52 protein-coding genes, 2 tRNA genes, 1 pseudogene and 1 riboswitch (2 of these 56 running past the window's edge) are annotated in these 56,524 nt (G+C 69.9%); of the genes and pseudogenes, 26 read left to right on the top strand and 29 right to left on the bottom strand.

What is annotated here, in order from left to right:
• From OHT57_RS33330 to OHT57_RS33320, 3 genes are all read right to left on the bottom strand, one after another.
• On the bottom strand, positions 1–335 hold the 5' portion of the coding sequence (locus OHT57_RS33330) for a GNAT family N-acetyltransferase (protein WP_328750429.1). The gene continues 271 nt to the left of window position 1, outside the view; only the first 335 of its 606 coding nucleotides appear in the window; it begins with the start codon at positions 333–335; its stop codon lies beyond the left edge, outside the window.
• Positions 336–503: 168 nt separating this feature from the next.
• Positions 504–1,661, bottom strand: coding sequence for a family 2 encapsulin nanocompartment cargo protein polyprenyl transferase (locus OHT57_RS33325; protein WP_328750428.1), 1,158 nt, complete (start codon positions 1,659–1,661; stop codon positions 504–506).
• 140 nt (positions 1,662–1,801) lie between these two features.
• Positions 1,802–3,208, bottom strand: a complete 1,407-nt coding sequence (locus tag OHT57_RS33320) for a family 2B encapsulin nanocompartment shell protein (protein ID WP_328750427.1) — start codon at positions 3,206–3,208, stop codon at positions 1,802–1,804.
• A 312-nt stretch (positions 3,209–3,520) separates the two neighbouring features.
• On the opposite strand from OHT57_RS33320, the gene OHT57_RS33315 reads away from it, so the two are divergent.
• Positions 3,521–4,111: an N-acetylmuramoyl-L-alanine amidase gene (locus OHT57_RS33315; RefSeq protein WP_328750426.1), complete on the top strand. Its 591-nt coding sequence runs from the start codon at positions 3,521–3,523 to the stop codon at positions 4,109–4,111.
• 22 nt (positions 4,112–4,133) lie between these two features.
• The gene (locus tag OHT57_RS33310) at positions 4,134–5,027 is read left to right on the top strand and encodes a 1-aminocyclopropane-1-carboxylate deaminase/D-cysteine desulfhydrase (protein ID WP_328750425.1); all 894 of its coding nucleotides are present in this window, start codon (positions 4,134–4,136) and stop codon (positions 5,025–5,027) included.
• 25 nt (positions 5,028–5,052) lie between these two features.
• On the opposite strand, the gene OHT57_RS33305 is transcribed toward OHT57_RS33310, so the two are convergent.
• On the bottom strand, positions 5,053–6,651 hold the full coding sequence (locus tag OHT57_RS33305; RefSeq protein WP_328750424.1) for a Na+/H+ antiporter: 1,599 nt from the start codon (positions 6,649–6,651) through the stop codon (positions 5,053–5,055).
• Positions 6,652–6,737: 86 nt separating this feature from the next.
• Between OHT57_RS33305 and OHT57_RS33300 the strand changes: the two genes are divergently transcribed.
• The 3 genes from OHT57_RS33300 (at position 6,738) to OHT57_RS33290 (ending at position 8,844) form a co-directional block, all read left to right on the top strand.
• Positions 6,738–6,998: a UBP-type zinc finger domain-containing protein gene (locus tag OHT57_RS33300; protein WP_328750423.1), complete on the top strand. Its 261-nt coding sequence runs from the start codon at positions 6,738–6,740 to the stop codon at positions 6,996–6,998.
• 260 nt (positions 6,999–7,258) lie between these two features.
• A complete protein-coding gene (locus OHT57_RS33295; RefSeq protein WP_019058277.1) occupies positions 7,259–7,672 on the top strand; it encodes an anti-sigma regulatory factor in 414 nt (137 codons plus the stop codon).
• A gap of 17 nt (positions 7,673–7,689) precedes the next feature.
• A complete protein-coding gene (locus OHT57_RS33290) occupies positions 7,690–8,844 on the top strand; it encodes an RNA polymerase sigma factor SigF (protein WP_328750422.1) in 1,155 nt (384 codons plus the stop codon).
• A 421-nt stretch (positions 8,845–9,265) separates the two neighbouring features.
• Here OHT57_RS33290 and OHT57_RS33285 read toward each other — a convergent pair whose 3' ends face one another.
• Positions 9,266–9,715 (bottom strand): hypothetical protein, encoded by a 450-nt coding sequence (locus OHT57_RS33285; protein ID WP_328750421.1) that lies wholly within the window; start codon positions 9,713–9,715, stop codon positions 9,266–9,268.
• A gap of 168 nt (positions 9,716–9,883) precedes the next feature.
• On the opposite strand from OHT57_RS33285, the gene OHT57_RS33280 reads away from it, so the two are divergent.
• Together OHT57_RS33280 and OHT57_RS33275 are read left to right on the top strand one after the other, a co-directional pair.
• Positions 9,884–10,852 carry a diacylglycerol/lipid kinase family protein gene (locus OHT57_RS33280; protein WP_328750420.1) on the top strand — a complete coding sequence of 323 codons (969 nt, stop codon included), beginning with the start codon at positions 9,884–9,886 and terminating at the stop codon, positions 10,850–10,852.
• 321 nt (positions 10,853–11,173) lie between these two features.
• Positions 11,174–11,431: a WhiB family transcriptional regulator gene (locus OHT57_RS33275; RefSeq protein ID WP_006142322.1), complete on the top strand. Its 258-nt coding sequence runs from the start codon at positions 11,174–11,176 to the stop codon at positions 11,429–11,431.
• A gap of 204 nt (positions 11,432–11,635) precedes the next feature.
• On the opposite strand, the gene OHT57_RS33270 is transcribed toward OHT57_RS33275, so the two are convergent.
• Positions 11,636–13,102, bottom strand: a complete 1,467-nt coding sequence (locus OHT57_RS33270; RefSeq protein WP_328753400.1) for a sensor histidine kinase — start codon at positions 13,100–13,102, stop codon at positions 11,636–11,638.
• A gap of 609 nt (positions 13,103–13,711) precedes the next feature.
• Between OHT57_RS33270 and nagB the strand changes: the two genes are divergently transcribed.
• Positions 13,712–14,497: a glucosamine-6-phosphate deaminase gene (nagB, locus tag OHT57_RS33265; RefSeq protein ID WP_328750419.1), complete on the top strand. Its 786-nt coding sequence runs from the start codon at positions 13,712–13,714 to the stop codon at positions 14,495–14,497.
• Between the two features lie 70 nt (positions 14,498–14,567).
• On the opposite strand, the gene OHT57_RS33260 is transcribed toward nagB, so the two are convergent.
• From OHT57_RS33260 to OHT57_RS33245, 4 genes are all read right to left on the bottom strand, one after another.
• Positions 14,568–16,067 (bottom strand): glycoside hydrolase family 3 protein, encoded by a 1,500-nt coding sequence (locus tag OHT57_RS33260; RefSeq protein ID WP_328750418.1) that lies wholly within the window; start codon positions 16,065–16,067, stop codon positions 14,568–14,570.
• 8 nt (positions 16,068–16,075) lie between these two features.
• Positions 16,076–16,918, bottom strand: coding sequence for a carbohydrate ABC transporter permease (locus OHT57_RS33255; RefSeq protein WP_328750417.1), 843 nt, complete (start codon positions 16,916–16,918; stop codon positions 16,076–16,078).
• The gene (locus OHT57_RS33250; protein ID WP_328750416.1) at positions 16,915–17,895 is read right to left on the bottom strand and encodes a carbohydrate ABC transporter permease; all 981 of its coding nucleotides are present in this window, start codon (positions 17,893–17,895) and stop codon (positions 16,915–16,917) included. The genes OHT57_RS33255 and OHT57_RS33250 overlap by 4 nt, the downstream gene beginning before the upstream one ends.
• A gap of 141 nt (positions 17,896–18,036) precedes the next feature.
• Entirely contained in the window at positions 18,037–19,320 is a 1,284-nt protein-coding gene (locus tag OHT57_RS33245) for an extracellular solute-binding protein (protein WP_328750415.1), read from the bottom strand.
• Between the two features lie 307 nt (positions 19,321–19,627).
• Here OHT57_RS33245 and OHT57_RS33240 point away from each other — a divergent pair, with 307 nt between their 5' ends.
• From OHT57_RS33240 to OHT57_RS33210, 7 genes are all read left to right on the top strand, one after another.
• Positions 19,628–20,392, top strand: coding sequence for a GntR family transcriptional regulator (locus OHT57_RS33240; RefSeq protein WP_328750414.1), 765 nt, complete (start codon positions 19,628–19,630; stop codon positions 20,390–20,392).
• Between the two features lie 132 nt (positions 20,393–20,524).
• Positions 20,525–20,776, top strand: coding sequence for a DUF3311 domain-containing protein (locus OHT57_RS33235; RefSeq protein ID WP_328750413.1), 252 nt, complete (start codon positions 20,525–20,527; stop codon positions 20,774–20,776).
• Positions 20,773–22,380 carry a monocarboxylate uptake permease MctP gene (gene mctP, locus OHT57_RS33230; RefSeq protein ID WP_328750412.1) on the top strand — a complete coding sequence of 536 codons (1,608 nt, stop codon included), beginning with the start codon at positions 20,773–20,775 and terminating at the stop codon, positions 22,378–22,380. The genes OHT57_RS33235 and mctP overlap by 4 nt, the downstream gene beginning before the upstream one ends.
• 164 nt (positions 22,381–22,544) lie before the next feature.
• Positions 22,545–22,673: riboswitch (cobalamin riboswitch) on the top strand.
• A gap of 125 nt (positions 22,674–22,798) precedes the next feature.
• Positions 22,799–25,153, top strand: a complete 2,355-nt coding sequence (locus tag OHT57_RS33225; RefSeq protein ID WP_328750411.1) for a ribonucleoside-diphosphate reductase subunit alpha — start codon at positions 22,799–22,801, stop codon at positions 25,151–25,153.
• The gene (locus OHT57_RS33220; protein WP_328750410.1) at positions 25,153–26,178 is read left to right on the top strand and encodes a ribonucleotide-diphosphate reductase subunit beta; all 1,026 of its coding nucleotides are present in this window, start codon (positions 25,153–25,155) and stop codon (positions 26,176–26,178) included. The genes OHT57_RS33225 and OHT57_RS33220 overlap by 1 nt, the downstream gene beginning before the upstream one ends.
• 276 nt (positions 26,179–26,454) lie before the next feature.
• Positions 26,455–28,512 (top strand): putative Ig domain-containing protein, encoded by a 2,058-nt coding sequence (locus OHT57_RS33215; RefSeq protein WP_328750409.1) that lies wholly within the window; start codon positions 26,455–26,457, stop codon positions 28,510–28,512.
• Between the two features lie 104 nt (positions 28,513–28,616).
• On the top strand, positions 28,617–29,072 hold the full coding sequence (locus tag OHT57_RS33210; RefSeq protein WP_328750408.1) for a hypothetical protein: 456 nt from the start codon (positions 28,617–28,619) through the stop codon (positions 29,070–29,072).
• Here OHT57_RS33210 and OHT57_RS33205 read toward each other — a convergent pair.
• A complete protein-coding gene (locus OHT57_RS33205) occupies positions 29,039–29,263 on the bottom strand; it encodes a hypothetical protein (protein ID WP_328750407.1) in 225 nt (74 codons plus the stop codon). The genes OHT57_RS33210 and OHT57_RS33205 overlap by 34 nt on opposite strands.
• Positions 29,264–29,355: 92 nt before the next feature.
• On the opposite strand from OHT57_RS33205, the gene OHT57_RS33200 reads away from it, so the two are divergent.
• Positions 29,356–30,321, top strand: coding sequence for a helix-turn-helix domain-containing protein (locus OHT57_RS33200; protein WP_328750406.1), 966 nt, complete (start codon positions 29,356–29,358; stop codon positions 30,319–30,321).
• 4 nt (positions 30,322–30,325) lie between these two features.
• Here OHT57_RS33200 and OHT57_RS33195 read toward each other — a convergent pair whose 3' ends face one another.
• The 9 genes from OHT57_RS33195 to OHT57_RS33155 form a co-directional block, all read right to left on the bottom strand.
• Complete coding sequence (locus OHT57_RS33195; RefSeq protein ID WP_328750405.1) at positions 30,326–31,705, bottom strand: bifunctional albaflavenone monooxygenase/terpene synthase; 1,380 nt, start codon at positions 31,703–31,705, stop codon at positions 30,326–30,328.
• Entirely contained in the window at positions 31,702–32,787 is a 1,086-nt protein-coding gene (cyc1, locus tag OHT57_RS33190; RefSeq protein WP_328750404.1) for an epi-isozizaene synthase, read from the bottom strand. The genes OHT57_RS33195 and cyc1 overlap by 4 nt, the downstream gene beginning before the upstream one ends.
• A gap of 292 nt (positions 32,788–33,079) precedes the next feature.
• The gene (def, locus tag OHT57_RS33185) at positions 33,080–33,730 is read right to left on the bottom strand and encodes a peptide deformylase (RefSeq protein WP_328750403.1); all 651 of its coding nucleotides are present in this window, start codon (positions 33,728–33,730) and stop codon (positions 33,080–33,082) included.
• Between the two features lie 151 nt (positions 33,731–33,881).
• Complete coding sequence (locus tag OHT57_RS33180; RefSeq protein WP_328750402.1) at positions 33,882–34,862, bottom strand: tetratricopeptide repeat protein; 981 nt, start codon at positions 34,860–34,862, stop codon at positions 33,882–33,884.
• A 104-nt stretch (positions 34,863–34,966) separates the two neighbouring features.
• On the bottom strand, positions 34,967–36,223 hold the full coding sequence (locus OHT57_RS33175) for an HD-GYP domain-containing protein (protein WP_328753399.1): 1,257 nt from the start codon (positions 36,221–36,223) through the stop codon (positions 34,967–34,969).
• A gap of 68 nt (positions 36,224–36,291) precedes the next feature.
• Positions 36,292–37,599: an HD-GYP domain-containing protein gene (locus tag OHT57_RS33170; protein WP_328750401.1), complete on the bottom strand. Its 1,308-nt coding sequence runs from the start codon at positions 37,597–37,599 to the stop codon at positions 36,292–36,294.
• A gap of 156 nt (positions 37,600–37,755) precedes the next feature.
• Positions 37,756–38,154, bottom strand: a complete 399-nt coding sequence (locus tag OHT57_RS33165; RefSeq protein ID WP_328750400.1) for a roadblock/LC7 domain-containing protein — start codon at positions 38,152–38,154, stop codon at positions 37,756–37,758.
• 799 nt (positions 38,155–38,953) lie between these two features.
• Entirely contained in the window at positions 38,954–39,817 is an 864-nt protein-coding gene (locus OHT57_RS33160; protein ID WP_328750399.1) for a hypothetical protein, read from the bottom strand.
• Positions 39,814–40,188, bottom strand: a complete 375-nt coding sequence (locus OHT57_RS33155; RefSeq protein ID WP_328750398.1) for a hypothetical protein — start codon at positions 40,186–40,188, stop codon at positions 39,814–39,816. Before OHT57_RS33155 ends, OHT57_RS33160 begins: the two co-directional genes overlap by 4 nt.
• Before the next feature lie 154 nt (positions 40,189–40,342).
• Between OHT57_RS33155 and OHT57_RS33150 the strand changes: the two genes are divergently transcribed.
• Positions 40,343–40,708, top strand: coding sequence for a hypothetical protein (locus OHT57_RS33150; RefSeq protein WP_328750397.1), 366 nt, complete (start codon positions 40,343–40,345; stop codon positions 40,706–40,708).
• Between the two features lie 36 nt (positions 40,709–40,744).
• On the opposite strand, the gene rsrA is transcribed toward OHT57_RS33150, so the two are convergent.
• The 4 genes from rsrA to OHT57_RS33130 form a co-directional block, all read right to left on the bottom strand.
• Complete coding sequence (gene rsrA, locus OHT57_RS33145; RefSeq protein ID WP_328750396.1) at positions 40,745–41,056, bottom strand: mycothiol system anti-sigma-R factor; 312 nt, start codon at positions 41,054–41,056, stop codon at positions 40,745–40,747.
• Positions 41,053–41,736 carry an RNA polymerase sigma factor SigR gene (gene sigR / locus OHT57_RS33140; RefSeq protein WP_328750395.1) on the bottom strand — a complete coding sequence of 228 codons (684 nt, stop codon included), beginning with the start codon at positions 41,734–41,736 and terminating at the stop codon, positions 41,053–41,055. The genes rsrA and sigR overlap by 4 nt, the downstream gene beginning before the upstream one ends.
• 257 nt (positions 41,737–41,993) lie before the next feature.
• Entirely contained in the window at positions 41,994–42,623 is a 630-nt protein-coding gene (locus OHT57_RS33135; protein ID WP_328750394.1) for an alpha/beta hydrolase family protein, read from the bottom strand.
• A 9-nt stretch (positions 42,624–42,632) separates the two neighbouring features.
• Positions 42,633–43,448: an SOS response-associated peptidase gene (locus OHT57_RS33130; protein ID WP_328750393.1), complete on the bottom strand. Its 816-nt coding sequence runs from the start codon at positions 43,446–43,448 to the stop codon at positions 42,633–42,635.
• A gap of 50 nt (positions 43,449–43,498) precedes the next feature.
• Between OHT57_RS33130 and OHT57_RS33125 the strand changes: the two genes are divergently transcribed.
• The 4 genes from OHT57_RS33125 (at position 43,499) to OHT57_RS33110 (ending at position 47,136) form a co-directional block, all read left to right on the top strand.
• Positions 43,499–44,221 (top strand): M50 family metallopeptidase, encoded by a 723-nt coding sequence (locus OHT57_RS33125; protein ID WP_328750392.1) that lies wholly within the window; start codon positions 43,499–43,501, stop codon positions 44,219–44,221.
• Positions 44,222–44,341: 120 nt separating this feature from the next.
• Complete coding sequence (gene aroA / locus OHT57_RS33120; RefSeq protein ID WP_328750391.1) at positions 44,342–45,667, top strand: 3-phosphoshikimate 1-carboxyvinyltransferase; 1,326 nt, start codon at positions 44,342–44,344, stop codon at positions 45,665–45,667.
• Between the two features lie 12 nt (positions 45,668–45,679).
• Positions 45,680–46,690, top strand: coding sequence for a ribosome small subunit-dependent GTPase A (gene rsgA, locus OHT57_RS33115; RefSeq protein WP_328750390.1), 1,011 nt, complete (start codon positions 45,680–45,682; stop codon positions 46,688–46,690).
• Positions 46,691–46,812: 122 nt separating this feature from the next.
• A complete protein-coding gene (locus tag OHT57_RS33110; RefSeq protein ID WP_328750389.1) occupies positions 46,813–47,136 on the top strand; it encodes a DMT family transporter in 324 nt (107 codons plus the stop codon).
• Positions 47,137–47,166: 30 nt separating this feature from the next.
• On the opposite strand, the gene OHT57_RS33105 is transcribed toward OHT57_RS33110, so the two are convergent.
• The gene (locus tag OHT57_RS33105; protein ID WP_328750388.1) at positions 47,167–47,772 is read right to left on the bottom strand and encodes a TetR/AcrR family transcriptional regulator; all 606 of its coding nucleotides are present in this window, start codon (positions 47,770–47,772) and stop codon (positions 47,167–47,169) included.
• 417 nt (positions 47,773–48,189) lie between these two features.
• Here OHT57_RS33105 and hisN point away from each other — a divergent pair, with 417 nt between their 5' ends.
• The 4 genes and pseudogenes from hisN to OHT57_RS33080 form a co-directional block, all read left to right on the top strand.
• Complete coding sequence (gene hisN / locus OHT57_RS33100) at positions 48,190–48,990, top strand: histidinol-phosphatase (protein ID WP_328750387.1); 801 nt, start codon at positions 48,190–48,192, stop codon at positions 48,988–48,990.
• A gap of 209 nt (positions 48,991–49,199) precedes the next feature.
• A complete protein-coding gene (locus tag OHT57_RS33095; RefSeq protein WP_328750386.1) occupies positions 49,200–49,598 on the top strand; it encodes a CBS domain-containing protein in 399 nt (132 codons plus the stop codon).
• Positions 49,599–49,701: 103 nt separating this feature from the next.
• A complete protein-coding gene (locus OHT57_RS33090; protein WP_328750385.1) occupies positions 49,702–50,118 on the top strand; it encodes a Fur family transcriptional regulator in 417 nt (138 codons plus the stop codon).
• Between the two features lie 309 nt (positions 50,119–50,427).
• Positions 50,428–50,791 (top strand): annotated as a pseudogene (locus OHT57_RS33080) (ABC transporter substrate-binding protein); the annotation flags it as partial.
• Between the two features lie 50 nt (positions 50,792–50,841).
• Here the strand turns inward: OHT57_RS33080 and OHT57_RS33075 are convergent.
• The 4 genes from OHT57_RS33075 to OHT57_RS33060 form a co-directional block, all read right to left on the bottom strand.
• Positions 50,842–50,915, bottom strand: a tRNA-Met gene (locus OHT57_RS33075).
• Positions 50,916–51,026: 111 nt separating this feature from the next.
• A complete protein-coding gene (locus tag OHT57_RS33070) occupies positions 51,027–52,859 on the bottom strand; it encodes a tetratricopeptide repeat protein (protein WP_328750384.1) in 1,833 nt (610 codons plus the stop codon).
• A 206-nt stretch (positions 52,860–53,065) separates the two neighbouring features.
• Positions 53,066–53,139 (bottom strand) — tRNA-Met (locus tag OHT57_RS33065).
• Between the two features lie 43 nt (positions 53,140–53,182).
• Positions 53,183–56,104, bottom strand: a complete 2,922-nt coding sequence (locus OHT57_RS33060; protein WP_443053511.1) for a UPF0182 family membrane protein — start codon at positions 56,102–56,104, stop codon at positions 53,183–53,185.
• Between the two features lie 200 nt (positions 56,105–56,304).
• Here OHT57_RS33060 and OHT57_RS33055 point away from each other — a divergent pair, with 200 nt between their 5' ends.
• Positions 56,305–56,524 carry the start of a PPA1309 family protein gene (locus OHT57_RS33055; RefSeq protein ID WP_328750382.1) on the top strand. 323 nt of this gene lie beyond the right edge of the window, so 220 of the gene's 543 nt are visible here — the first part of the coding sequence; its start codon is at positions 56,305–56,307; its stop codon lies off the right edge, out of view.

Genomic DNA, 56,524 nt, shown 5'->3' with positions numbered 1-56,524 from the left:
GCGGTGAGCCGCCCGATCAGTTCGATCCGCTCGTTGTCCGGATCGAGAGCCTCGCGCAGCTGCGCGAACTCCTCGGTGTCGCCGTCCTCGTCGCCCCCTTCCGCCGGCACCGGCAGCCACAACGCGCAGGCGGCCCCGTCCTCGGTGACGTCGACACGTCCCTCTGCCAGCACGGCGTCGACGAACGCGGCCATGAGCCGGGGATGGGTCGTGCGGCGGTACTCCTCCTCCGGAAAGATCCACCCACTGACCGGATCGTCCTGGAAGGCCGCGTCCAGCAGCCCCGCGACCTGCTCGCGATCGGCTCTGTCCGCCGTCCGTATCACCACACCCATGCCCGCCCCTATGTCTCAACAGCCTCTGGTTGCAAGGTCGTTGAGCCTATCCGGTGAAGACACGGAAACGGGCCCCGCACACCGTGGGGATGTGCGGGACCCGTCGGCCGGAGCCCCGGAGGGCCGTGCGGGGTCAGGAACCCCACGGCACCGGGCGCTCCGGGGCCCTCAGACGCTGCGCCGCGTCACGAACTCGGCGAGGGACAACAGCCCGCCCGCCGCCTCGGGTTGCGACACCGCCCGGGCCAGCTGTCCGATCGCCCGGGCCATCCGGTCGGCGGCCTGTGCCTGCGCCCAGTCCCGTCCCCCGGCCTCCTCGACGGCCAGGGCCGTACGCGCCAGATCCCCCTCGTCGTACGGCGCCGCGTACAGCGCGGCCAGGTCGGCGGCCGCGGGCGTGCCGGAGGCGAGCGCGGCGACCACCGGGAGGGACTTCTTGCGGGCGGCGAGATCCGCTCCGGCCGGCTTGCCGGTGCGGCTCGGGTCGCCCCATATGCCGATCACGTCGTCGATGAGCTGAAAGGCGAGCCCGGCCTCCCGGCCGAACGCGTCCATCGCCTCGACATCCTCGGCGGACGCTCCCGCGTACAGCGCGCCGATCGCACAGGCGCACCCCAGCAGCGCCCCCGTCTTGGCCTCGGCCATGACGAGCACCTGGTCGAGGGTGACCTCGCCGGGGTCGAGCCGTTCCATGGCGGTGTCCTGGTGCTGGCCCTCGCACAGCTCGACGACACAGGTCGCGAGCCTGGCGGCCGCGGCCCTGGACGCGGGGTGCGGGTCCTCGGCCAGCAGCCGGAGGGCCAGCGCCTGGAGGGCGTCCCCTGCGAGGATCGCGTCGGCGTCCCCGAACACGGTCCACGCGGTGGGCCGGTGCCTGCGGGTGGTGTCCCGGTCCATCACGTCGTCGTGCAACAGCGTGAAGTTGTGGACCAGTTCAACCGCCACGGCCGCCCGTACGGCGGCCGACCGCGCCGGGTCCCCGCCCAGGGCGGCGGCCGCGGTCAGGACGAGCGCGGGCCGTACCGCCTTGCCCGCGTTGCCCGCCGCCGGGGTGCCGTCGGCGTGCTCCCAGCCGAAGTGGTAGAGCGCGATCCTGCGCAGGGAGCCGGGCAGCGACTCCAGGGCGGAGCGCAGCTCGGGGTCGACCTGCGCCCGGGCCCGCTCCAGAATCACCCCGGCCTCGTGACCGTCGACGGAAGGTGTCCCGTGCGCGCCGGGCGCGGTCGGCGGGCCTGCCCCTGGTCCTTCGAGCACGCCTGTCTCGCCGACCGGCGTCTGCTCCCCGGCCCTCCCGGCGGCCGACGTCTGCGTCGTGAACTCGGCCATGGGATCCCCCTCGGTCACTCCGCGGACGGTGGCGCTTCCACTGTGGGTGGGTGTGCGCCACCGGGGCGGCTGCGCCCCGGTGTCCGACCGGGGTGTACCCGCCCTGGTGGGCGGGGACACGGCTCCCAGGTGCAGAAACGTCACCTCCAGCGGCCGATCTCGACGTTCTCCAACACCCCGAGCGCGTCCGGCACCAGCACGGCCGCGGAGTAGTAGGCCGTCACGAGGTACTTGATGATCGACTGCTCGTTGATGCCCATGAACCGCACCGACAGGCTCGGCTCGATCTCGTCCGGGATGCCGGCCTGCTGAAGGCCGATGACGCCCTGGTCGGCCTCGCCCGTACGCAGGGCGATGATCGAAGTGGTGCGCTCCGCGCTGACCGGGATCTTGTTGCACGGGTAGATCGGCACCCCGCGCCAGGTGGGGATGCGGTTGCCGCCCACTTCCAGGGTCTCGGGGACCAGACCGCGCTTGTTGAGCTCACGGCCGATCGCGGAGATGGCGCGCGGATGGGCCAGCAGCAGCTTGGTGCCCCGGCGGCGGCTGAGCAGCTCGTCGAGGTCGTCGGGGCTGGGCACACCATCGTGCGGCTGCAGTCGCTGGTCGTACTCGCAGTTGTGCAGCAGCCCGAACTCGCGGTTGTTGACGAGCTCGTGCTCCTGGCGCTCCTTGAGGGCCTCGACGGTCAGCCGGATCTGCTGTTCCGTCTGGTTCATCGGCTGGTTGTAGAGGTCGGCCACGCGCGTGTGGATGCGCAGGACGGTCTGGGCGATGCTCAGTTCGTACTCGCGGGGCCGCGCGTCGTAGTCGACGAAGGTGTGCGGGATGTCGGGCTCACCGTCGTGGCCGGACGCGAGGTCGATCTCCTTCTCGCCGTACTTGTTGGTGCTGTGCGAGGGGATCGCCCGCTGTTCCTGGAGGTGCTCACGCAGGGCGTCGGCGCGCTCCGCGACCTGGTCGACGTCCTGGCGGGGCAGCACGAGGAGCGTGCAGGCGGTCGCCGCGCGGGCGGTGTACTCCCAGATGGCGTCCGGGTCGAGGAGCGCCTGGTCGCCGAAGTAGGCGCCGTCGGCGAGGACGCCGAGGACCGAGTCGTCGCCGTAGGGGCCGATGCCGATCTGCTCCACCCTGCCGTGCGCCAGCAGGTACACCTCCTCGGCACGGCCGCCGAACGAGGCGATCACCTCCCCCGGGGCGAACTCCCGCTGCTGGCAGCGCTGGGCGAGTTCGGACAGCACCTCGTCCTCCTCGTACGACCTGAGCGCCGGCAGCTCGCGCAGTTCGTCGGGAATCACCTCGACCCGGTCGCCGGTCTTCACGAACGTCACCCGGCCGTCGCCCACCGCATAGCTCAGACGTCGGTTCACCCGGTACGTGCCGCCCTGCACGTTCACCCAGGGCAGCATGCGCAGCAGCCAGCGGGAGCTGATCTCCTGCATCTGGGGTGCGGACTTGGTCGTGGTGGCCAGGTTCCGCGCGGCTGCCGTGCCGAGGCTCTGCTGCGGCCGGTCCTGCTCGGTGCGGATCTCTTCGCCTACCGACATAAGGAATTGCCCTCCCGAAATACATGCCTGAGCGCGATCTGCGCCCAAGCATCGTGTGCACGGGCAAGCCTTCCTCACGGAACGTTTCGGTGCTATTACCCGAAAGAGGGGGAATGGATCACCGCGGGGCTGGGCACATGAGCAATTCCTGTCGCATCGCGTCCGGCCAAGTCCATTTCCATGAACGGAATTCGACTGTCCGAATCGAGTCGCACGCCGTACCAACCAGGAGTGGAGTCCTCCGTTTTCGGTACAGGCACGTTACGAGCCGACCGCGTACGGCGGGCGGCGCGCAGTGCGAAGGAGGCGGCCATGGCCTCACCCATGTCCGCGGGCAGATTTCTGGCCGTTCTGCGGGCGGAGGGCGCCACCGTCGTCGAGGTCGGCGACTGGGAGCACCACAACCGCAACCAGGTCGGGGCCTGGGGGCCCGTGCACGGCGTGATGATCCACCACACGGTGACCAAGGGCAGCGCGGCGACGGTCGAGCTGTGCCGCAAGGGCTACAGCGGCCTGCCCGGCCCCCTGTGCCACGGCGTCATCACCAAGGACGGCACCGTCCACCTCGTCGGCTACGGCCGCGCCAACCACGCCGGTCTCGGCGACGACGACGTCCTGCGTGCGGTGATCGCGGAGCGGGCGCTCCCGAGCGACAACGAGGCGAACACCGACGGCAACCGCCACTTCTACGGCTTCGAGTGCGAGAACCTGGGCGACGGCGAGGACCCCTGGCCCGCGGCCCAGCTGGCGGCGATCGAGAAGGTCTCCGCGGCGGTGTGCCGCCACCACGGCTGGACGGAACGGTCGGTCATCGGCCATCTGGAGTGGCAGCCCGGAAAGGTGGACCCGCGCGGCTTCACGATGGCCTGGCTGCGGGGGCGTATCCGGGAGCGCCTGACATGACCCCGCAGGTCACAATGGGGACGTGACCGGCCCCGACACCCTGCACCCCCGCCTGCCGTCCCCTCTCCAGGAGTTGTCGGACCCCCGTTTCGCCCGCCATGGCCTGCGTCTTCTCCTCAAGCGCGACGACCTGATCCACCCGGACCTCGTCGGCAACAAGTGGCGCAAACTCACACCGAACCTCACCGCCGCGGCCGGTCGGGGCATCGTCACGTTCGGCGGGGCCTACTCCAACCACCTCCGCGCCACGGCGGCCGCCGGACGCCTCCTCGGCCTGCCCACGGTCGGCGTGGTCCGGGGTCAGGAACTGGCCGACCTTCCGCTCAACCCCTCACTGGCCCGATGCAGGGCCGACGGCATGCGGCTGCACTTCGTCGACAGGTCGACGTATCGCCGCAAGGCCGAAGCAGACACCCTCGCGCGCGTGCTGCGCGCGGCGGGCGCCGAGGACGCATACGTCGTCCCCGAGGGAGGCAGCAACGCGCTCGCCGTACGAGGGTGCCGCGCGCTCGGCGAGGAGCTGTCCGGGCAGGCCGACGTCGTGGCGATCGCCTGCGGTACCGGCGGCACCCTCGCGGGTCTGGCCGCGGGCCTTCCCCCTGACCAGCGGGCACTGGGTGTGCCGGTCCTCAAAGGCGGCTTCCTGACGGCCGACATCCGCGCGCTGCAGCAGCATGCCTTCGGCGGCCCGCGCGGCGACTGGACGCTCGACGACCGCTTCCACTTCGGCGGCTACGCCCGCACCACCCCCGAACTCGACGCCTTCGCCGAGGACTTCGAGAACCGCCACGGTCTGGCCGTGGAGCGTCTCTATGTCGCCAAGTTGCTCTACGGACTTGTCGCGCTCGCCGAGCAGGGCGCCTTCGCGCGCGGGACGACACTCGCGGCCGTCGTCACGGGCCGACCCTTCCCCTGAGGGGCCGCCCGCTCTGCTTCCGGTTTCACTGCTCCGCCTCCCGATAGGCCGCCGCCTCCTCCAGGTCCAGCCTGCGCAGCAGCGTCCGCAGCATCTCGTCGTCGATGTACCGCCCGTCCCGGAGTTTCACGAAGACCGCGCGTTCGGCGCCGATCATCTCCCCGGACAGCCGGCGGTAGGTGTCGTCGACCGTCTCACCCGTCAGCGGGTTGACCTGGCCGAGGCGCTCCCAGACGGCGTTGCGGCGGCGGTCCAGGACCGAGCGAAGACGGTCGGCGAGGGGCGGTGGAAGGGCGTTGCTCTCGTCGGCGAGGAGTTCGTCCAGGTGGCGTTCGGCGGCCCGGGAAGCCTGCGCCTGGGCGTTGGCCTCGGCGAGGGTCTCGGCCTGGGCGTCACGGCCGGGGAGCTTCAGCATGCGGATCAGCGGAGGCAGGGTGACGCCCTGGACGACGAGAGTGCCGATGACCGTGGTGAAGGTGAGGAACAGGACGAGGTTGCGGCCCGGGAAGGGCTCGCCGCCGTCCAGGTGCTCGGGGATCGAGAAGGCGATCGCCAGCGAGACCACGCCCCGCATTCCGGCCCAGGCGATGACGAACGGCCCCTTCCAGGTGGGGTTGTCCTCACGCGCGCGGATCCGCGCGGACAGCAGGCGCGGCAGGAAGGTGGCCGGATAGACCCAGGCGAACCTCGACACGACCACCACGAGGAAGACGGCGACCGCGTACCACGCGGCCGGACCGCCCTCGTACTCCCCGAGGCCCCTCAGCACGACGGGAAGTTGCAGTCCGATGAGGGCGAACACGGCCGACTCCAGGACGAAGGCGACCATCTTCCAGACGGCGTCCTCCTGGAGGCGCGTCGCGAAGTCGACCTCCCACGCGCGGTGTCCGAGGAAGAGCGCCACCACGACCACCGCGAGCACTCCGGACGCGTGGAACTGTTCGGCCACCGCGTAGGCGACGAACGGGATCAGCAGGGAGAGCGTGTTCTGCAGCAACGGCTCCCTGAGGTGCGTGCGCAGCCAGTGGATCGGCACCATCAGCACCAGGCCGACCGCGACCCCGCCGACCGCCGCGAGCAGGAACTCGCCGATACCGCCCGCCCAGGTGGCGCCCTCACCGACCGCGGCCGCGAGCGCGACCCGGTAGGCGGTGATCGCGGTCGCGTCGTTCACCAGGGACTCGCCCTGGAGAATGGTGGTGATCTTGGAGGGCAGACCCACCCGGCGGGCCACCGCCGTGGCCGCGACCGCGTCCGGCGGCGCCACCACCGCGCCCAGTACGAGCGCCCCGGTCAGCGAGAGACCCGGCACGATCCGGTACGCCGCCCAGCCGACGACGAGGGTCGCGAAGAGCACGTATCCCACCGACAGCAGCGCAACGGGCCGCATCTGCGCCCGAAGGTCGAGATAGGAGCTGTCGGTGGCCGCGGAGTGCAGCAGCGGCGGCAGGATGATCGGCAGCACCACGTCCGGGTCGAGCGTGTACTCCGGGACCCCTGGCAGGTACGAGATCACGAGCCCTGCCGCGACCAGCAGCAGCGGCGCCGGCACCGGGGTCCGCCGGGCGGCCGCGGCGACCACCGCGCTCCCCGCCACCAGCAACAGCAGTGGCATCACGTCCATGGCCCTCGCCCGCCCTCACTCATCGTCCTGCGCCCGCCCTCGATTTTGCGCGCGGCTGCCCGCGTGACCGTCGTAACCTGGCAATCATGAAACAGTGCCTGCATGCCGACGCGCTGCCGCACCCGGAACCCGAACCTCACAACGAGACGTGTCCGGAGTGCCTGAGGGACGGCACCCACCCGGTACAGCTGCGCCTGTGTCTGTCCTGCGGTCACGTCGGCTGCTGCGACTCCTCGCCGGGCCAGCACGCGACGAAGCACCACAAGAACACCGACCACCCGATCATGCGGACCCACGAACCGGGTGAGAACTGGCGTTGGTGCTTCGTGGACCACGTCCTTGTGTGACCCTGGACCGCCGGGTTCCAGGACGGTTCGACCGTCTGACGTCTGGGTACGTCAACCCGGCGCGCGTTCTTCCCAATTGGAGCCGCAAACCCCTAGACACGGAGCGTGTCCACAGTTTTACTGTGAGTGACGGCAAGGGGTTGGGGTCCCGGGGACAGGAAAGTCGAGAGCGCGGTAGCGTCACCGCTGAACCACACATCGCGTTACTCCGGGGGGCGACCCTCGGCCCCCGAAAAGCTTGTACCACCTTGGAGGTGAGGGTGTCCCAGATCGCAGGCGAGCCCGCGACCCAGGACTTCGTCGAAGTCCGGCTGCCGGCCGCGGGTGCCTACCTGTCGGTGCTGCGGACGGCCACGGCCGGCCTCGCGGCCCGTTTGGACTTCACCCTCGACGAGATCGAGGACCTGCGCATCGCCGTCGACGAGGCCTGCGCGATCCTGCTTCAGCAGGCCGTGCCGGGCTCGGTGCTCAGTTGCGTCTTCCGACTAGTCGACGACTCGCTGGAGGTCACCGTCTCGGCCCCGACCACGGACGGCCACGCGCCCGCGCGGGACACCTTCGCCTGGACCGTCCTCTCGGCCCTGGCGGGCAAGGTCTCTTCGGCCGTGGACGAGGACAAGACCGTTTCGATCAGCCTCTACAAACAGCGCGGCGCCGGCCCCGGGCCGGCGTGAGGAACGGGGACGGGCCGGTGCGGGACGAAGAGCGCGGCACACGGGAGCTGCCGGCCGAGGGGGGACGCCCTCCCTGCCCGAGCGGCGCCGACAGCCTGGGCGCCGACGGACTCGGCGGTTCCCGGCGCATGGCGGACGGCATCGACGGCATCCCCGAGCAGGCCAGGCCGCACCCGGAGGAGGACGCCGGCGACACGACGGCGGCCGGCTTCCTGGACGACGGGCAGCGTGATCGGGAAGGTGCCGTGCAGGGCGCGCCTCCGGCAGTTCGGACCGGGGCCTTCCCGGCCCGGACGGGGGCGACGGCTCGTGGAAGGGCGACGGGCGGGACGATGAGCGAGCACGAGCGAAACGCAGAGGGCAGCGCGGCGGGCGCGAACAACACGCCGGCCCCGCGGCCGGCCCCGCGGCACGATCCGCACGACCGCAGCGGGGCTCGCGCCCTGTTCATCGAGCTGCGCACGCTGGACGCCGGCGGCCCGGAATACGCGGAGCTGCGCAACCGGCTGGTCCGGATGCACCTGCCGCTCGTCGAGCACCTTGCGCGCCGCTTCCGCAACCGCGGTGAGCCGTTGGACGATCTGACCCAGGTCGCCACCATCGGCCTGATCAAGTCGGTCGACCGCTTCGACCCGGAGCGCGGCGTCGAGTTCTCGACCTACGCGACGCCCACGGTCGTCGGCGAGATCAAGCGCCACTTCCGCGACAAGGGCTGGGCGGTGCGGGTACCCCGGCGCCTCCAGGAGCTGCGCCTCTCGCTCACCACGGCGACCGCGGAGCTCTCGCAACTGCACGGCCGCTCCCCCACGGTCCATGAACTGGCCGAGAAACTGGGCATCTCGGAGGAGGAGGTCCTGGAGGGCCTGGAGTCCGCCAACGCGTACTCCACGCTGTCCCTGGACGTCCCCGACACGGACGACGAGTCCCCGGCGGTCGCGGACACCCTCGGCTCCGAGGACGAGGCGCTGGAGGGCGTCGAGTACCGGGAGTCCCTGAAGCCGCTCCTGGAGGACCTTCCGCCCCGCGAGAAGCGAATCCTTCTGCTCCGCTTCTTCGGGAACATGACCCAGTCGCAGATCGCGCAGGAGGTCGGCATCTCCCAGATGCACGTCTCGCGCCTGCTGGCCCGCACGCTCGCCCAGCTGCGGGAGAAGCTGCTGGTGGAGGAGTAGGCCTCCGCTCCGATTCGAGCGACGGGCCCAGGGTCCACGACCGGAGCTCGGCCCCGGGCCGAGCTCGAAGGACAGGCCGGAAGCGGCGGTCACGACTTCCGGCCCACGTCTCACCGACGGCGTTTCCGGCACGGCCACCCGGTCCGCGGCGTTACGGCCGACCTGCGGGTCGGCCCAGCGGTCGCCGGCCGCCGCCGCGCGGTTCGGCGCCAGGAGAATCCCCGACCCCCGGCCACAGACCAGTCGTCGACCCCGTAGGGCCCTGATGCCCCCAATGGCTCGGCTTCGACGGTTACTGCCCGCCGCCGCTCATGCGGCTCCCGGCCCGTGGGGTTCAGCGACAGCGAGCGACCCCGGCTACCGGCCACAGACCTGCCGTCACCCGTAGGCCCCGATACCGCCAACGGCTGGGCCTCGACGGCTACTGCTCGCCGTCCTGTGCGCGGCCCGGGCCCCTGATGCCGAGGGCCTGGGTCGTCGCCGGGTTGACCAGCAGGACCAGCGCGGCCACCGCGACGACCGCGAGGGCGATGCCCGCCGGGATCGCCACACTGTCGGCCCGGAGCAGGTTGTAGGCGACGGGCAGGGCCATGATCTGCGTGATGACTGCCGGGCCCCTGCTCCAGCTCCGCCGGGCCAGCAGCCCCCGCGCGGCGAGCAGCGGCAGCAGTGCGAGGACGATCAGGGTGATGCCCCCGGTGACGGCGGACCGCCGGTCGTCCGGGTCGCCGGCCAGGCCCTCGACGAGCATCCAGGCGCCTCCCACGACGAGCGCGAGGCCTTCCAGCGCCGCCAAGGCGGCGGCGTACGTCAGGCGCCGCGGGCGGGGACCGGCGGTTTCGGGGACGGCGGGGATCTGCTCGCTGCTCACGTCTGAAGAGTAGCCCCGGCCCTGCCTGGCCCCACTGTGAGGAGCGGGCAACGCACGGCACCGCGCCGAGGTTGCCCCACGCCCCCGTGGCAAGGTTCACGTGCCGAGTCTTACGTGATCCCTACCTCGGCCTGTGCCCGGTACCACCCAGTAGGTACGCTGCAACCCATGCGTGCACTTCTCGTGGTCAATCCGGCGGCAACCACCACAAGCGCACGTACGCGCGATGTCCTGATCCACGCGCTCGCGAGCGAGATGAAGTTGGAAGCGGTCACCACCGAGTACCGCGGCCACGCGCGCGACCTGGGCCGGCAGGCGGCGGAGAGCAAGGACATCGACCTGGTCGTGGCCCTGGGCGGCGACGGCACCGTCAACGAGGTCGTCAACGGCCTCCTGCACGCCGGCCCCGACCCCGAGCGCCTTCCCGGTCTCGCCGTCGTCCCCGGTGGCTCCACCAACGTCTTCGCCCGCGCCCTCGGTCTGCCCAACGACGCCGTGGAGTCCACCGGCGCCCTCCTCGACGCTCTGCGCGAGGGCCGCGAGCGTACGGTCGGCCTGGGGCTGACCACGGGCACACCCGGCACCGAGGACGAGGCCGTGCCTGGACGCTGGTTCACCTTCAACGCGGGTCTCGGATTCGACGCCGGCGTGGTGGGACGGGTGGAGCAACAGCGCGAGCGGGGCAGGAAATCCACACACGCTCTCTACGTCCGCCAGGCTCTGCGTCAGTTCTTCGGCGAGGCCCATCGCCGCCACGGCACGATCACCCTGGAACGTCCGGATGCAGTGCCGGTGACCGATCTGGTCCTTTCCATAATCTCGAACACCTCTCCGTGGACCTTCCTGGGCAATCACCCGATGTACGCGTCGCCTAAGGCTTCGTTCGATAAAGGCCTCGACGTACTCGGTCTCAGCCGTATGACGACGCCCGCAATCGCCCGGTATGGCACCCAATTGCTCACTTCGTCCCCCGAACGCGGCCCCCATGGCAAGCACGCTGTGTCCCTGCACGACCTGGACCAGTTCACCTTGCATTCGAAGGTGCCTCTGCCCCTCCAGATGGACGGCGACCACCTCGGGCTGCGAACGAGCGTGACGTTCACAGGCGTACGCCGTGCACTGCGTGTGATTGTGTGAGCAGAAGAGGCTAAAGTCCTTTCACTCGAACGTTTAGACCAGGGTCCACCCCATGGAAGTACGGCTGTGACCTAGTCGACACCGAGGAATCAAAAAAAACTTTCCGGAAGGGGTTGTATCCGCCGCTGAGGTTTGCGAGTCTCTACGTGGCGGTCGGGACAGCCCGCAACACCAGCGTCCACAGGCCACCGGAACCCCTCTTCAATCCACAGGACCACACCGGGCGAGACTCGGTGGACGGCCCTTCACTTGTTGAGGGATTCGTGAAAGCGTTCACATTCACAAGCAACTTGCACGTAATACCAAGGAGAGGTAGCAGCCATGGACTGGCGTCACAACGCCGTTTGCCGCGAGGAAGACCCCGAGCTCTTCTTCCCCATCGGCAACACCGGTCCTGCGCTGCTGCAGATCGAGGAAGCCAAGGCCGTCTGCCGTCGCTGTCCCGTAATGGACCAGTGTCTGCAGTGGGCGCTCGAGTCCGGCCAGGACTCCGGCGTCTGGGGTGGTCTCAGCGAGGACGAGCGTCGCGCCATGAAGCGCCGTGCCGCCCGCAACCGGGCACGTCAGGCTTCTGCCTGACACCCGCCCCTAAAACAGCCTGAGCTTGGCGGCGCGTACACCGCGTACGCTTCTCCCGCCCCCGAGCCGCAGCGCGCAGTACCCCCCGATGCGCAGCAAACGCTGGCAACGAGCATGTGAGCCCCGGACCCCTGAACGGTCCGGGGCTTTTTGCTGTCCACCGGCCCCGCATGCGGCGCTGGGATACCGCGTCGCGTACGGGCCTTACTTGTTGGCCCGCACCGGCACATCGAGGATCACCCGGGTCCCGCCCTCCGGCGCCGGGACCATGTCGAACGTGCCGCCCAACTCGCCCTCCACCAGGGTCCGTACGATCTGCAGACCGAGGTTGCCCCCGGTGTGCGGGTCGAAGCCCTCGGGCAGGCCGACGCCGTCGTCCTGGACGGTGACGAGGAGACGGGCCTCCTTGGTGGTGCCGCCGCGGACCGCGGAGACCTCGACCGTGCCGGTGTCGCCCTCGCGGAAGCCGTGCTCCAGGGCGTTCTGGAGGATCTCGGTGAGGACCATCGACAGCGGAGTGGCGACCTCGGCGTCCAGAATGCCGAAGCGGCCGCTGCGGCGGCCGGCGACCTTGCCCGGCGAGATCTCCGCGACCATCGCGAGGACACGGTCGGCGATCTCGTCGAACTCCACGCGCTCGTCCAGGTTCTGAGACAGCGTCTCGTGCACGATCGCGATCGAACCGACGCGGCGCACCGCTTCTTCGAGGGCCTCACGGCCGCGGTCGGACTCGATGCGCCGGGCCTGGAGCCGGAGCAGGGCCGCCACTGTCTGGAGGTTGTTCTTCACCCGGTGGTGGATCTCCCGGATGGTCGCGTCCTTGGTCATCAACTCGCGCTCGCGACGGCGCAGTTCGGTCACGTCCCGTAGCAGGACCAGCGAACCGATGCGGGTGCCCTTGGGCTTGAGCGGGATCGCCCGGAACTGGATGACCCCGTCGCGGGCCTCGACCTCGAACTCGCGGGGCGCCCAGCCGCTGGCGACCTTGGCGAGCGCCTCGTCCACCGGCCCCCGGGTCGGGGCGAGTTCGGCGGTGGTCCTGCCGAGGTGCTGGCCGACGAGGTCGGAGGCGAGGCCCATGCGGTGGTAGGCCGACAGGGCGTTCGGGGAGGCGTACTGGACGATGCCGTCCGCGTCGAGGCGGATCAGACCGTCGCCGACGCGGGGGGCCGCGTCCATGTCCATCTGCTGGTTCGGGAACGGGAAGGAACCGGCCGCGATCATCTGCGCCAGGTCCGAGGCGCTCTGCAGATACGTCAGTTCGAGGCGGCTCGGGGTGCGCACGGTCAGGAGGTTGGTGTTGCGCGCGATGACACCGAGGACGCGCCCCTCCCGTCGTACCGGGATCGACTCGACCCGGACGGGGACCTCCTCGCGCCACTCCGGGTCGCCCTCGCGCACGATCCGGCCCTCGTCGAGCGCGGCGTCCAGCAGGGGGCGGCGGCCGCGTGGGACGAGGTGGCCGACCATGTCGTCCTGGTAGGAGGTGGGGCCCGTGTTGGGCCGCATCTGGGCCACGGAGACATAGCGGGTGCCGTCGTGGGTGGGGACCCACAGGACGAGGTCGGCGAAGGAGAGGTCGGAGAGCAGCTGCCACTCCGAGACCAGCAGATGGAGCCACTCGAGGTCGGAGTCGTCGAGGGCGGTGTGCTGGCGGACCAGTTCGTTCATGGAGGGCACGGGTGCGAGCGTACCTGGCGGTATGTGAGCGGCCTAAATACGCCGTGCCCTGAAGACACCCGCGGGCCGCGGCGCCTGGGAAGGACCCTCAGCCTTCCCGGCACCGCAGCCCGGAGCAACATCGGCCGTGGGGTGTGCGGTCCCGGTCGGCCGAAGGATGAGGATCCGGGGCAGTCAGGGCAGAGAGCTCCGGGTCCTCGATCCGTCTTCCTGTGCGGGGAAGACGGAAGTCACGCTTCAATTGTGGACTAGACCACTAGGTGTGTCCATGCGTTGGAGCCTGTTTGTTGTTGGCGCTTTCCCTCGCGGGAGTCGACCGTTCGAACGCTCTGACAACCACCACGCAGCCTAACGCGTGTGGGTTCATGTGCGGGGCCGGATCTCCCCGGCAATTTCCGCCACCCTCGCGGGCGATGATCCCAGGAGGGGCTGGACCTCCTCGGTCACGTTCTCGATGGATGGCTTTCCCGACCCTGGGCCGAGGCACCCGATTCTGTTAGATTGGTCTAAACCACATGGGCCGCACCGGGTCCGGTCAAGCCCCTCTGGTTGAGACCGTTTCTCCAGATCGGACCGTTTCCTCAGATCGGCAGGCGCAGCGTGGAAGTTGTCATCGTTCCGGACGCCAAGGCGGGTGGCGAGCTCATCGCCGAGGCCATCGCCCAACTGCTCCGACACAGGCCCGACGCCCTGCTCGGCGTGGCGACCGGTTCGACCCCGCTGCCCGTCTACGAAGCGCTGGCGGCGAAGGTGCGGTCCGGCGCCGTGTCGGCGCAGCGGGCTCGGATAGCCCAGCTCGACGAATACGTCGGGCTGCCTGCCGAGCATCCGGAGTCGTACCGGTCGGTGCTGCGGCGCGAGGTGCTGGAGCCGCTGGGGATACGCATGGCCGCGTTCATGGGCCCGGACGGGACGGCACAGGACATCCCCGGCGCGTGCGCGGCGTACGACGCGGCGCTGGCGTCGGCCGGGGGCGTGGACCTGCAGTTGCTGGGGATCGGGACGGACGGGCACATCGGGTTCAACGAGCCCTGTTCCTCGCTGGCCTCGCGGACGCGGATCAAGACGCTGACGGAGCAGACCCGGGTGGACAACGCGCGGTTCTTCGACGGGGACATCGAGCAGGTACCGCATCACGTGATCACGCAGGGGATCGGCACGATCCTGGAAGCCAGGCATCTGGTGCTCCTCGCCACAGGCGAGGGGAAGGCCGACGCGGTCGCGGCGACGGTCGAGGGTCCGGTCGCAGCGGTGTGTCCCGCGTCGGCGCTTCAGCTGCACCCGCATGCCACGGTGGTCGTCGACGAGGGAGCCGCGTCCAAGCTGAAGCTGGCCGACTACTTCCGGTACACGTTCGTCAACAAGCCCGACTGGCAGGGGATCTAGGCCAGATCCATGCCGCATTGCGGATCGTGCGCGACGTGTCGCGTACGACCCGCACCGCGACGGGCAGGGCCTACTTCCCGGTGATGATCTCCGCCGCCGCCCTGCCGCACACCCGGGCCGCGCCGTGGGTGGCGATGTGGAGCGCGCCGCGCGGGGGTGCCTGGGGCAGACCCATCTCGACCACGACCGTGTCGGGGCGGGTTCTGAGGACGGTGTCCAGGGCGGCCGCCATCCAGGGGTGGCGGTGCTCGTCGCGGACCACGGCCACGATGCGCCGGGGACCGGCCGCGGCCAGGGTCGCGAGGCCCGCGGTGTCCCCCGCGAAGGTGCCCGTCTCCGTGCCCGGGAGCAGACGGGCGAGTTCGGCGGCGACACCCCAGGGGGTCTCGTCACCGACGGCGAAGTTGGCGATGGGGGTGAAGGCGGCGACATAGGGCGGCGCGGTGAGCGGGGTGAAGCCGTCGGTGCCGCTGCTGTTCGCGCCGGTGATCCGCAGCGCCCGCCGTGCCGCGCGCAGTCCCACCTCCTCGTCGGCAGGAGTCCCCGGATCGGTCGCGCCCGCCGACGTCCAGCGGGCCAGGAGACGGACCCGTTCGGCGGCGTCGGCCAGGCGCTCCTCGGGGAGTTCACCGGAGCGGACCGCCGAGACCAGGGCGTCCCGCAGGCGCCGTACCGTCTCGTCGTCGGCCAGGCCGCCGCCCACACAGATCGCGTCGGCGCCGGCGGCCACGGCCAGGACACTGCCGCGCTCGATGCCGTAGGTCCCGGCGATGGCCTGCATCTCCATACCGTCGGTGACGATGAGGCCGGTGTAGCCAAGTTCGCCGCGGAGCAGGTCGGTCAGGACACCGTGGGACAGCGTCGCCGGGCGGTCCGGGTCCAGGGCCGGGACCAGGATGTGGGCGGTCATCACGGCGCGGGTGCCGGCGGCGATGGCCGCGCGGAACGGGGAGAGTTCCCGCGATCCGAGCAGGGACGCGTCCACGTCAATGCGTGGGAGCGCGTGGTGGGAGTCGACGGCGGTGTCGCCGTGGCCCGGGAAGTGCTTGGTGCAGGCCGCCACGCCCGCGGACTGCAGGCCGGTGACGTAGGCGGCGGTGTGGCGGGCGACCAGTTCGGTGGAGGCGCCGAAGGAGCGGACACCGATGACCGGGTTGGTCGGGTTGGAGTTCACGTCGGCCGACGGGGCCCAGTTGAGGTTGACCCCGCAGGCCGCGAGACGGCGCCCCAGCTCGGCGGCCACCTGCCTGGTCAGTTCCACGTCGTCCACCGCGCCCAGGGCGTGGTTGCCGGGGAAGGACGAACCGGTCCGCACCTCCAGACGGGTGACGTCGCCGCCCTCCTCGTCGATCGCGACCAGGACGTCGTCGCGTTCGGCGCGCAACTGTGCCGTCAGGACGCTCAGTTGCTCGGGTGAGGCGATGTTGCGGCCGAACAGGCCGACCGAGGCGAGCCCTTCACCGAGGCGCCGCAGCAGCCAGTCGGGGGCGGTGGTGCCGGTGAAGCCGGGCTGGAGGACGGTCAGGGCGTCCCGCGTGAGCCTGTCGGTACCGCTGGCGATTGTCGTCATCGGGGGCGTTATCCCTTCACGGCGCCCGCGGTGAGGCCCGCGGCCATCTTGCGCTGGACGAGGAGGAAGAGGATCACGATCGGCACGGCCATCATGGTGGAGCCGGCCATCATCGGGGCGTATTCGGTGCCGTGTTTGGTGGTGAAGTTGCCGAGCCAGACGGTCGCGGTCTGGTGTTCCTGGCTGAGCAGCATGAGGGCGTACAGGTACTCGTTCCAGGCCAGGATGAAACCGTAGACCGAGGTGGCGACCATGCCGGGGGCGAGCAGCGGGAAGACCACACGGATGAAGGCACTGGTGCGGGAGCAGCCGTCCACCATCGCCGCCTCCTCCAGTTCCTTCGGGATGTTGACGATGAAGCCGCGCAGCGTCCACACCGTGAAGGGCAGGATGAAGGTCAGGTACGTGATGATCAGGCCCGACAGTTTGTCGTACTGGTCGAGGTCGTTGAGCAGCAGGAAGACCGGGATGATCATCGCGACCAGGGGGACCATCTGGACCGCGAGGATGGTCACGATCACGACCTTCCGGCCGCGGAAGTCGAAGCGGGAGATGGCGAGCGCGGCCAGCGTGCCCACCACGATGCCGATCGCCACGACCAACAGGGACACGATGAGGCTGCGGCCGACCGGGCCCCAGAAGTCGGCGATGGCCAGCGCGCGCCGGAAGTTGTCGAGCGTGAGGCCGGTCGGCAGCAGGCTCGGGTCCGGGTCGATGGCGTCCTTGGCGGGCTTGAACGCCGTGTTCACCATCCAGTAGACGGGGAAACCGGCGGCGAGGAAGACGAGGAGACCGAGGAGGTTCCAGCCGGCCCTCGACCTGCGGGGCGTCCCGGGAGCGAGCGTGCTCATTCGACCTCTCCGATCTTCAGCATCTGGCGCATATAGACGGCGACCACACCGAGCAGCAGCAGCACGGTGATGAGGGCGATCGCCGAGCCCTGTCCGTAGTCGTTGACCACGAAGGCCCGGTCGTAGGAGTAGGTGGTCAGGAGCTGGAACTCCGCTTCCGGGTGGCCGTTTCGCATGACGAAGACCTGAGGGAAGACGCCCATGTCCCAGATGACGGAGAGGGTCGTGAGCATCACGATGATCGGTTTGAGGATCGGCAGGGTGACGTACCGGAAGACGCCCCAGGCGCCCGCGCCGTCCAGCCGGGCCGCCTCCTCCAGTTCGGCCGGAACCTGGGTGAGGCCGGCGCTGAGAGTGATCACGACGAAGGGCACGGCACCCCAGACCACCAGGAGCATGATCACGGCCAGGCCCTGGGGTCCGCTCGCGAACCAGTTGTGACCGATCATGTCGACCCCGGGCAGTTTGCTCAGCAGCGCGTTGAGGACGCCGTAGTCCGCGTCGAACAGCCACTTGAAGACGGTGGTGGCGACGATGATCGGCATTCCCCAGCTGGCCACGAGTGCCACGTTGATCAGGGTCTTCACCCAGCCGGAGACCCTCTGGAGCAGCAGCGCGACGAGCATGCCGCCGACCATCGTGAAGATCACGCAGCCGGCCGCGAAGACGATGGTCCGTACGACGACCGCCCAGAACTCGCCGTCGTTCAGCACGCCCGTGAAGTTGTCGAAGCCGACCCACTGGGCGGGCAGGAAGCCCCACAGCTGGGACTGGCCGAACTTCTGGAAGGACAGCGTGACCAGGCGAACCAGCGGATAGCCCATGACCAGGGCGAGGACGAGCAGACAGGGGGCGAGCAGCAGCCAGGGAGTGCCGCTGAAGCCGCGCTTTCTGCTCTGCGGCGCGGGCGGGGGCGGCGGCGGTACGGCTGTCGGCGGCGGCGCCTTGGCGGGGGTGGTCGTGTCTGCGGCACTCATCGCGCGCTCCTCAGCGATCCTTCTGGTCGTACGGAAGCGAAGCCCGCACGGTCGTGCGGAGTCGGGACCCGCACGGGTGGTGCGGAAACAGGCGGTACGGGAAGCAGGGCCCCGTCGGTTTCAACGGGGCCCTGCCGTGGGTCACTTGGTGTTGATGACCTTGTCGATCGCCGCGTCGGCCTGCTTGGCCGCCGCCTCCACCGACTTCTTGCCCGTGCCGATGTTCTGCAGCATGGTCTGCAGGACCTGTGCCTTCTCGACCTGGCCCCAGCCGGGCGCCATCGGGACGAACCAGTTGGACTCGGCCGCGGTGGCCGGGACCGCGGTCGCCGGGTCGTTCTTCAGGGTGGCGAGGTCGGTCTTGTTGTTGGGCAGGTTGCCCTTGGCGATCAGGCCCTTCTGGCCGGCTGGGCCGGTGAAGGCGTTGATCCACTCGGCGGCGACCGCCTGGGCCTTGGACTTGACCGGGACGGCGAGGTCCGAGCCGCCCAGGAAGACGGGCATGTTCTTGCCGGACGGGCCGGGCATCACGAAGTTCTCGACATGGCCGGCGAGCTTGCCGGTCTTGTCGTTCTCCTTCGTCGCGGCGGTCGCGCCCTCCCACGCGGGGGCGAAGATCATGCCGGACTTGCCCTGGCCGTAGACGATGTAACGGTCGGACTCGTCCTTGGTCTTGTCACCGTGCATGTATTTGTCGATGACGTTCTTGAACTCGGTGAGGCCCTTGATGGACGCGGGCGAGGAGAGGCTGCCCTTCCACTGGCCGCCCGACTCGGTGGCGATGGAGCCGCCGGCGTCGTAGACGAAGGACATGGCCGCGTACCAGTCGCGGGTGGGCTGGTACCAGGCGGAGAACTTGTCGCCCTCCTTGTTCTGGACCTTGTCGAGGGCGGCGGTGAGTTCGGCGTACGTCTTCGGCGTGGACTTGACGCCCGCCGAGGCGAAGAGGTCCTTGCGCCAGTTGGCGACGCGGCCACCGGCGTAGTACGGCACGCCGTAGGTCTTGCCGCCGTAGGTCACCGAGGCCTTGAGGCCGTCCAGCCAGGCGTCCGAGTTGGTGAACTGGGAGGCGTCGAGGGGGGCGAAGGCGCCCTTGACCATGTAGCCCAGCATCTCGGTGTTGCCCATCTCGACCACGTCGGGGGCCTTGTCGGTCGCGAGGACCGCGTCGAGCTTGGTGTTCTTGTCGGGCCAGCCGTAGTACTCGTGCTTGATCTTGATGCCGGGGTGCTTCTTCGCCACCGCGGCGTCCGCGGCCTTCACCAGCCCGGGCCAGTTGTTCTGGGCGTCGACGGTGAGCCAGACGGTCAGCTCCTTGGCGTCCGCACCGCTGTTGTCCGAACTTCCGCTGTCGCCGCCGCCACACGCGGCGACCGAGACCATCATGCCCGCGACACCGATCGCGAATATCAGCTTGCGCTTCACGCCACCCTCCTCAGGGATGCCCCACACCTCCCGCCCATGGGCCGGGACCTGGACCAATGGTGTAGACCAGTAGGGGGAGCTTGGACCAGACCACGAAGCCTGTCAAGAGGGTTCGAAACGGCTCTGACCAGCTGTTATGCGAGCTACATATGCAGGAACCTTTAAGTAAGAAGCCAGCGAAAAGAGCCGGGCCGGAGTAGTCTCGTCCGCTAGACCACTCACCTTTGTGGACTAGACCAAAAGAGGCGGCGACGGTATACAGAAGGGATCACGATGTGACCCGCATCCGGAGCCGGGAAGGCAGACCATGAGCAGCGACGTCAGCAGTGCGGAGACCGAGGGCGGGGCAGGCGTCCGGACCGCGCGCGTGCCCAAGTACTACCGCCTGAAGAAGCACCTGCTCGACATGACGGAGACCCAGTCGCCCGGCACGCCGGTACCGCCCGAGCGCACCCTCGCCGCCGAGTTCGACACCTCCCGCACCACCGTGCGCCAGGCACTGCAGGAGCTGGTGGTCGAGGGGCGTCTGGAACGCATCCAGGGCAAGGGCACGTTCGTCGCCAAGCCGAAGGTCTCGCAGGCGCTGCAACTCACCTCCTACACGGAGGACATGCGCGCGCAGGGTCTCGAACCCACCTCGCAGCTGCTCGACATCGGCTACATCACCGCCGACGACCGCCTCGCCGAGCTCCTCGACATCACGGCCGGCGGCCGGGTGCTGCGCATCGAGCGGCTGCGCATGGCCAACGCCGAGCCGATGGCCATCGAGACGACGCACCTCTCCGCCAAGCGCTTCCCGGCCCTGCGCAGGTCGCTGGTCAAGTACACGTCCCTGTACACGGCGCTCGCCGAGGTCTACGACGTCCATCTCGCCGAGGCCGAGGAGACCATCGAGACCTCCCTGGCCACCCCGCGCGAGGCCGGTCTCCTCGGTACCGACGTGGGCCTGCCGATGCTGATGCTGTCCCGGCACTCGTTCGACAGGAAGGGCGAACCGGTGGAGTGGGTGCGGTCGGTGTACCGCGGGGACCGGTACAAGTTCGTGGCGCGACTGAAGCGACCGCTGGACTGACCACCCCTCTCCCCGGGTGTTTCACAGAATCGACATGCCGATACGCGGACGAGGTCTTTCGCTATCGCGACACCCTCGCCTAGATTGCCTGCGCATTGCACAAGTGATCAGTGAGGGGACGGGAGTCGCGGAATGTCAGATGCGCCTGAAGGGAGACCACCCACGGTGACACCCGTGCGCGTGGTCATCGCCCTGTGCCTCGTCGCCCCGTTCGCGGCGATGCTGTGGGTCGGCTCGTACGCCAAGGTGGACCCCACGTTCATCGGCATCCCGTTCTTCTACTGGTACCAGATGCTGTGGGTGCTGATCTCCACCGTGCTGACCATGACCGCGTACAAGCTGTGGCAGCGTGACCAGCGTGCCCGGCACGGGGGTGCCAAGTGAACGACGGCGTCAACGGCGTGGCACTCACCGTCTTCATCATCTTCTTCCTGGCCGTCACGGTCATGGGCTTCCTGGCCGCGCGCTGGCGCAAGGCCGAGAACGAGAGCCTCGACGAATGGGGCCTGGGCGGCCGGTCGTTCGGCACCTGGGTCACCTGGTTCCTGCTGGGCGGTGACCTCTACACCGCGTACACCTTCGTGGCCGTCCCGGCGGCGATCTACGCGGCGGGCGCGGCCGGTTTCTTCGCGGTGCCGTACACGATCCTGGTGTACCCGCTGATCTTCACCTTCCTGCCCCGCCTGTGGTCGGTCTCGCACAAGCACGGCTATGTGACGACCTCGGACTTCGTGCGCGGCCGCTGGGGCTCCAAGAGCCTGTCGCTGGCGGTGGCGGTCACCGGCATCCTGGCGACCATGCCGTACATCGCGCTCCAACTGGTCGGCATCCAGGCCGTGCTGGACGTGATGGGCGTCGGCGGCGGCGAGAACACCAACTGGTTCGTGAAGGACCTCCCGCTACTGATCGCCTTCGGCGTCCTCGCGGCCTACACGTACTCCTCCGGTCTGCGGGCGCCCGCGCTGATCGCCTTCGTGAAGGACACGCTGATCTACATCGTCATCGCGGTGGCGATCATCTACATCCCGATCAAGCTGGGCGGGTTCGACGACGTCTTCGCCTCCGCGAGCGCCAAGTACACCGCGGCCAAGGCGGGCGGGCTGGTGCCGGCCGAGGCGGGTCAGTGGACGTACGCCACGCTGGCGCTGGGCTCCGCGCTCGCGCTCTTCATGTACCCGCACTCGATCACCGCGACGCTCTCCTCCAGGAGCCGCGAGGTGATCCGCCGCAACACCACGATCCTGCCGCTGTACTCGCTGATGCTGGGCCTGCTCGCCCTGCTGGGCTTCATGGCGATCGCTGCCGGAGTCAAGGTCACCAACCCGCAGTTGGCGATCCCGCAGCTCTTCGAGAACATGTTCCCGGACTGGTTCGCGGGCGTGGCCTTCGCGGCGATCGGCATCGGGGCCCTGGTCCCGGCGGCCATCATGTCCATCGCGGCGGCGAACCTGTTCACCCGCAACATCTACAAGGACTTCATCAAGCCGGACGCGACACCGGCCCAGGAGATGAAGGTCTCCAAGCTGGTGTCCCTGCTGGTGAAGGTCGGCGCCCTGATCTTCGTCCTGACCATGGACAAGACGGTCGCGATCAACTTCCAGCTCCTGGGCGGCATCTGGATCCTGCAGACCTTCCCGGCCCTGGTCGGCGGCCTGTTCACCCGCTGGTTCCACCGCTGGGCCCTGCTTGCCGGCTGGGCGGTCGGCATGATCTACGGCACGGCCGCCGCATACGGCGTCGCCTCCCCGACGCAGAAGCACTTCGGCGGTTCGGCGAAGGAGATCCCGGGCATCGGCGAGATCGGCTACATCGGTCTGACGGCCTTCGTTCTGAACGTCGTCGTCACGGTGGTCCTCACCTTCGTCCTGAGGGCGGTGAAGGCCCCCGACGGCATCGACGAGACCAGCCCGGAGGACTACACGGCGGACGCCGGCGACCCGGGAGTGCAGACGGAACTCCCGCCCGCGACAGCGGGAACCTCGCACTGACGCCGTAGGAGACCGGACGCAACGAAGCGGGCTGCTGTGGGGAACACCCCACGGCAGCCCGCTTCGTCGTGCGCGCTCCTTCACTCTCCTCACCTACGAGTTGACGCTCCGAAGCCGCCGCGACACAACATCTGGGGGTGTCACCGGAACACGGCACAAGATGTATGCTCATGCTCGCTGTCGCCGCAGGGGAATCCGGTGCGAATCCGGAACTGTCCCGCAACGGTGTACTCATGGGTGCTTAGGCGCATATGAGAGTCAGTCCGAGGACCTGTCGACAGTACGCCCGGCCACCGTGGCCCGGGTGTCATGACGTCCGGGCCTCGTGGAATGGGCCGGTGGACGCGACGCCGTGCGCGCTCGTGTGCTGCCCCCTGCCCTCCGCAAGGCCCCCGTGCCCAGCGAGGGAGAGCCCCACGTGACCATCGCGCCAGCCGGCCCGGTTTCAGCGACCGCCTTTGTCGACGAGGACGGTCCCGGAACCGCGTTGCTGCGGACCCTGACCGCGCTGACCGCCGACCTTCCCGACGCCGACCCCGGCCGGGTCGCCGCCGCCGCACTGCGCGGCCGGTCCGCGCGGGCCGACGAGTCGGAGTTGCGCGAGCTGGCCACCGAGACGGCGGCCGGCCTCATCTCCGAGGACCCGGCGTACAGCAGGCTGGCCGCCCGGCTGCTGACTGTCAGCATCGCCGCGGAGGCCGCCTCGCAGGGCGTCACCTCGTTCACCGGATCGGTCGCCGTCGGACACCGCGAGGGCCTGATCGCCGACCGGACCGCCGAGTTCGTGCGGGTCCACGCCGAGCGCCTCGACGCCCTGGTCGACACCGAAGGCGACGACCGCTTCGGCTACTTCGGCCTGCGCACCCTCCACAGCCGCTACCTCCTGAGGCACCCCATCACCCGCCGGGTGATCGAGACGCCCCAGCACTTCATGCTCCGGGTGGCGTCCGGTCTCGCCGAGGACGACAGCCGTCGCGCACTGGACGAGGTCGCCGCGCTCTACGCGCTCATGAGCCGCCTCGACTATCTCCCCTCCTCCCCCACCCTCTTCAACTCCGGTACCCGGCACCCCCAGATGTCGTCCTGCTACCTCCTCGACTCACCCGTCGACGAGCTGGACTCCATCTACGACCGCTACCACCAGGTCGCCCGTCTCTCGAAGCACGCCGGTGGCATCGGTCTTTCGTACTCCCGCATCCGCAGCCGCGGTTCACTGATCCGTGGCACCAACGGGCACTCCAACGGCATCGTCCCGTTCCTGAAGACCCTCGACGCCTCGGTCGCCGCCGTGAACCAGGGCGGCCGGCGCAAGGGCGCGGCCGCGGTCTACCTGGAGACCTGGCACTCCGACATCGAGGAGTTCCTGGAGCTGCGCGACAACACCGGTGAGGACGCCCGCCGTACGCACAACCTGAACCTCGCGCACTGGATCCCCGACGAGTTCATGCGCCGGGTCAACGCCGACGCCCCGTGGTCGCTGTTCTCCCCCGCCGACGTGCCCGAGCTGGTCGACCTGTGGGGCGAGGAGTTCGACGCGGCGTACCGGAAGGCCGAGGCGAACGGGCTCGCGCGCAAGACCATCCCCGCGCGTGACCTCTACGGCCGCATGATGCGCACCCTCGCGCAGACCGGCAACGGCTGGATGACCTTCAAGGACGCCGCCAACCGCACCGCCAACCAGACGGCCACCCCGGGCCATGTCGTCCACTCCTCCAACCTCTGCACGGAGATCCTGGAGGTCACGGACGACGGGGAGACGGCGGTCTGCAACCTGGGCTCCGTCAACCTCGGCGCGTTCGTCGACACGACGACCGGTGACATCGACTGGGAGCGGCTGGACGCCACGGTCCGCACCGCCGTCACCTTCCTGGACCGGGTCGTCGACATCAACTTCTACCCGACCGAGCAGGCCGGGCGGTCCAACGCCAGGTGGCGTCCCGTCGGCCTCGGCGCGATGGGTCTCCAGGACGTCTTCTTCAAGCTGAGGATCCCCTTCGGCTCGCCCGAGGCCAAGGCCCTGTCCACGCGCATCGCCGAGCGCATCATGCTCGCCGCCTACGAGGCCTCCGCGGACCTCGCCGAACGCAACGGCCCGCTGCCGGCCTGGGAGAAGACCCGTACCGCCCAGGGCGTGCTGCACCCCGACCACTACGACGTGGAGCTGAACTGGCCCGAGCGCTGGTCGGCGTTGCGGGAACGTATCGCCCAGGTCGGTATGCGCAACTCGCTCCTCCTCGCCATCGCGCCCACCGCCACCATCGCCTCGATCGCCGGCGTGTACGAGTGCATCGAGCCGCAGGTCTCCAACCTGTTCAAGCGCGAGACGCTGTCCGGCGAGTTCCTCCAGGTCAACTCGTATCTGGTGCAGGAGCTCAAGGACCTCGGCGTGTGGGACGCCCGCACCCGTGAGGCGCTGCGCGACTCCAGCGGTTCGGTCCAGGACTTCGCGTGGATCCCCGAGGACGTACGGGCGTTGTACCGCACGGCGTGGGAGATCCCGCAGCGCGGACTGATCGACATGGCGGCGGCGCGGACCCCGTTCCTCGACCAGTCGCAGTCGCTGAACCTGTTCCTGGAGACGCCGACCATCGGCAAGCTCTCCTCGATGTACGCGTACGCCTGGAAGTCGGGCCTGAAGACGACGTACTACCTGCGCTCGCGCCCGGCGACCCGTATCGCCCGCGCCGCTCAGGCGACGGTCCCCGTACAGCAGGAGACGGACGCCGTCGCCTGCTCCCTGGAAAACCCCGAGTCCTGCGAGGCCTGCCAGTAATGACCACCGCACCTGAGAAGACTGAGAAGAACCTTCTCGACCCGGGCTTCGAGCTGACCCTCCGCCCCATGCGCTACCCGGACTTCTACGAGCGCTACCGGGACGCCATCAAGAACACCTGGACCGTGGAGGAGGTCGACCTCCACTCGGACGTCGCCGACCTCGCGAAGCTGTCCGAGGGCGAGCAGCACATGATCGGCCGGCTGGTCGCGTTCTTCGCGACGGGCGACTCGATCGTGGCGAACAACCTGGTGCTGACCCTCTACAAGCACATCAACTCCCCCGAGGCGCGGCTGTACCTGAGCCGCCAGCTCTTCGAGGAGGCCGTCCACGTCCAGTTCTATCTGACGCTCCTGGACACCTACCTCCCCGATCCGCAGGACAGGGCGGCGGCCTTCGACGCCGTCGAGAACATCCCCTCGATCCGCGAGAAGGCCGGGTTCTGCTTCAAGTGGATCAACGAGGTGGAGAAGCTCGACCGCCTGGAGACCAAGGCCGACCGGCGCCGCTTCCTCCTCAACCTGATCTGCTTCGCCGCGTGCATCGAGGGCCTCTTCTTCTACGGCGCCTTCGCCTACGTCTACTGGTTCCGCAGCCGGGGTCTGCTGCACGGCCTCGCGACCGGCACCAACTGGGTGTTCCGCGACGAGACGATGCACATGAGCTTCGCGTTCGAGGTCGTCGACACCGTGCGCAAGGAGGAGCCGGAGCTCTTCGACGAGGATCTCCAGCAGGAGGTCGTCGCCATGCTGGCGGAGGCCGTCGAGGCGGAGCTCCAGTTCGCGCGTGACCTGTGCGGCGAGGGTCTGCCGGGCATGAACACCGAGTCGATGCGGCAGTACCTGGAGTGTGTCGCCGACCAGCGCCTGACCCGCCTCGGTTTCGCCCCGGTGTACGGCTCGGAGAACCCCTTCTCCTTCATGGAGCTCCAGGGCGTCCAGGAGCTGACCAACTTCTTCGAACGGCGTCCGTCCGCCTACCAGGTGGCAGTGGAGGGCACGGTGGATCTCGACGAGGACTTCTGAGGCGGCGGCAGCCCCGTCTTTCTGATGTGGTGGGCCATGGACCGGCCATCGGCCGTCCATGGACCTCCTATGGGGCGGCAAAGTTCTCCTGAGGCATCTGTTCCGCTCTCGTCCGGCCCGGTTACGTTCTGCCCGTCCTGTCATGTCCACACACGGCATGCACAGGACGGTAGAAGTGTCATGCCCATGACGGCATCGCGCGCCGCCGCCGCTACGCGCGTCAAAGGCCTGCCACCAACGTCGAGCACCCCACTCCCACGACGGAGGCAGTACCCCATGCGTCAGACACGCACCGGCAAGCCCGGACGTAACCTGCGAAGACTCCTGACCGCCGCCATACCCGCCCTGGCCCTCGGCCTGGCGGGACTCGTCGCGGTGCCCGCGCAGGCAGCGCCCGCCGCCGCGCACACCACCCGCGTCACCCAGAACTCCAAGGCGCTCACCTCCCCCGGCCGGCAGACGTTCCACTCGACCGGCAAGGCCGGCCAGAAGGTGCCGACCACGCACCTGTGTGCCACCGCGGCCCCCGGTCACGCGTCCTGCTTCGCCCAGCGCCGGACCGACATCAAGCAACGGCTGGCGTCCGCGGTCGCCGCCGCCACTCCCTCCGGGCTCAGCCCGGCCAACCTGCACAGCGCCTACAACCTGCCTTCGACGGGCGGCACGGGCCTGACCGTCGCCGTGGTCGACGCGTACAACGACCCCAACGCGGCCGCCGACCTGGCGACCTACCGCTCGACCTACGGCCTGTCGGCGTGCACGGTCGCCAACGGCTGCTTCAAGCAGGTCAGCCAGACCGGTTCCACCACCTCGCTGCCGACCAACGACACCGGCTGGGCCGGCGAGGAAGCGCTCGACATCGACATGGTCAGCGCCGTCTGCCCGAACTGCAACATCATCCTCGTCGAGGCCAGCTCCGCCAACGACTCCGACCTCGGCATCGCCGAGAACGAGGCCGTGACGCTCGGCGCCAAGTTCGTCTCCAACAGCTGGGGCGGGTCCGAGGCCTCCTCCCAGACCAGCGAGGACACCTCGTACTTCAAGCACCCCGGTGTCGCCATCACCGTCTCCTCCGGTGACTCCGCCTACGGTGCCGAGTACCCGGCAACCTCCCAGTACGTGACCGCCGTCGGCGGCACCGCCCTCTCCACGTCCTCCAACTCCCGCGGCTGGACCGAGAGCGTCTGGAAGACCAGCTCCACCGAGGGCACCGGCTCCGGCTGCTCCGCCTACGACCCCAAGCCGAGCTGGCAGACGGACACGGGCTGCACCAAGCGCATGGAGGCCGACGTCTCCGCCGTCGCCGACCCCGCCACCGGCGTGGCCGTGTACGACACCTACGGCGGTTCCGGCTGGGCCGTCTACGGCGGTACCAGCGCCTCGTCGCCGATCATCGCGGGTGTGTACGCGCTGGCGGGCACCCCGGGCTCCAGCGACTACCCGGCGAAGTACCCCTACAGCCACACGAGCAACCTGTACGACGTCACCAGCGGCAACAACGGCTCCTGCACCACCTCGTACTTCTGCACCGCGACCACCGGCTACGACGGTCCGACCGGCTGGGGCACCCCCAACGGCACCACCGCCTTCACCACCGGCACCACGACGGGCAACACGGTGACCGTCACCAACCCGGGCAGCCAGTCCACGACGACCGGCGGCACGGCCAGCCTGCAGATCAGCGCGAGCGACAGCGCGGGCGCGACCCTCACCTACAGCGCGAGCGGCCTGCCGACCGGGCTGTCCATCAGCAGCTCCACCGGCAAGATCTCCGGCACGGCGTCCACCGCGGGCACCTACCAGGTCACCGTCACCGCGAGCGACTCGACCGGCGCCTCCGGCGCGGCCTCCTTCACCTGGACGGTCGGTTCCACCAGCAGCACCTGCACCTCGTCCCAGCTGCTCGGCAACCCCGGCTTCGAGTCGGGCAGCACCACCTGGACCACCTCCAGCGGCGTCATCACCAACTCCAGCAGTGAGGCGGCGCACGCCGGTTCGTACTACGCCTGGCTGGACGGGTACGGCTCCGCGCACACCGACACCCTGTCCCAGTCGGTGACCGTGCCGAGCGGCTGCAAGGCCACCTTCACCTTCTACCTGCACATCGACACCGCCGAGACCGGCAGCACTGCCTACGACAAGCTGACGGTCACCGCCGGTTCGACCACCCTGGCCACCTACTCCAACGTCAACGCGGCTTCCGGCTACGTCCAGAAGTCCTTCGACCTGTCCTCGTACGCCGGCTCCACCGTCGCCCTGAAGTTCAGCGGTGTCGAGGACTCCTCGCTCCAGACCAGCTTCGTCCTCGACGACACCGCCGTGACGACCAGCTGACGCTCCCCCTCATGACCCCGGGCCCCGGTCGCGGCCTTCGCGACCGGGGCCCGGCCTGGATCCAGGTGTACGGGTCATACGTCCAAGGGGAAGAGGAGGCACTCATGCGCCGTACGAACCGTCACACGACCCTCGCGCTCGCCGCGCTGACCCTGCTGCTCGCGGGGTGCGGGACCGAGACCGGCAGCCAAGGGAGCGACACTGACACAGTGTCACCGTCGCCCCCTTCGGCGTCCACGTCACCCAGCTGTACACCCGTTTCGGAGCTCGACGCGGCCGACAGAGGCAGCACGGTCTGCCTCGCGGTGGGCGACACGGTGCGGGTCTCGCTGGACGGGACGAAGAGCCGCCCCTGGAAGCCGGTCACCGTCGAGGGCAGCGGTCTTGAGGCCACCAACAGCGGGATCGTCCTGCTGCCGGGTGACGCGAACGCCGCGTACAAGGCGGTGTCGGCGGGCACGGTGCGGCTCAGTTCCTCACGTCCGCTGTGCGCCACCGACACCGGCCGGGTCTCCTGCAAGGGCATTCAGGAGTGGTTGGTCACGGTGCTGGTGAAGTAGGGCTGCCGCGCGGGGCGCGGTGCCTTGGGGAGGTGCCTCTCGGTCTCCCGGTGGGCCCGTTCGGCCTCGCGGATCTGGCGGTCGACGCGGCGGTCGTGGACGATCCCGATCACCGACGGGAGGACCAGCAGGACGAGGATGGCGAAAACAGTCAGCATGGCGATCAGTCCTTCTGTCTGCGCTGAAGTCATGTCACTACTGTCGCGCTTATGACTCCTTACAAACAGTGGCAGGACTGCCGCACACCCTCGATTTACTGCCAACCCTGAGGCACACTGGCAGCATGCTGAAAAACGTGGTCGCCGTCGTCCTGGACGGTGTGAATCCCTTCGAGCTCGGCGTCGTCTGCGAGGTCTTCGGCACCGACCGCAGCGACGACGGACTGCCCGTGTACGACTTCGCGGTCGCCTCGGCCGAGGGCCCCAGGCTGGACTCTCGGTCGGGCTTCTCCCTGCACGTCGAGCACGGCCTGGAGCGGCTGGAGTCGGCCGACCTGATCGCCGTCCCGGCCGGTGCCTGCTACGAGACACGGGACTTCCCGCCCGAGCTGCTGGAGGCCTTGCGCAGCGGGGTCGACCGCGGGGCCCGGGTGCTCAGCGTGTGCTCCGGGGTCTTCGTGCTCGCCGCCGCCGGGCTGCTCGACGGCCGGCGCTCCGCCGTGCACTGGCGGCACGTGGACGAGCTGACCCGGGCGTACCCCCGGCTGAAGGTCGAGCCGGACGTCCTGTACGTCGACGAGGACCCGGTGATCACCTCCGCGGGCACGGCCGCCGGCATCGACGCGTGTCTGCACATCGTGCGCAAGGAGCAGGGGACCGAGGTCGCCAACAAGATCGCCCGGCGGATGGTCGTACCGCCGCACCGGGACGGCGGACAGGCCCAGTACATCGAGCGGCCGCTGCCCCGGTCGAAGTGCGACACGGTCGGCGAGGTGCTCGTGTGGATGGAGCAGCACCTCGACGAGGAGGTCACCGTCGAGCAGCTCGCCGAGCGCGCGCACATGTCCCCGCGCACCTTCGCCCGCCGTTTCCAGCAGGAGACGGGGACGACCCCCTACCGCTGGATCCTGCGCCAGCGGGTGCTGCTGGCCCAGCGGATGCTGGAGGCCACGGACGAGACGGTGGACGCGATCGCCGGCCGAACCGGGTTCGGCACGGCGGCCGCGCTGCGCCACCAGTTCCTGCGCGCGGTGGGCACCACCCCGAACTCCTACCGGCGCACCTTCCAGGGTCCGGAGGCGGCCGCCTGACCCGTCACCTGGACACCGGTGTCACCAGGAGCCTGTTCGGCCGCAGGGTGATGCCCATCCGGGGGGCGTCGTCGGACCCGGCCGCCTGCTCGAAGCGGTACTTCCGGGCCAGCGCCGCCGTGATCAGCGTCAGCTGGGCCATCGAGAAGTGGTCGCTCGGGCACTTCCGGTTGCCGGTGCTGAACGGACTCATGGCGTGTTTCGGAACCGTCCCGGACCGTTCCGGACTCCAGCGCAGCGGGTCGAACTCCGCGTTGTCGTCGAAGGACTCCGGATCCCGCTGGATCGCGTACGGGCTGTACACGATGTCGGACCCGGCCGGAATGTGATAGCCACCGAGTTCGGTGTCCCGTACGGCGCGCCGGGTCAATATCCATACCGCGGGCCACAAACGCATGGTCTCGACCACCACATAGTTGGTGTACGTGAGCGACCGGACGTCCTCGAATGCCACGGGACGTCCGCCGGTGACCGATTCGACTTCCGCGCACACCTTGTCGGCGTGTTCCGGGTGTTCGGCGAGCACCTGGAGCAGCCACATGATCGTGGACGCGACGGTTTCGCCGCCGGGCGTGAGTATCGCGACGACCTGGTCGTGGATCTCCTGTTCCCCGATGGGGTCGCCATTCTCGTCCTTCGCCGCCAGCAATGCCGTCAGCAAATCGTTCGGCTTTTGACCGGATGCCCGGCGCTCGGCGACGATCTCGTCGACCACCAGATGCAGATCGGCCAACGCCCGATTGAATGCGCGGTTGGCCGGCAGAGGCAGCTTGTACAGCGGCCCGGCGGGTATCACCATCCGCCGGTACATGCCCCGGAAGACGGTCGTGAGCGCGACGCACAGCCGCTCGGCGCGCTCGTCCATGTAGTCGCCGCGCAGCAGACAGCGGGCCGCGACGCGCACGGCGACGCGGAAGGACTCCAGGGTGCAGTCGACCGTCTCCCCGGGCCGCCAGCGCTCGGCCAGTTCCCGTGCCTCCTCCGCCATGATCGGCCCGTACGCCGGTATCGCGTCGAGCCGGAAAGCGGGCTGAATGGTGCGTCGCTGGCGTCGGTGCTGGGGGCCGTTCGCGGTGGCCACGCCCTGTTTGCCGACCAGGCCCTCCAGGGACTCCCAGAGCGGACCGGCGATGATGAAGTCGGGGTTGAGCGCCACCGCTCCGGTCAGTTCCGGGGTGGTGGGCGCGTACACCGTCTTGGGGCCGAGCTTGAGGCGTACCACGTCACCGTGGAGCCGGAGCCCGGACAGCAGGGTCAGCGGATCGCGCGCGAGCCTGAGACCGTGGCCGAGGAGGGGCACGCGACCGCCGGCCAGGGGCGGTTCGCCCCTGTGGCCCGGCTCCTGGGCCGCGGGAGTGTGGGTGTGCACCGACTCGAGAGTCATTTCTCACCTGCCGCTTCGTTGTCTACGTACGGGGGTGTGGACCGGTCGTCCCAGCTGTCGACCATGTAGCGGCCGGACTCGTGGTGGAACCAGTAGACGGTGCTGAACCAATGGCGCATATTGCGGACGCAGGCCCGTACGGCGGCGCTGAGTTCCTTTCCGCGTAGGGTGCCGTCGTCCAGGGATTCGGCGAACCGATGGGCTTCGCTTTCGGCGACGAGGAAGGCGTCCACGCATTTCTCGACGCGCCGCCTTATTTCCCGGATCGCCTCTTCGAGTGTCAGCCCCTCGTGTGTGATGAGGCTGATTCCGAGATTGTGGACCTCGTCGCCCGCGATTTCCTTGGGGAGTGAGCAGAGGTCGTTGTACCATGCCGCGAATTCCTGACTCAGCAGGGCCGCACACCGAAATGCCGGGTGATTCCTTACGGCGTCCGGGAGTTCACGTCCCGCGCTCGGCTCAAGAAGGTCGGTCCAGATCTGGTGGGCGAAGGTGAGGCGGCGCAGCGCCAGGTATTCCTCGACCGTGGGAACAACTCCCTTGGTGCGGTTGCGGAATTCCCTGTCGTAGGCCTCGATCACATCGTGGAAGTGCCGGGCGAAGCGTACGTTCCAGGTGCGCGGCAGGAACGAGTACAGCCGCGACACACTGTCCGCGAGCCCGGCCACCAGGGGATCCTCGTGACGTAAGGAGCTCTGCGGGGAGTCGACGGCCCGATGCAAACGGAACCTGAGCCGCCGCCAGGCGGCCGTGCGGCCGTGCACGATGTCACGGTCGTGGCGGTCGTCCCAGACGAAGAACCACGCACTGAAGTCCGCTATCGCCTGGAGGACGTCGTCGGGGGCGCCGAGGTAGTAGCCCGCCATGAGGTCCGTGTAGCACAGTCCGTCGGCATATTCCTCCACCTTGTCCGCCGGCATGAGCCGCTTTTCCAGAAGCCAGGCACGGGTGCCCTCCTGGAGCCGGGGCCAATACGGGTGCAGTTGCCTGGGAAACGCTGCCTCGATCACCGGGAGAGAGAGCGACGGTGGAACCGCGATCGCCGTCGGCGTCGATGTGGTGCTGTATGGGAAAGCAGACACGAACAAACCCCTTCCAGCCGCCAGTTGGCGCGCACCCCTCCCGCTGAACCGGGCGTGCGCCGTTGCGTATCCCCGCACTTCCCATTCAGCACCACAACTGACCGTTCTGGGAACGGATTTGCTTCATTCACTACCCCACAGTGCCTCGATACTCCCCTTGTGTGACCTGAATCGGATCACTATCCGATCACTACGTGAGCACATCCGATCGAACGTGCGACGCACATGCGAACGGCGCCTGTTCAGGGAGTGGTTCCCGAACAGGCGCCGTGCGTACGGGCGTTGTGGGACGTCAGTCGTTCGCGACCACGGGGTAGCGGGGCTCGTTCTCGGCCATCTGCCGCAGGGCGTCCTTGCGTTCACGCTTGGAGAGCCGGTCGATGTACAGGTAGCCGTACAGGTGGTCGGTCTCGTGCTGCAAACACCGCGCGAAGTAGCCGGTGCCGCGGACCTTGACCGGGTTGCCCTTCTCGTCCTGGCCGGTGACCTCGGCGTAGTCCGGGCGGGCGAGCGGCGCGTACGCGGTGGGCACCGACAGACAGCCCTCGTTCGCGTCGTCGAGCCTGCGACTGTCGGCGGGCAGGTCCACGAGCTTCGGGTTGCAGACGACACCCACGTGCCGGCGGCCCTCGTCGTCCTGGCAGTCGTAGATGAAGACCTTCAGGTCGACACCGATCTGGTTGGCGGCCAGGCCGACGCCCTCGGCGGTGCGCTGCGAGGCGAACATGTCCGCGACCAGCTGGTCCAGCTCCGCGCCGAACCCGGTGACGTCCCTGCACTCCTTGTGCAGAACCGGGTTGCCGACCACGGTGATGGGCCGCGAGGTGCCCCGCTCCCGCCAGGCGTTCTCGCGCTCCTCGGCGTCCTCGGTGTCGATGACGAACCCCTCGTCGTCGACGGGGAGCACGCCCACGTGCTGCTGATCGGTGTCCTGCTGCGCCATGACCGACGGATCGCCTTCCTGAACAAGAACAAGGGGGAGGTGCGCATACAGGGTAAGGGGAGGTTGCCTCTAGGGGCGCGGGGCTGTGTCGATCTGCGGCTCCGCCGCGTGGGCGCGACCAGCCACGACGGCGCCGCACCCGACCAACGACCTAACAGACCTCTTCCAGGTCCCGCCAGTCACGAGAATCCGGACTGTCCGCGACCCACCCGTCCAGCAACCCCCGAACCAGCGCGGCCGGCGCGGCCACCCCGCACTCCCGCTCCGGCACCCACAGCTGCCCGTCCGTGCGGTGCCCCAGCGGCCCGGGATGCCCCGGCTCACTGTGATCGTGCGGGTCGAGATGCTCCCCGTCGCCCTCGTCCGACGGCATCCGCGACTCGGAGCACATCCGGCACAGCAGCCGCACCGACGACGACCAGTCCTCCGCCGCGAACCCGGCATCCGAGGCCAGCTGCTCCAGCGCGTCCCGGTCCGCCTCGGTGGCCGCCTCCAGCAGCACGACCCAGGTCGGCACGGGCGAAGGCGCCCACAGCTCGATCTCGTCGAACACGGGAAACGCGTGGCCCGACGCGGTCGTGCGCTCCCCGTGCGGCACCCCGTCGTGCAGCACGACCTCACCCCAGCGCCGCCCCGAGGACGGCAGCGGGATGGACAGCACCTCCACGCGGGCGGGGTCCAGTCGGCGCCCCCACACCACCTCGGCCTCCCCCTCCGGAGACAGCCGTACGGCCGCGCTGCCCAGGTCCATGCCGAGCGGCTCCCCGGACGCGGTCGCCCCGCCCGGTACCCGCAGCCCGTACGCCTGCCAGGCGCGCCGGGCCAGCGGCCAGTCCTGGAGGGCGGTCGCCGCGATACCGACGTTCCACCAGTCGGGCGCCCCGGTCTCCCGGTCGAGCAGCGCGACGGCCCTGAGGCCCGCGGCCCGCGCCTGCTCCCAGTCGTGCCGGAACTTGTGGAGGAGGGCGAGGTTGAACCAGGACTCGGACAGCCACGGCTCCAGGTCCGCGGCACGTGTCAGCAGCGCGCCCGCGTCCTCGTACCGACCGTCGCCGATCAGCGTGAACGCGCGGTCGGTGGCCTGCCGCCAAGAGGCGGAGGGCCGGTTCCGTCCCTTGCCGAAGATCCTCACGATTCCCGCCTGCCGGTTCCGTCGAGTGGGCTGGCTGTGCCCCCGGACACCCTCTCTCTCGCATCCAACCACGTGTGCTTGGAAGGGCGCTCATTACCCATGGGTTACCCCGTCGCAGGGGAGGTCAGACAGTCTCTCGACAGCACCCTGGCCAGCGCCTCCACGACTTCCGGAGCGTAGTCCCCCGCGGTGCCCAGGCGCAGCTCCTCCAACGCGGTCAGCGGCCCGCCGGGTCCGGCGTCCCGCGTCTTCTCCTCGTACGCGTTCACCGCGCGCACGATCCGCGCGGCCAGTGGCTGCTCCCGACAGGGGTCGGCCTGCCGCTCCACGACCACGGCGACGGCCGCGTCGACGCCAGTCTGCCGTACGACGGCCCCGCCGAGCAGCGCGATACGGCGCTGTTCGGCGACGGGCAGCCCGGCGGTGGCGCCCGCGGGTACCGGGTCGACCAGGCTCAGCTGGCCGATGTCGTGCATGAGGGCGGCGTACTCCAGGACGGTGAGCTCGGGTCGGGACAGTCCCAGGTCGCGGCCGACCTCCCGGCTGAGCGCGGCGACCCTGCGCGCATGTCCGGCGGGCGTGTACCCGGCGATCTCGGTGGCCCGGGCGAGGGAGGCGATGGTCTGCCGGTTGGTGGCGCGGACGGCGGCGTACCGGCGGACGGAGAGCTGGGTGAGCAGCAGCGGCACGGAGAAGACGGGCAGTGCCCACAGTCCTACGACGGCCACCGCGAGCGCCATCACGGCCCCCGTGGCGACCACCGCGGATCCGATCCCCAGCAGCGCTCGCAGCTCGTCCCTCAGCAGCGGGCCGAAGGGCCAGCGGGTGCGGGAGTGCGCCAGGGCCGCCGCGAGGACGGCGTCGCACAGTGCGGTGAGCGCGAGCAGGGCCAGCAGCAGCACGGCGTACGCGGGGCCGCCCCACTGGGCGAACATCCCCTGGTTGTACAGGGGTTGGAAGCACACGGCGGCGAATCCCACGGTGAGGACGCGCCGGGCGAGCTGGTCGGTGGTGGGGCCCTGCCCGCGTGCGATGTGCGGCACGCTGCCGACGAGGGAGGCGGCGAGGACCACGGTGACGACCTGGGCGGCGCCGTGATGGGTGGGTGCGCCGGCGTTCTCGCCGAGCAGGGCGTACGACAGCGCCCCGGCGGCGCCGAGCGGCGCGGCCTCCCGGACGTGGGGCCCGCTGCGCCGGTTGAGCTCACCGACGGTGAGCAGCACACCGAAGGCGAGGGCGGTCCCGCGCTCCTCCAGGCCGGTCCACAGGGTGAACGCGAGCGAACCGAGAGCCAGGAGCGCTGCGGAGGCGTGGACGAGGGTGAGGAGGAACGGGGGCCGGGGAGCACGGCCGGGTGTGATCCGGTCCGGTGGCGAGGCCGGTCGCGGGGCCGCGCTCCGCGCCGCTTCCTCGAACAGCTCGCGCCCGCTCACCGGCGGGCTCCCGGCCGCCCCACGACGCTCGGCCGGGGACGCGGCAGCCCGGTCTCGTCCGCCGTGACCGCCGGATGCCAGCCGTGCCGGGCCAGCGCGCCGACGAGGGCCGTCACCATGCGCGGGTCGAACTGGCTGCCCGCGCACCTCTCCAGCTCCTCCAACGCGGCGCCCACCGGCCGGGCCCGCCGGTAGGAGCGGGTGGACGTCATGGCGTCGAAGGCGTCGGCGACCGCCACCACCCGCGCCGACTCCGGGATGTGAGGACCCGTCAGCCCGTACGGGTACCCGCTCCCGTCCAGCCGCTCGTGGTGGTGCAGTACGGCCGCTCTGGCCTCCCCGAGGAAGGAGATGCCCCGCACCATCTCGTGCCCGTACTCGGGATGCAGCTCGATGATCCGTCGCTCCTCAGGCGTCAGCGGCCCGTCCTTGCGGAGCAGCCGCGTCGGCACCCCGAGCTTGCCCACGTCGTGCAGGATCCCCGCGAACCGCAGCACCTCGATGCGGGCGTCGTCCATACCGAGCTCCCGCGCGATCATCATCGACGCCTGCCCGACCCGTTCGCTGTGCCCGCGCGTGTACTCGTCCTTGATGTCGACGGCCTGCACGAGCGCGCGGATGGTCGCCTGGTGGGCGGCCCTCTCCCGGTGGTACTGCGCGAACACCCACCACGACACGCCCATCGGCAGCAGCACCAGCAACGCGGCCACGGGACCGTAGGGACTGCGCCACAGCACGGCCATCATCAGCCCTGCCAGCCCGTGGACGGCGACGGGGGCGAGGGAGCGGAGAAACAGGCCGCGCCAGGCCTGCCGTACCGGGGTCCTCTCGGCGAGCGCCAGGATGCCCCCGTCCAGCAGGCTCAGCACCAGGCAGAACGCGAGGACCGCGACCCCGGCCGGGACCAGCGCGTACGGGAAGTCGGAGGCCACGACCGCGTCCCGGCCGCCCATCGCCCAGTGCACCCGGGCGGCCGCCCACACGCCCACGGCGAGCTGCGCGGCCCGCCAGATCCGGCGCAGCCCTCGCGGCCGCTGTTCCACCGGGGACAGCAGGGCCCCCGGCAGCGGCACGAGGGCGGCGGCGGGGGGCGGCAGCAGAAAGGCGCCGGCCAGCAGGACGGGGTAGAAGGTGCCGGCGAACCGGCTCCGGGCGGCGGCCTGCTCACCTCCGGCGTACAGCACGGCGAGCAGTACGACCGCCCACCAGGGAGCGCGTACGGACGGCAACGGCAGCAGACAGGTCAGCGCGACCACGGCGACACAGGCGATGTACGCGCGCGCCCGTGCCGGTACCGCCTCCACGCCAACGCCTCCCCCGGCCGCGCCTGTTCCGGCTCCGGAGCCTAGAACGCGGGACGGACCGGGTGAGCCGCTACGGGGGAATCTGCGAGCATATCGCCTCAGGATTAGCCCGATCGAGTGACCGCCGAGCGAACGTTCCCGTGCGCTTCTGTGCGCTCAGTTCGGGATGTCCGCGGCGAGTGCCTTGCTGAGTTCCTCCACGGCGGCCGGCGACTCGCGCTGGAACGCGGCGATGTCCAGGCCCTCGTCGCCCATGACGGTGAGCAGCGCACGGTCGCCCACGGCCGTCACGACGACATGCCCCGACCCGCCCCGCACGATCACCTCGCGCAGTGGTCCGGCGCCGCCGAGGTCCGCGATACGGCGGCCTACTCCGAGGGTCGCGGCGGCGAGCGCGGCGACGGACTCGGGGTGCGCGGAGTCGACGTCCGCGACGACGAGCAGTCCGTCCGCGGTGGACAGCACGCTCTCGCTGACGCCCAGCACCCGGTCGCGCAACGACGCGAGGATGTCGATGAGGGCGGTGTCCGGCTCGGGTGACGGGGTTTCGGTCATGGACACGTGCTCCTTGGTCCGGACGCCGCCGGGGGTTCGGCCGGGATTCTGCTCTCGGGGAGAGCCTGCAGCAGCTGATGGACGCGCTGCAGCGTTTCGATCGAGGGTTGCTCGGCGGCCAGTTCCTCGGGCGAGGGCACCGGACCCGCGAACGGAGGTGCAGCGGCCGGAACGGCACCGCGCACGGGGAGGGGCGGGCGTGCGGTCGGTGACTGAGCAGACTCGGCGGGCGTGACGGAGCCGGTGGAACCGGTGCTGCCGCCCCCGGCGCTCACGGTGCCGGAGGCCTTCGGCGACTTGGCAGCTCTGGCGCCCTTCCGAGGACGCGGGGGCCTGGAGGGGTTCGGGGCGTCGGAGGGGTCGGGGGGCTTGGGAGACTCCGACGGCGCGCCGGCGTCTGACGGCTCCGAGCGCTTCGCGCGCCCAGGGAGCTTCGGGGGGTCTTTCGGGGGGTCTGAGGACTCCGGGGGCTTCGTGCCCTGTGAGGGCCCCGAAGACTTCGTGGCCCGTGGGGACTTCGAGGACTTCGTGGGTACCGTCCGCGGCGACTCCGACGGCTCCGTGGCCTGTGGAGACTCCGCCGACCTCACGGGAACCGCCGGATTCGACGCCCGCGAAGACCCCGACGACTTCCTGGCCCGCGGAGACCCCGACGACTCCGTGGGAACCGCCGGCTTCGACGGTCTCGCCGGGCCGGTCCGGCCCGCCGGTCCTGGCGGGCTCGCGGGTTCTTGGGTGCTCCCGGATCCTGAGGTACTCCCGGAGCCCGAGGTCCTCCCGGGTTCTTCGGCTTGTGGGCTCACTCGCCGCCCTTCTCTCCGCGCTCGCCGTGGTTCCGGGCGGGAGATGTGCCGCCGGGTCTGCGTCTGGGCAGGGGGCCGCCGCCGGGGACGGGCCCGGTGAGGCCCTCGGGGGCCACGCGGGGCGCGGTGCTCGGGCGGTTGCCGGGAGCGGCCCTGGCCTCCCACCGGATCAGCTCCAACGCCTCCAGGCGGTGCAGGTCCAGCATCACCGCGAACAGCCCACGTCCGAGGGCGAAGGCGAGATCCCGGGGAGTGCGGCGGCCGTTGACACCGTCCAGGAGTTCCCGGTGCCGGCGTGACAACCACGCACCCGGGCTGCCGTCCCCAAAGCCCATGGCACCGGAGCCGGGATCCCCCGCCGCCTCCGGACGCAGCCGGGCCAACTCCCCCGGTGTGACCCCCGTCCGCGCCAGCAGCCCCGTACGTCGGGTGACCTCCTCGGTCAGGGCCCGGGGCTCCGCACCGGGCGCCGCCACCAGCGCCGGTTCGCGGTCGCCGGTCTCCCAGCCGCCCGCCGGGCCGAGGGCCATCGCGAAGGCACCGTCGAAGACCGCGGCCGTGCAGATGATCTCGAGTTCGGCCGCGCCGACCAGCCCGGCGGCGACCAGGTGCGCGCCGACCCGGTCCGCGTCGGGTTCCGTCGCGCACGCGGCGAGCCATGCCTCGTCGTCGACGCGGCCTGTGGTGAGGAGGGCCGAGGCGGCTGTGGGCGCACCGGGGGTCTCGATCGCGCCGACCAGGCCGCCGCGGAGGTGAATCGTTCCGCCGGGGGATCCGGAGACCCGGACCGTGCCGGTGAACTCCTCTTCCCGCAGCGCCTGGAGGAGTGCGGGGACGTTACGGACCGGCGGCGCGTTCACGCCAGTACCTCGGTGATGCGGTCGCCCAGACTGCGCAGGGCGAGCGCCACGTTGGCCCGGTCGCGGTCCAGGCCGGCCGCGAGGAGCAGGGGGTCACCGGCCGGCCGTACGACGGTGAACAGCATCTGATGGCGGCGGCGGCTGGTCAGGACCACGCTCTCCAACTCGCCCTCGGCGCCGGCCTCGCCGAGCCGCTGGGCGATGAGATGGGCGAGTTCGCTGCTCTCCGCGCCGGCTCCGGCCTCGGTGACGTCCCCCGCGGCGCCGTAGACAAGACCGGTCACCGCGTCGACCAGGGCGACACCCGTGACCCCGGGGGCGTCGAGCAACCGGTCCAGGGAGGTCTGGAGCGCGGTCGCGTTTTCCCCCATTGGCCCTCCACGGTCCGACACCACGCACTACTTTGAACGACAAGTTTCGTCACACACGCCAAAACTGACGCTAAGTGACCCACAAGTCGCTTGGCTTCGATCGTAGTTGGCCGAGCATCGACCGGTCAGCAGCACGGAAGAATTGAGGGAACCGGTGAACATAGAGACCGCGCTCAAGGAAGCCATGAGTCTGGACGGCGCGATCGGCGCCGCCGTCGTGGACTACGACAGCGGCATGTCACTCGGCGCCATCGGCGGCGGCCAGGGCCTCGACCTGGAGCTTGCCGCCGCGGGCAACACCGAGGTGGTGCGGGCCAAGATGCGCACCCTGGCCTCGCTGGACATGGACGACGTGATCGAGGACATCCTGATCACCCTCGGGAAGCAGTACCACCTGATCCGACCGCTCATGAGCAGCAAGGGCACGTTGTTCTTCTACGTCGCCCTGGACCGGGCCCGCAGCAATCTCGCGCTGGCCCGGCACGGGCTGAAGAGGATCGAGAACGGCCTGGAGATCTGACCGCGAGGCACCGGCGACGAAGGCCGCCGGTGGCGCTCAGGACTCCTGCGGCGTCACCGGCGAGGCCGTCACGTCGTGGTCGGGCACGGCCTGTCCTGAGCGGATCAGGTCGAGCCGGCCCAGGACCTTGGAGCGCAGGTCGGTCGGCACGTCGTCCTGACCGCAGCACCGCTTGACGAGCTTCTTCACGGCCTCTTCGAGGCCGTACTTCTCCAGGCACGGCGAGCACTCCGTGAAGTGCTGCTTGAACTTGACGCGATCGACGTCCGGCATCTCACTGTCGAGGAACTCGTAGAGATGATCGAGTACCTCACTGCAGTCCGTCTCATGCGGCTCTCCGCAGCTCATGAGCCCGAGCCTTTCGCTTCGTTCGACTCTCCGGCACCGGCCGGGACGAGCCCGCGCTCACGGGCGTAGTCCTCGAGCATGCCGCGCAGTTGACGGCGGCCGCGGTGCAGGCGGGACATCACCGTACCGATGGGTGTCCCCATGATGTCCGCGATCTCCTTGTACGCAAAGCCCTCGACGTCGGCGAGATAGACGGCGATGCGGAATTCCTCGGGGATCGCCTGGAGGGCTTCCTTCACGTCCGAGTCGGGCAGGTGGTCGAGCGCCTGCGACTCCGCTGAGCGCAGTCCGGTCGACATGTGCGACTCGGCGCGCGCGAGCTGCCAGTCCTCGATCTCCTCGGCCGCGGAGCGCTGGGGTTCACGCTGCTTCTTGCGGTACGAGTTGATGAACGTGTTGGTGAGGATCCGGTACAGCCACGCTTTGAGGTTGGTGCCCTCACGGAACTGGTGGAAGGACGCGTACGCCTTGGCGTACGTCTCCTGCACCAGGTCTTCGGCGTCGGCCGGATTGCGCGTCATACGCAGAGCGGCCGAGTACATCTGGTCGAGGAATTCGAGCGCGTCCCGCTCGAAGCGCGCACTGCGCTCCGACGTGGTCTCCGTGCTCGTGCCCTGGCCCTCGGGCTGCTCCGCCTGGCCGTTGTCGGTCCCTGCGTCGATCCCAGTGACCGGACCCACCTCCTCAAGATTCCGGGCAGCACCGAAACCGGTGCCACCGGAATTGGAGGATAGACGACTACCCGCCCCGGCCGCCCCTCGAATAGGAGTGGTCTTGGTCGCGCGCAGCACCGTCCAGTCCAGGTCAGCGCGGCTGCTGCGGCTCGGGCAGTAGGTCGAACCCATGCGGTGGACTTCCTCTCTACGACGGTCGGTGCCAGTTCCTCAGCACTTCTGTCCGCCTCAACAGAGGTCCACGGCTCAACATTCCCGGGCCTTCACCCCAGTGACCCGGCCCACTTCGCGACCGCGTCCGTGACGACTGTCACGGCCTCCTCCTGCGTGATCGGGGCCCGCTTCGGCACCGCGAAGCCATGATCGCCGTACGCCACCTCGACCAGCGAGAAGGAGCCGTCGGGAAACTCCTCCGGCCTCCCGAACGGGTCGTTGCCGCCCTGTACGACCAGGGTGGGCACCCCGGAGCCGAGCAGTTCCGCGGCCCGCGACTTCTCCGGCCTGCCCGGCGGGTGCAGCGGGAAGCTGAGGGCGAGGACCGCGGCCGCCCCCAGTTCCACGGCCGTACGGCAGGCGACGCGGGCCCCTGCGCTGCGCCCGCCGGAGACCACCGGCAGGCCGGGCTCCACGAGAGCGGGCCAGATTCCCCGCCATCCCACGTCCAGCGTCTTCGGCGCGGGCGCGACCTTCTTGCCGGCCACCCGCCAGGGCTGCTCGACGAGCGCGACGCTCACCCCGTGCCGCGGGAGGGTCGCGGCGAGGGCCTGCAGGTCCCGCGCCTCGATGCCGCCACCGGCTCCGTGACTGACGGCCAGCACGAGCCGTGCCGTGCGCGCCGGGTGCCAGGTGATGCGGGCGTCTCCGGCTTCGGTGCTGATGATCTCGGTCTTCACACCTGAAGGCTAGAAGAGCGTGCTCTCTTCGGGGCCGTCCAGTTCCTTCAGCAGCTCCGGGCCGTTGTTGCGGACGTTGCTGACGGCGGTGGAGACCGGGTAGGCCCGCATGAGCCCCTCGGACGGGGGCGCGAGCAGCGGACGCAGATCGTCCACGTCCGTGTGGGACGGGTCGAGCCAGGCGTCCCAGCGGTCCGGGGTGAGCATGAGCGGCATCCGGGGGTGAATGTCGGCGAGGGTGCGCGGTCCGTCGGCCGGGGACACGGCGAGCGGGCCCGTCTCCGCCTCGGTGGTGATCACGGAGCAGGTCGCCCACCAGGCCTGCGGGTGGTCGTCGGGCAGGGTCTTGTCGCGCCAGAACTCGTACAGTCCGGCCATCGCGAACACCGACCCGTCGGCGGGCAGCACGAAGTAGGGCTGCTTGCGCGGCCGCTTCTTCCTCCCCTCGACCTCCAGGTCCCGCTCCTGCGTGCCGGTGACCCACTCGTAGTAGCCGTCGGCCGGGACGATGCAGCGGCGGGTGGAGAAGGCCCGCTTGTACGACGGCTTCTCGTGCACGGTCTCCGCGCGGGCGTTGATCATCCGGGCCGCGCCCTCGGGCGTCTTCGACCAGCTCGGCACCAGCCCCCACTTCAGCTTCCGCAGCTGGCGAACCGGCCGCGGGTCGTCCACGTCCTTGAGAGGGCGGTCGAGAACGGCGTAGACCCCCTTGGTCGGGGCCACGTTGTAATCGGGCTCCAGGGTCTCCTCGGACTCCCACTTGTCGATCTCAAAGATTCCTGCGAGATCCTCGGGCCCACGACTGGCTGCATACCGTCCGCACATACGTGCCACACTGCCAGACTCCGTACGAGGAGAGGGAGCCACCGGGAAACATGGACAGCACCGCATCGACCGCGCTGCCCGACCTCTGGGACCGGCTCACCGGTCTCCAGCCCGACCCTGATCTGTGGGTGGTGCTGGCCACCATGGTGGCGGCGCTCGCCATAGTGGTCCCGCACCCCCTGTGGCGCGTCTCGCGCAACGCGATCACCATCGCCCACGAGGGCGGCCACGGCCTGGTCGCCCTGTGCACGGGCCGGCAGCTCACCGGTATCCGGCTGCATTCCGACACCAGTGGCCTCACGGTCAGCCGCGGCAAGCCGCACGGCATCGGCATGATCCTCACCGCGGCGGCCGGCTACACCGCTCCCCCGCTGCTCGGCCTGGGCGGCGCCGCCCTGCTGGCCGCCGGCCGCATCACCCTGCTGCTGTGGGCGGCGACGGTTCTGCTGGTGGCGTTGCTGGTGATGATCCGCAACGCGTACGGGGCGCTGACGGTGGTGCTCACCGGCGGCACCTTCGTGGTGGTGTCCTGGCTCGCCGGGCCGCAGGTGCAGGCGGCGTTCGCGTACGCGGCGGTGTGGTTCCTGCTGCTGGGCGGGGTGCGTCCCGCTTTCGAGCTGCAGGCGAAGCGGGCGCGAGGCGGGGCCGGTGATTCGGACGCCGACCAGTTGTCCCGCCTGACGCACGTACCGGCGGGGCTGTGGCTGTTCCTGTTCCACGCGGTGTCACTGTGCTCACTCATCGGCGGAGGTCGGTGGCTGCTGCAGGTATGACGCGTCCCGGACGGGCATGCGTCAGGGACGCGGGGCTGTGCCCTCTGCGGCTGCGCCGCGGGGCGCGACCAGCCACGACGGCGCGGCACCCAACCCACGACCCCCCACTAAAGTGAACCCATGGCTTTGAACCCCTCAGACACCGCCCTCTGGCCCGCCCCCCACGCGAGTGGAGCCGTCGACGCCACGGTCCACGTCCCGGGGTCAAAGTCGGTCACCAACCGCGCCCTGGTACTGGCGGCCCTGGCCTCCGAGCCGGGCTGGCTGCGCCGCCCCCTCCGCTCCCGCGACACCCTCCTCATGGCGGCGGCCCTCCGAGAGATGGGCGTGGGCATCGAGGAAGGTGTCGGCCCGGACGGCACGGGCGAGACCTGGCGCGTCCTGCCGGCCGGTCTCCGCGGCCCCGCCACGGTGGACGTCGGCAACGCCGGCACCGTGATGCGCTTCCTGCCCCCCGTCGCCGCCCTCGCCGACGGGCCCGTCCGCTTCGACGGCGACCCGAGGTCGTACGAACGCCCCCTGACCGGCGTGATCGACGCCCTGCGTGCCCTCGGCGCCCGCATCGACGACGACGGCCGCGGCGCGCTGCCGCTCACGGTGCACGGCGCGGGCGCCCTGGACGGCGGCCCGGTCGAGATCGACGCGTCCTCGTCGTCCCAGTTCGTGAGCGCCCTGCTGCTCTCCGGCCCCCGCTTCAACCAGGGTGTCGAGGTCCGGCACGTCGGCGGTTCGCTGCCCTCCCTCCCGCACATCCGCATGACCGTGGACATGCTGCGCGCGGTCGGCGCCCAGGTGGACACCCCGGAGTCGGGCGGCGAGCCGAACGTCTGGCGGGTCACACCGGGCGCCCTGCTGGGCCGGGACCTCACCGTCGAGCCCGACCTCTCCAACGCGCAGCCGTTCCTGGCGGCGGCGCTGGTGACCGGTGGCAAGGTCGTCATCCCGGACTGGCCGGCCCGCACCACCCAGCCCGGTGACCGACTGCGCGAGATCTTCACCGAGATGGGTGGTTCCTGCGAACTCGCCGAGTACGGCCTGGTGTTCACCGGTTCGGGTGCGATCCACGGCATCGATGTCGACCTGGGCGAGGTCGGCGAGCTGACTCCCGGAATCGCGGCGGTCGCAGCCCTCGCGGACTCCCCCTCCACCCTGCGCGGGGTGGCCCATCTGCGCTTGCACGAGACGGACCGCCTGGCCGCGCTGACCAAGGAGATCAACGAACTCGGCGGTGACGTCACCGAGACCGCCGACGGTCTGCACATCCGCCCGCGCCCACTGCACGGCGGGACCTTCCGCACCTACGAGGACCACCGCATGGCCACGGCCGGCGCGATCATCGGTCTCGCGGTCGAGGGCGTGCGCATCGAGAACGTCGCGACGACGGCCAAGACCCTGCCGGACTTCCCGGACATGTGGACCGGGATGCTCGGGAGCGACAAGGCGTAGGGGCGTAGGAAAATGCGCCGCTACGGCAAGAACACCGACGAGGACGACATCCGCAGCCGCCCGAACCGCAAGGGCAACCGGCCGCGCACCCACATCCGCCCCAAGCACGAGGACGCCAGCTGGGGCATGGTCCTCACCGTCGACCGGGGCCGCCTGACCTGTCTGGTCGAGGACCGGATCGTGATGGCGATGAAGGCCCGCGAGCTGGGCCGCAAGGCCGCCGTGGTCGGCGACCGGGTGGCGATCGTCGGCGACCTCTCCGGCCAGAAGGACACCCTCGCGCGGATCGTCCGCATCGAGGAGCGGACGTCGGTCCTGCGCCGTACGGCCGACGACGACGATCCGTTCGAGCGCGTGGTCGTCGCCAACGCCGACCAGCTCGCCATCGTCACGGCCCTCGCCGACCCGGAACCCCGCCCCCGGCTCATCGACCGCTGCCTGGTCGCGGCGTTCGACGGCGGCCTGACCCCCCTCCTGGTCCTGACAAAGTCGGACCTGGCCCAGCCCGACAAGCTGCTGGAGCTCTACGGCCACCTGGACATCCCCTACGTCGTCACCAGCCGCGAGGAGCTGGAGAACGGCGAGGCGGTGAACCGGATACGCGAGGAACTCGACGGCAGGATCACGGCGTTCGTCGGCCACTCGGGCGTGGGCAAGACGACTCTCGTGAACGCGCTGGTGCCGGAGGACCGTCGCCGCGTGACGGGCCATGTGAACGCGGTGACCGGCCGCGGCCGCCACACCACGACGTCGGCGCTCGCGCTGCCCCTGGCGGGCGACGACGGTTGGGTGATCGACACCCCGGGCCTGCGGTCGTTCGGGCTGCACCACGTGGATCCGTCCCGGGTGATCCACGCGTTCCCGGACCTGGAACCGGGAACCGAGGGCTGTCCGCGCGCGTGCAGTCATGATGAGCCGGACTGCGCGCTCGACGCCTGGGTGGCGGCGGGCCACGCCGATCCGGCCCGGCTGTACTCCCTGCGGCGGCTGCTCGCGACACGGGAGCGGACCGAAGGGGACTGAGGAGGACCGAGGGGGCCGCCGGGAGCGGTTGAGGAGGGGGGACTGACCTCCGCGTTGTTTGGCCGCAGGCGAGTTCGGTAAGTGCATAATCGCACCGAGCCGGACATACGGGAGGACAGCACATGGCGTGGCTGCTGGTGGTGGTGGCCGGGTTGCTCGAGACCGGTTTCGCTGTGTGCCTGAAGCTCTCTCACGGTTTCACCCGGCTGTGGCCGACGGTCGCGTTCTGCATCTTCGCGCTCGGCAGCTTCGGTCTGCTGACCCTGTCCCTGCGGAAGCTGGACGTGGGTCCCGCGTACGCCGTGTGGACCGGTATCGGAGCGGCGGGAACCGCGATCTACGGAATGATCTTCTTCGACGACCTGGTCTCGACCCTGAAGATCGTCTCGATCAGCCTGGTGATCATCGGCGTGATCGGTCTCCAACTGTCGGGCTCGCAGCACTAGGCACTCCGCGGGTCCCGGCCCGGCCCCGTCTCACACCGGCTGCCGGTGCAGCGCGCCGCGGACCAGGTCCACGACCCCGCCCTCGCCCGGCGGGGCCGCGACGCAGGACAGGGCGAGCCGGACGGCCAGCTCGCAGGAGCGGGCGAGGTCCACGACATCCGACTTCTGCACATGGGGCCCGGCGAGAACCGTCACCGCGCGGTCGCGCACCAGCGCCACGAAGTCGCCGGGCGACGGCAGCGGTCCGTCGGCCCGGCGCTGTGCCGGTACCGCGGAGGAGGAGGGCACGGCGGAGAGCGTCGGCGAGGGAAGCCGTTCGCTCCAGCAGCCGGTGAGCATGGCCCGCACCAGGGCGTTCTCCCGGGCCGAGGACGCGGTCCACTCGGCGGTCGCGGTCAGCCTCTCCCGCGCGTCCCCGTGTGTGGTCAGCGCCCGCTCGACGCCGACGAGATACCCGTCGGCCTCTCTCCTGACGAGAGCACGGGCCAGTCCCTCCTTGCTCCCGAACTCGTTGTACAGCGTCTGCCGGGACACACCGGCCGCCGCCGCGACATCCACCATCCGCACGGCGGACCACGGCCGGCGCGCCAACGCCGCGTAGGCAGCGTCCAGCAGGGATTCCCGCGCAGCAGGCATCGTCGCCTCCCAGGGAGCGAGCAGCTCTGCGCACAGATTTGACGCGCACGAGGGCACTGTCAAGGGTCCGCGAGGGCATCGGGGGCACGCGACGGTCATTCGCCGACGGGCCGGCGGCCGGCGCGCGTCGGTCATCAGCCCGCGGGCGAGCGGTCGACACACTCCGGTCATCGTCCGCGGGCCGGCGGCGCCGACCACGACGAACCCACGGTCGCCGGACCACCCGAGCAGGCACCCCGACCCACCCCAGTCGGCACCCCGAAGCACCACCCGACCGGAACCGCCCAAGTCGACACCCCGAACCCACACCCCGAACCGAACGGAACCGCCCCGGCACCCCAAACCCACACTCCCCGACGGCGTCCACACTCCAGCCCCTATAGCACCGTACGGACAACGACAGATAGCGTTCGCCACATGCCGGACTACCTCGACGACCTCCGCCTCGCCCACGTCCTCGCGGACGCGGCCGACGCTCTCACCATGGCCCGCTTCAAGGCGCTGGACCTCAAGGTCGAGACGAAACCGGACATGACCCCGGTGAGCGAAGCCGACAAGGACGCCGAGGAACTCATCCGCGGCCACCTCCAGCGCGCCCGTCCCCGCGACGCGATCCTCGGCGAGGAGTACGGCGTCCAGGGCACCGGTCCCCGCCGCTGGGTCATCGACCCCATCGACGGCACCAAGAACTACGTACGGGGCGTGCCCGTCTGGGCCACCCTGATCTCCCTGACGGAGGCGTCGGAGGGCGGCTACCAGCCCGTGGTCGGCGTGGTCTCGGCCCCCGCCCTGGGCCGTCGCTGGTGGGCCGCCAAGGGGTACGGCGCCTACACGGGCCGCAGCCTCTCCACCGCCTCCCGCCTCCGCGTCTCCCAGGTCGGCAAGCTCACGGACGCCTCCTTCGCGTACTCCTCCCTCACCGGCTGGGAGGACCGCGGCCGCCTGAACGGCTTCCTGGACCTGACCCGCGAGGTCTGGCGCACGCGCGCGTACGGCGACTTCTGGCCGTACATGATGGTCGCCGAGGGTTCGATCGACATCTGCGCCGAACCGGAGCTCTCCCTGTGGGACATGGCCGCGAACGCGATCGTCGTGACGGAGGCCGGCGGCACCTTCACGGGCCTCGACGGCCGCCCCGGCCCGCACAGCGGCAACGCGGCCGCCTCGAACGGCATCCTGCACGACGAGTTCCTGGGCTATCTCAACGAGCGCCACTAGAACCAGCCGACCGGCAGCCGCGGATCGGGGATCGCGGATCGCGGATCGCGGATCGGACCCAAGGGGCCCAGATGAGCGCGCGCCCTCAATCGGCGTCGCGCGCCCTCTTGTTGACCCGCGCTTTGCCTGCGACTCTGAGAGGACCCTCATTTGTGAACTTGTGAACCAATGAATTACTTCATTGGCTCCCAGGAGGTGACCGAGAACCCATGCTCGTCCTCGACGCCATGAGCACGGTGGTACTCACCATCGGCCCCGCCCACACCCTCCGCCAAGCCGCCGCCCTGATGTCCGCCCGCCGGGTCGGCGCTGCCGTCGTCCTCGATCCCGACGGCATCGGCATCGGCATTCTGACCGAGCGCGACATCCTCAACTCCGTCGGCCTGGGCCAGAGTCCGGACACGGAGTACGCCCACGCCCACACCACCACCGACGTCGTCTTCGCCACCCCGGCCTGGACCCTGGAAGAGGCCGCGCACGCGATGACACACGGCGGCTTCCGGCACCTCATCGTCCTCGACCAGGGCGAGCCCGCGGGCATCGTCTCGGTCCGCGACATCATCCGCTGCTGGGCACCGGAACGGCAGCGCGTGCCGGCCCGCTCCTAGGCCGAGCTCCGACCCCACCCCAGTCTGGACTCAGTCCAATTCGATCAGAGCTCTAAACTCACACCCATTCGGATTCTGGTCACCAGCTGTTAGGCTGGGACACATGAGCGACCTTCTGGAACGACTGCGCGGCCGCGGCTGGCGGATGACCGCGCAGCGGCGCGTCGTGGCCGAGGTCCTCGACGGCGAACACGTCCACCTGACGGCCGACGAGGTCCACGCGCGCGCCGTGGCCAAGCTGCCCGAGATCTCCCGGGCGACCGTCTACAACACGCTGGGCGAGCTGGTGAACCTCGGCGAGGTCCTCGAGGTCGCGACCGACAAGCGCGCCAAGAGGTACGACCCGAACGCCCACCGGCCGCACCACCACCTGGTCTGCGCCCAGTGCGGAGCCATCCGGGACGTCCACCCCACCGGCAACCCGCTGGCCGACCTCCCCGACTCGGAGCGTTTCGGCTTCGCCGTCTCGGGCGTCGAGGTGACGTACCGGGGTGTCTGCCCGAACTGCTCGGCGGCGTAGGCCCCGGCGTCCGAAGCCCCGGCACCGTACAGGTGCCGGGGCTTCGTGTTGCGTACAGGCGTTTGTGCGGTCGGCGGGCTTCCTGAATCTGACGGTCCGTCATATCGTCGTGCGGCCATCCCTCTCCGTACCGCACTCCGCAAGGAGCAACCGTGGGAGATCCGCACCCTGATCCGCACCCCGTACCCACCGCGGGACATCCCCGCGCCACACTCCACGCCACCGGCGTGACCCGAACCTTCGGCCACCCGCCGCGCTCCGTCGCCGCCCTCGGCCCCCTCGACCTGAGCGTCGCCCCAGGCGAGTTCGTCTGCCTGGTCGGTCCCTCGGGCTGCGGCAGGCGACGGCGACGCCGGCTACGCCTTCCTCGGCGGCCAGCCCCTCGGCGAGCCCCTGGGCGGCATGCTCTACGGCCCCGGCCTGCTGAACGACGACGTGGACGCGGGAGTCGGATGCGAGTTTCGTCACCTATCTGGCGAAGCTCCTGAAGACCGACGAGGAGATCCTGAGGTCCACGCCGTCCCTGCGCATGGACTGGGAGATCCGCGCGGGCACGACGGACCGTCTGCAAGCGGCGTACAGGGCACAGGGCGTGGCGGAGGGCACGGCCCTGCCGGAGTCGAAGACGGTGGACCGCGCGCTGTACGAGGAGGCGGTGGGCCACCGGCCGTGAAAACACCGAGGGCCGGAATCCTTGATCGGATTCCGGCCCTCGGCCTTCAGTAGCGGGGACAGGATTTGAACCTGCGACCTCTGGGTTATGAGCCCAGCGAGCTACCGAGCTGCTCCACCCCGCGGCGATGAATGCAACGTTACGTGAAGGGTGAGGCCAGAGGCAAATCGTCTGGCCGCGAGCAGATGCGGGCGGGGCGCGTCCGACGTGCGACCGCGGGGCATCACTCGGAGCACTACGCGGACAGTTCCTCCCGCAGCGCGTCCCGCAGCCGGGCCGCCCGCTCGGAGACCTCCGCGGGCCCCAGCGCCACGGCCCGGTCGGCCCACCGCTGTCCCTCGGCCAGCTCACCCCGACGCGCGTAGACCAGGGCCAACCGCAACGCCGCCCGCCCGTGCCCCGCATCGGCCGCCCGAGCCCACCACACGGCGGCCTCCGGATCGCTCCCCTCCCGGGCGAGCAGCAGTCCCAGGTTGAACGCCCCGTTTCGGGAACCTGCCTCGGCGGCCTCCCGGTACCACCGGGCCGCCTCCACGACATCGCCCCGGGCGGCGGCGAGCATGCCCACCCGCACCTGGGCCCGCCGGTGCCCCTGGGAGGCCGACCGCTCGTACCACTCCTCGCACTCGCTCTTCTCGTGCACGGACTCCCCGAGCAGGTGCGCGGGCACCGGCGGCCGCCGGGCGTCGAGCACGGTCGCCAGCCGGTACGCGGCCTCCGCGCTGCCGCCCCCGGCAGCACACCGCAGATGCCGCTCGGCGGCGGGCTCGTCGCCGTCCCGCAGCCGGGCGATGCCCACCTGCAGCGCCGCCTCGGTGTGGCCCGCGGCGGCGGCACGCTCGTACCACCGCAGCGCTACGGCCTCCTCGCCGCGCCCGGCGAACAGGATGCCCAGGTTGAACGCGGCGTCCACGCTCCCGGCCTCGGCGGCCTTGGAGAACCAGGGCTCCGCGCCGGCCGTGTCCCCGCCCTGCAGGAGCAGGATGGCGAGCGCGTTGGCCGCCTCGCGGTGCCCTGCGTACGCCGCCCGCCGGTACCACTGCTCCGCCTGCGCGGTCCGGCCCTGTTCGACACAGAGCAGCGCGAGGTTGTACGCGCCGTTGTCGTCGCCGGCGTCCATCGCCGCCCGGTACCACCGCTCGGCGGTCTGCTGCTCCCCGCGCTCGGCGTGCAGCGCGCCGAGCGCGTTGGCCGCGTTGCCGTCCCCGTCCTGGGCGGCCCGCAGCCACCACACGGCGGCGCTCTCGGTGTCCCCCGCGTCACGCAGCAGGAAGCCGAGGGCGCAGGCGGCACGCGCCTCGCCGTCCTTGGCGGACGTCAGATACCAGCGTCCGGCCTCCTTGAGCTGACCGCGCCTCTCCAGGATCGCCCCGAGGTGCAGCGCGGCCCGCCGGTGTCCGCGCGCGGCGGCCTGGCGGTACCACTGCTCGGCCTCGTCGCCGGCACCGCTGTCGTCCCCGATGTCGTCCTCGGGCGCCAGCCGGCGATCGAGCGAACGGGCCAGCCGGTAGGCAGCCTCCCGGTGCCCCCGCTCGGCCGCGGTCCGCATCCAGGGTGCGGCGCCCGCGTCCCCTCGGTGCTCCAGCAGGTCGGCGAGCGCGTAGGCGCCCAGCGCGTGGCCCTGCTCGGCGGACTGCCGCAGCCAGTACTCGGCGGCGGGCTCGTCGCCCCGCTCGCGGTGGTGGCGCCCCAGCGCGTGCGCGGCCGCGGCGGACCCGGCCACGGCGGCGATCCGCCACCAGCCGGCGGCGTCGTCGGCGTATCCACGCTGGTACAGCAGGACACCCAGGTTGTTGGCCGCGGCCCGGTCTCCGGCGGCGGTGGCGGCACGCAGATGCGGCTCGGCTCCGTCGAGATCGCCGCGGCGCAGCAGCAGGGCACCGAGGACACTCATCGCCTCGGCGTCACCGTTCTCCGCGGCAAGGCGATGGCGTGCCTCCTCGGCAGCCTCACCGGTTTCGTCCCGGTCCATGGGCTGCGACAAGTCGCCCGTCGACTCCGAAAAATCGGCAGGCTGCACAAAACGCCCTGTCTTCAACAGAGTTGCCTTGTCCCCCATAACGTCCATCGTCGCACCCCCTGCAACCTGGGTACACCTGGTATACCGCAGCCAGGAAGGTCACTTCAGCGTTTTGTCGACATGCCCACAGAGAGACAAGTCAAACACCGTCCGCCAACTGCCACGGGGCGGCATGGCCGTTTCGCGGGTCGGTACATGCGTTCGCACATCACGAAGGCCCGGATCCTCAAGAGGATCCGGGCCTTCGTTTTCAGTAGCGGGGACAGGATTTGAACCTGCGACCTCTGGGTTATGAGCCCAGCGAGCTACCGAGCTGCTCCACCCCGCGCCGTTGTGTTCCAACCGTATCACGGCGCGAGGTGGGCTTTTGATCAGCCGCTGGGCTTGCTGCTCGGACTACTGCTGGGACTGCTGCGCGGACTCGGACTGCTGCTGGGCTTCGCGCTGCTGCCGCTCTTGTTCGCCGCGGCCTGCGCGTCCTCGGCCCGCTGGAGCGCGTCCTGCAGATCGGTCTGGGCCCGGCCGTACGCCTCCCAGTCGCCCTTCTTCAGGGCTTCCTGGCCGGCGTCGAAGGCCTTCTGGGCGTCGACCAGCGCCTGTTGGACCGTCGGGTTGCTGGATGTCGGCGGCGGAGTGGTGGTCCCCCCGCCGTCGTCCGGTGGCGGGGTGGTCGAAACGTCCGCGCCGAAGACCTTGTTGAGGGCTTCGTCGAGGGTGTCCTCGAAGGCGGTGTTGCCTCCGTAGGTCACCAACACCTTCCGCAGCAGCGGGTACTTGAGTCCACCACCGCGTACGTAGACCGGCTCCACGTAGAGCAGTCCTCCGTCGAGCGGCACCGTCAGGAGATTGCCGTACTCCACGCTGGAATCGCCTCTGTTGAGGAGGCTGATGGTCTCGGCGATGTCCTGTTCGGAGTTGAACTGGCTCTGCACCTGTTTGGGCCCGTTGACCGTGGTGTTGGTCGGCAGTTTCAGAATTCTGATCTTGCCGTAGTCAGGGGTGCCCGCCTCGGCGTCGACCGTCATGAACGCGCTGAGGTTGTCACGTCCGTTGGGCGTGAACGTCGTCGTGAGCGAGAACGCCTGCGCCGACTGGTCCGGCATCTTCATGCTCAGGTAGTAGGGCGGCACCGCGTTGCCCGACTTGTTGGTCGGGTCGTCCGGCACCTGCCACACCTCACTGCCGCTGAGGAAGGTGTCCGCGTCCTCGACGTGGTAGCGCGACAGCAGTTCACGCTGGACCTTGAACAGGTCCTGCGGGTACCGCAGATGGTCCATGAGGTCGGTGGAGATGTCCTTCCTGGGCTCCACCGTGCCCGGGAACGCCTTCATCCAGGTCTTGAGGACCGGGTCCTTGGTGTCCCACTGGTAGAGCTTGACCTCGCCGGTGTACGCGTCGACGGTCGCCTTCACCGAGTTGCGGATGTAGTTGACCTGGTTCTGCTGGGCCACCACCGCGCGCGAGTTGTTGGTCGCCGTCAGCGAGTCGGCCGTCGTGTCACCGAGGGTCGTACGGGAGGAGTACGGGTAGCCGTTGGTCGTCGTGTACGCGTCGACGATCCACTGGATCTTGCCCTTCACCACCGCCGGATAGGCGTCGCCGTCGATGGTCAGCCAGGGGGCGACCGCCTCGACGCGCTGCTTGGGCGTGCGGTTGTACAGGATCCGTGAGCCCTCGCCGATCGCTCCGGAGTAGAGGATCTGCGGCTCGTTGAAGGCCACCGCGTACGCGGCCCGGTTGACCGGGCTGGAGAGGTTGACCCCGCTCTTGGCCTTGTAGCTGTAGGTCTTCTCGCCGTCGTCGTCGGAGTAGTCGATCTCCTTCTGGGGACCGCCGACGATCGAGTACTCAGTGGTCTTCTCGCCGTAGTAGACCCGCTGCTGGTACGTCCCGAGGTCGCCCTGCGAGGGCAGGTTGGACTCGGTGAAGACCGGGCGGCCCTCGGAGTCGGCCTCGGTGCCCTTCGCGGCGACCACGCCGTATCCGTGGGTGTAGCGGAAGTGGTCGTTGATCCAGTTGTTCTTCGGAATGCCGGCGAGGTTCAACTCGCGCAGACCGATGACCGTGTCCTGGCCCCCGGCGTTCTTGTCGTCCTTGCCGTAACGGTCGACGTCGAGGTTGGTCGGGAACGCGTAGTAGTTCCGCATCTGCTGGAGCTGCTGGAACGTCGGGGAGACGACGTTGGGGTCCACGACCCGGATGCTCGCCGTGGCGTCGACGTCGTCGCGCAGCTTGGTCTTGTCCGTGGTGGTGGCCTTGCCGGAGTACTCCGTCACCGCGGCGTCGTCGATGCCGTAGGCCGCGCGCGTCGCGTTGAGGTTCTTCTCGACGTACGGCGCTTCCTTGGCCTGCTCGTTCGGCTGGACCTGGAACTTCTGGACGATCGCCGGGTAGAGCCCGCCGATGAGGATCGCCGAGAGCACCATCAGGCCGAAGCCGATCACGGGCAGCTGCCAGGTGCGCCGCCACAGCGTGGCGAAGAACAGCAGCGCGCAGATGACGGCGATGCAGAACAGGATCGTCTTGGCCGGCAGATAGGCGTTCGCGTCGACGTACCTGAGGCCGGTCCAGCTGTCGGTCGCCTTGAAGTCACTGGACTTCACGGCGAGGCCGTACCGGTCGAGCCAGTAGGCGACCGCCTTCAGGGCGACGAAGACGCCGAGCAGCACCGAGAGGTGTCCCGTCGCGGCGGCGGTGGCCCGCGCGCCCGGCGAGGTGACCCTGAGGCCGCCGTACAGGTAGTGGGTGAGCGCGGCGGCGATCACCGAGAGGATCGCGGCGGCGAAGCCGAAGCCGAGCAGGAACCGGTACCAGGGCAGGTCGAAGGTGTAGAAGGAGATGTCGAGGTGGAACTGCGGGTCCTTCTGCCCGAACGACACGCCGTTGACCCACATCAGCCAGGTCCGCCACTGGCTGGACGCCGAGGCACCCGCGATCAGGCCCACCAGGGCGGTGATCCCGAGCAGCAGCCACCTCTTGTACGGCGCGATGCCCATCCGGTAGCGGTCGAGGTTCTGCTGCTCCATCGACATGGCGCTCAACGGCGGGCGCAGACGGTGTGCCAGCCAGATGTTGAAGCCGACCGCGAGGGCCATCAGCAGACCGAAGACGAAGAACAACCCGATCTTCGTCCACAGGGTGGTGGTGAACACCGACGAGTAGTTCACCGAGCGGTACCAGAGCCAGTCCGTCCAGAAACCCGCGAACATGGTGAACGCCATGCCGAGTACGGCAAGGACGCCCAGCGTCATGAGCAGGGTCCGGACGCGCCGGGACGGGCGGCCCACTCTCATCCGCGGCCCCGTGGGGCCTCCGCCGCGGTCCGGCATCTGGAAAGCCAAGGTGCGCACCTCGAAGTTCGCTGTCGATCCGTCAGACCCTCGTGTTCGCGGGCCCAGGGTGGCCCCCTGTGATCGCGGGCCCACACCTATGCAACTTACTCACCGCTTACTCGGTTCCCGATTCCGGTGACTAACGAGGCAGGATTGTGACCATGTCCAACACTCCCATGGCGGCGAGCCCGCTCACCCGGGCCGTACTAGAGATCGACGAGTACGTCTCCGGCCTCGGCTGGGACCAGCCCGCCCGCCTTTTCGCCCTCGTAGACACCGCCCGGCTGCGTACCCAGGAACCCGCTCTCGCGAGCCAGCTCGGTCTGGAGGAAGGCCAGGAGTCCTCGGCTCTGACCCCGATCGAGCAGGACGAGATTCCCG

Source organism: Streptomyces sp. NBC_00285, assembly GCF_036174265.1.
Classification (GTDB): Bacteria; Actinomycetota; Actinomycetes; order Streptomycetales; family Streptomycetaceae; genus Streptomyces.
This window is presented reverse-complemented; position numbering and strand designations above follow the sequence as displayed.

Bases quoted from the DNA above. Each gene is read 5' to 3' on its own strand.
- OHT57_RS33325 (WP_328750428.1), bottom strand. From the start codon at position 1,661: ATGGCCGAGTTCACGACGCAGACGTCGGCCGCCGGGAGGGCCGGGGAG.
- OHT57_RS33320 (WP_328750427.1), bottom strand. From the start codon at position 3,208: ATGTCGGTAGGCGAAGAGATCCGCACCGAGCAGGACCGGCCGCAGCAG.
- OHT57_RS33315 (WP_328750426.1), top strand. From the start codon at position 3,521: ATGGCCTCACCCATGTCCGCGGGCAGATTTCTGGCCGTTCTGCGGGCG.
- OHT57_RS33305 (WP_328750424.1), bottom strand. From the start codon at position 6,651: ATGGACGTGATGCCACTGCTGTTGCTGGTGGCGGGGAGCGCGGTGGTC.
- OHT57_RS33300 (WP_328750423.1), top strand. From the start codon at position 6,738: ATGAAACAGTGCCTGCATGCCGACGCGCTGCCGCACCCGGAACCCGAA.
- OHT57_RS33280 (WP_328750420.1), top strand. From the start codon at position 9,884: ATGCGTGCACTTCTCGTGGTCAATCCGGCGGCAACCACCACAAGCGCA.
- OHT57_RS33275 (WP_006142322.1), top strand. From the start codon at position 11,174: ATGGACTGGCGTCACAACGCCGTTTGCCGCGAGGAAGACCCCGAGCTC.
- OHT57_RS33270 (WP_328753400.1), bottom strand. From the start codon at position 13,102: ATGAACGAACTGGTCCGCCAGCACACCGCCCTCGACGACTCCGACCTC.
- OHT57_RS33260 (WP_328750418.1), bottom strand. From the start codon at position 16,067: ATGACGACAATCGCCAGCGGTACCGACAGGCTCACGCGGGACGCCCTG.
- OHT57_RS33255 (WP_328750417.1), bottom strand. From the start codon at position 16,918: ATGAGCACGCTCGCTCCCGGGACGCCCCGCAGGTCGAGGGCCGGCTGG.
- OHT57_RS33250 (WP_328750416.1), bottom strand. From the start codon at position 17,895: ATGAGTGCCGCAGACACGACCACCCCCGCCAAGGCGCCGCCGCCGACA.
- OHT57_RS33240 (WP_328750414.1), top strand. From the start codon at position 19,628: ATGAGCAGCGACGTCAGCAGTGCGGAGACCGAGGGCGGGGCAGGCGTC.
- OHT57_RS33235 (WP_328750413.1), top strand. From the start codon at position 20,525: ATGTCAGATGCGCCTGAAGGGAGACCACCCACGGTGACACCCGTGCGC.
- OHT57_RS33220 (WP_328750410.1), top strand. From the start codon at position 25,153: ATGACCACCGCACCTGAGAAGACTGAGAAGAACCTTCTCGACCCGGGC.
- OHT57_RS33215 (WP_328750409.1), top strand. From the start codon at position 26,455: ATGCGTCAGACACGCACCGGCAAGCCCGGACGTAACCTGCGAAGACTC.
- OHT57_RS33210 (WP_328750408.1), top strand. From the start codon at position 28,617: ATGCGCCGTACGAACCGTCACACGACCCTCGCGCTCGCCGCGCTGACC.
- OHT57_RS33205 (WP_328750407.1), bottom strand. From the start codon at position 29,263: ATGACTTCAGCGCAGACAGAAGGACTGATCGCCATGCTGACTGTTTTC.
- OHT57_RS33200 (WP_328750406.1), top strand. From the start codon at position 29,356: ATGCTGAAAAACGTGGTCGCCGTCGTCCTGGACGGTGTGAATCCCTTC.
- OHT57_RS33195 (WP_328750405.1), bottom strand. From the start codon at position 31,705: ATGACTCTCGAGTCGGTGCACACCCACACTCCCGCGGCCCAGGAGCCG.
- def (WP_328750403.1), bottom strand. From the start codon at position 33,730: ATGGCGCAGCAGGACACCGATCAGCAGCACGTGGGCGTGCTCCCCGTC.
- OHT57_RS33165 (WP_328750400.1), bottom strand. From the start codon at position 38,154: ATGACCGAAACCCCGTCACCCGAGCCGGACACCGCCCTCATCGACATC.
- OHT57_RS33155 (WP_328750398.1), bottom strand. From the start codon at position 40,188: ATGGGGGAAAACGCGACCGCGCTCCAGACCTCCCTGGACCGGTTGCTC.
- rsrA (WP_328750396.1), bottom strand. From the start codon at position 41,056: ATGAGCTGCGGAGAGCCGCATGAGACGGACTGCAGTGAGGTACTCGAT.
- OHT57_RS33130 (WP_328750393.1), bottom strand. From the start codon at position 43,448: ATGTGCGGACGGTATGCAGCCAGTCGTGGGCCCGAGGATCTCGCAGGA.
- OHT57_RS33125 (WP_328750392.1), top strand. From the start codon at position 43,499: ATGGACAGCACCGCATCGACCGCGCTGCCCGACCTCTGGGACCGGCTC.
- aroA (WP_328750391.1), top strand. From the start codon at position 44,342: ATGGCTTTGAACCCCTCAGACACCGCCCTCTGGCCCGCCCCCCACGCG.
- rsgA (WP_328750390.1), top strand. From the start codon at position 45,680: ATGCGCCGCTACGGCAAGAACACCGACGAGGACGACATCCGCAGCCGC.
- OHT57_RS33110 (WP_328750389.1), top strand. From the start codon at position 46,813: ATGGCGTGGCTGCTGGTGGTGGTGGCCGGGTTGCTCGAGACCGGTTTC.
- OHT57_RS33105 (WP_328750388.1), bottom strand. From the start codon at position 47,772: ATGCCTGCTGCGCGGGAATCCCTGCTGGACGCTGCCTACGCGGCGTTG.
- hisN (WP_328750387.1), top strand. From the start codon at position 48,190: ATGCCGGACTACCTCGACGACCTCCGCCTCGCCCACGTCCTCGCGGAC.
- OHT57_RS33095 (WP_328750386.1), top strand. From the start codon at position 49,200: ATGCTCGTCCTCGACGCCATGAGCACGGTGGTACTCACCATCGGCCCC.
- OHT57_RS33090 (WP_328750385.1), top strand. From the start codon at position 49,702: ATGAGCGACCTTCTGGAACGACTGCGCGGCCGCGGCTGGCGGATGACC.
- OHT57_RS33070 (WP_328750384.1), bottom strand. From the start codon at position 52,859: ATGGACGTTATGGGGGACAAGGCAACTCTGTTGAAGACAGGGCGTTTT.
- OHT57_RS33060 (WP_443053511.1), bottom strand. From the start codon at position 56,104: ATGAGAGTGGGCCGCCCGTCCCGGCGCGTCCGGACCCTGCTCATGACG.